Source organism: Komagataeibacter diospyri (genome assembly GCF_006538165.1).
Taxonomy (GTDB): domain Bacteria; phylum Pseudomonadota; class Alphaproteobacteria; order Acetobacterales; family Acetobacteraceae; genus Komagataeibacter; species Komagataeibacter diospyri.
The window spans coordinates 1-43,939 of record NZ_BDLU01000027.1 but is presented as its reverse complement, the minus strand read 5'-3'; the positions used below and the strand labels follow the sequence as shown (position 1 = coordinate 43,939).

43 protein-coding genes, 1 tRNA gene and 1 pseudogene are annotated in these 43,939 nt (G+C 62.9%); 15 read left to right on the top strand and 30 right to left on the bottom strand.

The features are described 5' to 3' along the window. A pseudogene (locus MSKU9_RS19005) lies at window positions 1-138 on the top strand (IS1595 family transposase); the annotation flags it as partial. Between the two features lie 94 nt (window positions 139-232). On the opposite strand, the gene MSKU9_RS04540 reads toward MSKU9_RS19005, so the two are convergent. Further along, window positions 233-787 carry a DUF4167 domain-containing protein gene (locus MSKU9_RS04540; RefSeq protein ID WP_141260148.1) on the bottom strand — a complete coding sequence of 185 codons (555 nt, stop codon included), beginning with the start codon at window positions 785-787 and terminating at the stop codon, window positions 233-235. 264 nt (window positions 788-1,051) lie between these two features. Beyond that, complete coding sequence (gene prmC / locus MSKU9_RS04535) at window positions 1,052-1,915, bottom strand: peptide chain release factor N(5)-glutamine methyltransferase (RefSeq protein WP_141260147.1); 864 nt, start codon at window positions 1,913-1,915, stop codon at window positions 1,052-1,054. A 30-nt stretch (window positions 1,916-1,945) separates the two neighbouring features. Here prmC and MSKU9_RS04530 point away from each other — a divergent pair, with 30 nt between their 5' ends. Beyond that, entirely contained in the window at window positions 1,946-2,410 is a 465-nt protein-coding gene (locus tag MSKU9_RS04530; RefSeq protein ID WP_141260140.1) for a hypothetical protein, read from the top strand. A 4-nt stretch (window positions 2,411-2,414) separates the two neighbouring features. Here the strand turns inward: MSKU9_RS04530 and prfA are convergent, their stop codons facing one another. The 6 genes from prfA to MSKU9_RS04500 form a co-directional block, all read right to left on the bottom strand. Then, window positions 2,415-3,476: a peptide chain release factor 1 gene (gene prfA / locus MSKU9_RS04525; protein ID WP_141260139.1), complete on the bottom strand. Its 1,062-nt coding sequence runs from the start codon at window positions 3,474-3,476 to the stop codon at window positions 2,415-2,417. 2 nt (window positions 3,477-3,478) lie between these two features. Then, window positions 3,479-4,735 carry a histidine--tRNA ligase gene (gene hisS, locus MSKU9_RS04520; protein WP_141260138.1) on the bottom strand — a complete coding sequence of 419 codons (1,257 nt, stop codon included), beginning with the start codon at window positions 4,733-4,735 and terminating at the stop codon, window positions 3,479-3,481. 87 nt (window positions 4,736-4,822) lie between these two features. Further along, window positions 4,823-5,983 carry a flavodoxin-dependent (E)-4-hydroxy-3-methylbut-2-enyl-diphosphate synthase gene (gene ispG / locus MSKU9_RS04515; RefSeq protein ID WP_141260137.1) on the bottom strand — a complete coding sequence of 387 codons (1,161 nt, stop codon included), beginning with the start codon at window positions 5,981-5,983 and terminating at the stop codon, window positions 4,823-4,825. A 131-nt stretch (window positions 5,984-6,114) separates the two neighbouring features. Beyond that, complete coding sequence (locus MSKU9_RS04510) at window positions 6,115-7,263, bottom strand: helix-turn-helix domain-containing protein (protein ID WP_141260136.1); 1,149 nt, start codon at window positions 7,261-7,263, stop codon at window positions 6,115-6,117. Beyond that, window positions 7,260-8,333, bottom strand: coding sequence for an NAD(P)H-dependent flavin oxidoreductase (locus MSKU9_RS04505; RefSeq protein ID WP_141260146.1), 1,074 nt, complete (start codon window positions 8,331-8,333; stop codon window positions 7,260-7,262). The genes MSKU9_RS04510 and MSKU9_RS04505 overlap by 4 nt, the downstream gene beginning before the upstream one ends. An 11-nt stretch (window positions 8,334-8,344) precedes the next feature. Further along, window positions 8,345-9,598: an aspartate kinase gene (locus MSKU9_RS04500; protein WP_141260135.1), complete on the bottom strand. Its 1,254-nt coding sequence runs from the start codon at window positions 9,596-9,598 to the stop codon at window positions 8,345-8,347. Window positions 9,599-9,755: 157 nt separating this feature from the next. Between MSKU9_RS04500 and ubiG the strand changes: the two genes are divergently transcribed. Continuing rightward, on the top strand, window positions 9,756-10,505 hold the full coding sequence (gene ubiG, locus MSKU9_RS04495) for a bifunctional 2-polyprenyl-6-hydroxyphenol methylase/3-demethylubiquinol 3-O-methyltransferase UbiG (RefSeq protein WP_141260134.1): 750 nt from the start codon (window positions 9,756-9,758) through the stop codon (window positions 10,503-10,505). A 32-nt stretch (window positions 10,506-10,537) separates the two neighbouring features. On the opposite strand, the gene MSKU9_RS04490 is transcribed toward ubiG, so the two are convergent. The 5 genes from MSKU9_RS04490 to MSKU9_RS04470 all read right to left on the bottom strand — a co-directional run bounded on the left by MSKU9_RS04490 (window position 10,538) and on the right by MSKU9_RS04470 (window position 13,982). Further along, window positions 10,538-11,767: a lactonase family protein gene (locus MSKU9_RS04490; protein WP_141260133.1), complete on the bottom strand. Its 1,230-nt coding sequence runs from the start codon at window positions 11,765-11,767 to the stop codon at window positions 10,538-10,540. Between the two features lie 46 nt (window positions 11,768-11,813). Continuing rightward, window positions 11,814-12,380, bottom strand: a complete 567-nt coding sequence (locus MSKU9_RS04485) for a DUF2147 domain-containing protein (RefSeq protein WP_227000795.1) — start codon at window positions 12,378-12,380, stop codon at window positions 11,814-11,816. 24 nt (window positions 12,381-12,404) lie between these two features. Continuing rightward, complete coding sequence (locus MSKU9_RS04480) at window positions 12,405-12,863, bottom strand: DUF1178 family protein (protein ID WP_141260132.1); 459 nt, start codon at window positions 12,861-12,863, stop codon at window positions 12,405-12,407. A 23-nt stretch (window positions 12,864-12,886) separates the two neighbouring features. Further along, entirely contained in the window at window positions 12,887-13,147 is a 261-nt protein-coding gene (gene grxC / locus MSKU9_RS04475; protein ID WP_141260131.1) for a glutaredoxin 3, read from the bottom strand. Window positions 13,148-13,217: 70 nt separating this feature from the next. Then, the gene (locus tag MSKU9_RS04470) at window positions 13,218-13,982 is read right to left on the bottom strand and encodes a ComF family protein (RefSeq protein WP_141260130.1); all 765 of its coding nucleotides are present in this window, start codon (window positions 13,980-13,982) and stop codon (window positions 13,218-13,220) included. Between the two features lie 56 nt (window positions 13,983-14,038). Between MSKU9_RS04470 and MSKU9_RS04465 the strand changes: the two genes are divergently transcribed. Beyond that, window positions 14,039-14,902 (top strand): methyltransferase domain-containing protein, encoded by an 864-nt coding sequence (locus MSKU9_RS04465; protein WP_141260129.1) that lies wholly within the window; start codon window positions 14,039-14,041, stop codon window positions 14,900-14,902. Between the two features lie 15 nt (window positions 14,903-14,917). On the opposite strand, the gene moaA is transcribed toward MSKU9_RS04465, so the two are convergent. The 5 genes from moaA to MSKU9_RS04440 form a co-directional block, all read right to left on the bottom strand. Beyond that, entirely contained in the window at window positions 14,918-15,949 is a 1,032-nt protein-coding gene (moaA, locus tag MSKU9_RS04460; RefSeq protein ID WP_141260128.1) for a GTP 3',8-cyclase MoaA, read from the bottom strand. A gap of 12 nt (window positions 15,950-15,961) precedes the next feature. Further along, complete coding sequence (locus MSKU9_RS04455) at window positions 15,962-16,144, bottom strand: DUF3553 domain-containing protein (RefSeq protein ID WP_227000793.1); 183 nt, start codon at window positions 16,142-16,144, stop codon at window positions 15,962-15,964. Window positions 16,145-16,411: 267 nt separating this feature from the next. Further along, window positions 16,412-17,821 (bottom strand): phosphoglucomutase/phosphomannomutase PgmG, encoded by a 1,410-nt coding sequence (gene pgmG / locus MSKU9_RS04450; protein WP_141260126.1) that lies wholly within the window; start codon window positions 17,819-17,821, stop codon window positions 16,412-16,414. Further along, window positions 17,818-18,687 carry a UTP--glucose-1-phosphate uridylyltransferase GalU gene (galU, locus tag MSKU9_RS04445; protein ID WP_029329297.1) on the bottom strand — a complete coding sequence of 290 codons (870 nt, stop codon included), beginning with the start codon at window positions 18,685-18,687 and terminating at the stop codon, window positions 17,818-17,820. Before galU ends, pgmG begins: the two co-directional genes overlap by 4 nt. 452 nt (window positions 18,688-19,139) lie before the next feature. Beyond that, window positions 19,140-19,225: transfer RNA gene (locus tag MSKU9_RS04440), tRNA-Leu, on the bottom strand. A 60-nt stretch (window positions 19,226-19,285) separates the two neighbouring features. Between MSKU9_RS04440 and lipB the strand changes: the two genes are divergently transcribed. Further along, window positions 19,286-19,978 carry a lipoyl(octanoyl) transferase LipB gene (gene lipB / locus MSKU9_RS04435; protein ID WP_141260125.1) on the top strand — a complete coding sequence of 231 codons (693 nt, stop codon included), beginning with the start codon at window positions 19,286-19,288 and terminating at the stop codon, window positions 19,976-19,978. Window positions 19,979-19,999: 21 nt separating this feature from the next. Here the strand turns inward: lipB and MSKU9_RS04430 are convergent, their stop codons facing one another. Together MSKU9_RS04430 and MSKU9_RS04425 are read right to left on the bottom strand one after the other, a co-directional pair. Then, window positions 20,000-20,623: a LolA family protein gene (locus MSKU9_RS04430; protein WP_141260124.1), complete on the bottom strand. Its 624-nt coding sequence runs from the start codon at window positions 20,621-20,623 to the stop codon at window positions 20,000-20,002. Further along, complete coding sequence (locus tag MSKU9_RS04425) at window positions 20,620-20,934, bottom strand: BolA family protein (RefSeq protein WP_141260123.1); 315 nt, start codon at window positions 20,932-20,934, stop codon at window positions 20,620-20,622. Before MSKU9_RS04425 ends, MSKU9_RS04430 begins: the two co-directional genes overlap by 4 nt. Before the next feature lie 79 nt (window positions 20,935-21,013). Here MSKU9_RS04425 and MSKU9_RS04420 point away from each other — a divergent pair, with 79 nt between their 5' ends. The 3 genes from MSKU9_RS04420 (at window position 21,014) to MSKU9_RS04410 (ending at window position 24,741) form a co-directional block, all read left to right on the top strand. Then, window positions 21,014-21,643 (top strand): J domain-containing protein, encoded by a 630-nt coding sequence (locus MSKU9_RS04420; protein WP_141260122.1) that lies wholly within the window; start codon window positions 21,014-21,016, stop codon window positions 21,641-21,643. Between the two features lie 158 nt (window positions 21,644-21,801). Further along, complete coding sequence (gene cobS / locus MSKU9_RS04415) at window positions 21,802-22,827, top strand: cobaltochelatase subunit CobS (protein ID WP_141260121.1); 1,026 nt, start codon at window positions 21,802-21,804, stop codon at window positions 22,825-22,827. Between the two features lie 18 nt (window positions 22,828-22,845). Further along, complete coding sequence (locus MSKU9_RS04410; protein ID WP_141260120.1) at window positions 22,846-24,741, top strand: cobaltochelatase CobT-related protein; 1,896 nt, start codon at window positions 22,846-22,848, stop codon at window positions 24,739-24,741. Between the two features lie 171 nt (window positions 24,742-24,912). On the opposite strand, the gene MSKU9_RS04405 is transcribed toward MSKU9_RS04410, so the two are convergent. Together MSKU9_RS04405 and MSKU9_RS04400 are read right to left on the bottom strand one after the other, a co-directional pair. After that, window positions 24,913-26,346 (bottom strand): pyridoxal phosphate-dependent decarboxylase family protein, encoded by a 1,434-nt coding sequence (locus tag MSKU9_RS04405; protein WP_141260119.1) that lies wholly within the window; start codon window positions 26,344-26,346, stop codon window positions 24,913-24,915. Between the two features lie 97 nt (window positions 26,347-26,443). Continuing rightward, window positions 26,444-27,400 carry a bile acid:sodium symporter family protein gene (locus MSKU9_RS04400; protein WP_141260144.1) on the bottom strand — a complete coding sequence of 319 codons (957 nt, stop codon included), beginning with the start codon at window positions 27,398-27,400 and terminating at the stop codon, window positions 26,444-26,446. An 89-nt stretch (window positions 27,401-27,489) separates the two neighbouring features. On the opposite strand from MSKU9_RS04400, the gene MSKU9_RS04395 reads away from it, so the two are divergent. Next, window positions 27,490-28,422 (top strand): hypothetical protein, encoded by a 933-nt coding sequence (locus MSKU9_RS04395; RefSeq protein WP_141260118.1) that lies wholly within the window; start codon window positions 27,490-27,492, stop codon window positions 28,420-28,422. Window positions 28,423-28,568: 146 nt separating this feature from the next. On the opposite strand, the gene mfd is transcribed toward MSKU9_RS04395, so the two are convergent. Both mfd and MSKU9_RS04385 read right to left on the bottom strand, forming a co-directional pair. Beyond that, a complete protein-coding gene (gene mfd, locus MSKU9_RS04390; RefSeq protein WP_141260117.1) occupies window positions 28,569-32,051 on the bottom strand; it encodes a transcription-repair coupling factor in 3,483 nt (1,160 codons plus the stop codon). Further along, a complete protein-coding gene (locus MSKU9_RS04385) occupies window positions 32,048-32,359 on the bottom strand; it encodes an FAD assembly factor SdhE (protein WP_010507900.1) in 312 nt (103 codons plus the stop codon). The genes mfd and MSKU9_RS04385 overlap by 4 nt, the downstream gene beginning before the upstream one ends. A 104-nt stretch (window positions 32,360-32,463) precedes the next feature. Here MSKU9_RS04385 and recG point away from each other — a divergent pair, with 104 nt between their 5' ends. Further along, the gene (gene recG / locus MSKU9_RS04380; RefSeq protein ID WP_141260142.1) at window positions 32,464-34,611 is read left to right on the top strand and encodes an ATP-dependent DNA helicase RecG; all 2,148 of its coding nucleotides are present in this window, start codon (window positions 32,464-32,466) and stop codon (window positions 34,609-34,611) included. Here the strand turns inward: recG and acuR are convergent. Further along, entirely contained in the window at window positions 34,550-35,275 is a 726-nt protein-coding gene (acuR, locus tag MSKU9_RS04375; RefSeq protein ID WP_227000791.1) for an acrylate utilization transcriptional regulator AcuR, read from the bottom strand. The genes recG and acuR overlap by 62 nt on opposite strands. Window positions 35,276-35,651: 376 nt before the next feature. Between acuR and MSKU9_RS18830 the strand changes: the two genes are divergently transcribed. Beyond that, window positions 35,652-36,332: a cold-shock protein gene (locus tag MSKU9_RS18830; protein ID WP_141260116.1), complete on the top strand. Its 681-nt coding sequence runs from the start codon at window positions 35,652-35,654 to the stop codon at window positions 36,330-36,332. A gap of 335 nt (window positions 36,333-36,667) precedes the next feature. Here MSKU9_RS18830 and smpB read toward each other — a convergent pair whose 3' ends face one another. The 4 genes from smpB to MSKU9_RS04350 form a co-directional block, all read right to left on the bottom strand. After that, complete coding sequence (smpB, locus tag MSKU9_RS04365) at window positions 36,668-37,162, bottom strand: SsrA-binding protein SmpB (protein WP_141260115.1); 495 nt, start codon at window positions 37,160-37,162, stop codon at window positions 36,668-36,670. A 3-nt stretch (window positions 37,163-37,165) separates the two neighbouring features. After that, window positions 37,166-38,044, bottom strand: coding sequence for a 4-hydroxy-tetrahydrodipicolinate synthase (gene dapA / locus MSKU9_RS04360; protein ID WP_141260141.1), 879 nt, complete (start codon window positions 38,042-38,044; stop codon window positions 37,166-37,168). 153 nt (window positions 38,045-38,197) lie between these two features. Further along, the gene (locus tag MSKU9_RS04355) at window positions 38,198-39,043 is read right to left on the bottom strand and encodes a prephenate dehydratase (protein ID WP_141260114.1); all 846 of its coding nucleotides are present in this window, start codon (window positions 39,041-39,043) and stop codon (window positions 38,198-38,200) included. Next, a complete protein-coding gene (locus MSKU9_RS04350; RefSeq protein ID WP_141260113.1) occupies window positions 39,040-39,792 on the bottom strand; it encodes a 3-deoxy-manno-octulosonate cytidylyltransferase in 753 nt (250 codons plus the stop codon). The genes MSKU9_RS04355 and MSKU9_RS04350 overlap by 4 nt, the downstream gene beginning before the upstream one ends. 138 nt (window positions 39,793-39,930) lie before the next feature. On the opposite strand from MSKU9_RS04350, the gene MSKU9_RS04345 reads away from it, so the two are divergent. The 3 genes from MSKU9_RS04345 (at window position 39,931) to serA (ending at window position 42,606) form a co-directional block, all read left to right on the top strand. Beyond that, window positions 39,931-40,434 (top strand): c-type cytochrome, encoded by a 504-nt coding sequence (locus tag MSKU9_RS04345; protein WP_141260112.1) that lies wholly within the window; start codon window positions 39,931-39,933, stop codon window positions 40,432-40,434. Beyond that, window positions 40,434-41,249, top strand: coding sequence for an inositol monophosphatase family protein (locus MSKU9_RS04340; RefSeq protein ID WP_141260111.1), 816 nt, complete (start codon window positions 40,434-40,436; stop codon window positions 41,247-41,249). The genes MSKU9_RS04345 and MSKU9_RS04340 overlap by 1 nt, the downstream gene beginning before the upstream one ends. Before the next feature lie 91 nt (window positions 41,250-41,340). Further along, a complete protein-coding gene (serA, locus tag MSKU9_RS04335) occupies window positions 41,341-42,606 on the top strand; it encodes a phosphoglycerate dehydrogenase (RefSeq protein ID WP_141260110.1) in 1,266 nt (421 codons plus the stop codon). A gap of 197 nt (window positions 42,607-42,803) precedes the next feature. Here serA and MSKU9_RS04330 read toward each other — a convergent pair whose 3' ends face one another. Continuing rightward, window positions 42,804-43,130 (bottom strand): superinfection immunity protein, encoded by a 327-nt coding sequence (locus MSKU9_RS04330; RefSeq protein ID WP_141260109.1) that lies wholly within the window; start codon window positions 43,128-43,130, stop codon window positions 42,804-42,806. 149 nt (window positions 43,131-43,279) lie between these two features. On the opposite strand from MSKU9_RS04330, the gene MSKU9_RS04325 reads away from it, so the two are divergent. After that, complete coding sequence (locus tag MSKU9_RS04325) at window positions 43,280-43,786, top strand: hypothetical protein (protein ID WP_141260108.1); 507 nt, start codon at window positions 43,280-43,282, stop codon at window positions 43,784-43,786. Window positions 43,787-43,939: the final 153 nt, after the last annotated feature.

Below are 43,939 nucleotides of genomic sequence, written 5' to 3'. Positions count from 1 at the left end.
CTCGGCGCTTTCTGCTGGACCACAAATCGAAGGCACAACATGCCCGGCATGATCCACGCCGCATGCCGGGCCGTAGCAACCTCTTCAATCCTTACCCGCCATCGCGCATATGACGAAATTCCCGTGCTGCTTGGTTGATAAGCGGGAATTCCCTTTAATAAGGCAGGTTTCTCTGAAACCGCCTCCCTGCCGACAGGCCCCGCCCGATAGACCCGGACGGGGCTGTGCCCATTCAGGACGGGGTGGATTCCAGCTCTTCCTTCTTGTCGGCCGGCGGTTTGCTACGGCTGTTACGGCGTGGTGCACGGGGTGCGCGCGGTGTCGGGGCAGGTGCGGGTTCGCTGGCTACGGTGGGCTGCGGGGCGGTTTCCGCCGGTTCGCTCACCTGCTGCTGGATGACGGGCTGTTCGGTGCTGTCATCAATGGCGGTATCGGTGGGCTGGCGGTTGTCGACCGGGCGCTGCTGGCGGGCGGCCATGCGTTCCTGGCGTTCCTGCTGGCTCTGCTGTGCTGCCTGCGTCATGGCGTTGAGAATGCGGAAGTAATGTTCGGCATGCTGGAAATAGGCTTCTGCCATGACGCGGTCGCCCGTGCTGCTGGCGTCACGGCCCAGCTGCAGGTATTTTTCAAACAGCTGCTGTGCCGTGCCGCGCACACGCAGGTCAGGTCCATTACTGTCGAAGACATGGTTGCGGTTCAACGGGATCTGGCCATTATTATGGCGTACGCTTCCGCCATTGCTGCCGCCCGAACGATTGTGACGGCCTCGCATGCGTTTCATGTTCATAAGCTGTCGCAGCACTTTCCTGTTGCCGGTCGCCGGCGCTGCCCTGGACCGTGGGGCGGTCTATCCGTCCCGTCTGTTGCCATAGTGGTTGTCCGGTATGACGCCGGACACGGATCCCTGCATGGCGGAACCATTCCGGTTCATGACGCCAGCTTTTCTGTTTTGCAATCGGGATCACCCACGCGGAAACGGAACAGCAGATCAGCTTGCAGTTCGTGTTTCCTGCGCCATCGCAATATAGCCCGCCTGTTTCGGTCTGCCAAATTATTTTTTCACCACCAGCGCCCGCCCTATTCCTCCCAGGTCAGGGCGGATTTCCAGTACCTGCAGCCCACCATTATGCATAAGGGCGGGTACGCTGTGATCCTGACCTATACCCAGTTCCAGCACCCCGATCCCGCCTGGTGCCAGCAGGTCGTGCACTATCGTCGCCAGTGCGCGATAGGCGACCAGTCCATCCGCCCCGCCATCCAGCGCGCGTGCAGGTTCATGGCGCACGACTTCGGGCATAAGTCCGTTCAGGTCGGCATGCGGGATATAGGGCGGATTGCTCAGGATCAGGTCGAATGGTCCCGTGATTCCGTCGGCCCAGTTGCAGCACAGCATGTCACAGCGCGCGGAAAGGCCATTGCGTGCGGCATTGCGTGCGGCAAGGTGCGCGGCATCGGGGTTGAGGTCAGTGCCAATCCCCTTGGCCTGCGGATATTCCGCAAGCACTGCCAGCAGCAGGCAGCCCGTGCCCGTCCCGATATCCAGCACGTGCAGCGGGGCATTACGGTCAGGCAGATGGTCCATTACGGCTTCCACCAGCGTTTCCGTATCCGCGCGCGGGATCAGGGTTGCGGGTGACACCACCATATCCAGTGACCAGAAACCCGTATGCCCGGTGATGTAGGCCATCGGTTCATGATCCAGGCGGCGCTGCAGGATCTGCATGAAAGTATCATGGCTGCCGGGCGGCAGCACGTCGATGCGTAATAGCCCCGCAAGGTCGGTACCTGCCGCATGGGCGGCCAGCAGCCGGGCCTCGCGTTGGGGGGCTTCGATACCAGCGGCACGCAGGCGGGTGGCGGCATCGGACAGAAGATGGCGCAAATTTGCGGGCGTCTGTATCATGGCATCTTTCATCACGGCTGATTTCCGTCATACTGGGGCATCATGCAACTGCCTGCTTTTTCATTACGCCCTGTGCGGATCCTGATTGCCACCATGCTGTGCGCCAGCATGGCGACGCCGGCGCTTGCCGGGTCGTTTTATGTCGAGGATGGGTCCGGCGATGGGGAAATATCCGAAATCTCGCGCCTGTATGTGGATGAACAGCTGGTCGCGACCTTCCGTCTTGACCATGACCATCCTACCCAGACCGCCCATGTGGAAACGGCGGTCAGCCGCGTGAACCACAGCTACGCCCTGTGTGGCGAGATCACGATCCGCCGCCCCGAAGGCAAGGTCGAGATCCATCAGGTCAGTGGCGAAGGCGTGCTGCATGAACCCGATGGCCACCATCTTGTCGCCCTTGGCGCGCGCAATTTCACGGAATTCTACCTGGCCGACCCTGATGACCCGGATGTGGTCGAACGCCATCCCGGTCGCAGCAGTCTGTGTGCCGCGCCGACGTCATAGGGCGTCAGGTATCATCCGCCGCAAGAAGGGCCGCCTGTTCTTCCTGTGTCAGCGCATCGACGAATTCATCAAGTTCCCCCGCCATCACCCGGTCGATCTTGTACAGCGTCAGCCCGATGCGGTGGTCGGTCACGCGCCCCTGCGGAAAGTTGTAGGTACGGATGCGTTCCGACCGGTCGCCCGTGCCGACCTGCGCACGGCGGTCAGCGGCACGGGTTTCATGGGCTGCGGCACGGTTACGTTCATACAGGCGGGCGCGCAGGATCTTCATCGCCTTGGCGCGGTTCTTGTGCTGACTTTTTTCTTCCTGCATCGCCACGACGATATTGGTGGGCAGATGGGTGATGCGCACTGCACTTTCAGTCTTGTTGACGTGCTGTCCCCCTGCCCCTGATGCCCGATAGACATCAATGCGCAGGTCACCCTCGTTCACTTCCACATCGACTTCTTCCGCTTCGGGCAGAACGGCGACTGTTACGGTGGATGTATGGATGCGGCCCTGGCTTTCAGTCGCGGGCACGCGCTGCACACGGTGAACGCCGGATTCGTATTTCAGCCGGGCGAACACGCCGCGCCCGGTAATGCTGGCGATCCCTTCGCGCAGGCCGCCGAGTTCGGACTGGTCATATTCCAGCACCTCGAACCGCCAGCCGCGCTGGTCGGCATAGCGCTGGTACGCGCCAAACAGTTCGGCCGCGAACAGCCCCGCTTCATCCCCACCTGCGGCGGGTCGGATTTCAAGGATGGCGCTGCGCTCATCCGCTTCGTCACGGGGTAGCATGGCCAGACGGATATCATGGCGCAGTTCAGGTATCTGCTGGCGCAGGGTGCCCAGTTCGGCTTCCGCCAGTTCCCGCAGTTCCGGGTCGGACAGCATCTGGCTTGCGTCGTGTTCCGCCTGCTCCGCCGTGCGCAGGGCGTTCACACGGGCCACAATCGGTTCCAGTTCCGCGTATTCGCGTGAGGCCTGGCTGAAATCGGCTCCCGACATTCCTTCCGCAAGGAGGGCCTGCAGTTCCTCACACCGGGCGACAATACGGTCCAGACGGTCGTCAAACTTTGCCACGGTCAGGCCCTTTTGGGTGTTCCGGACAGAAGGAAGGCCGCCACGCCATCCATCGGCACTTCAGTCTGCTGTCCGCTGTCCAGATCCTTGACCTGCACCACGCCGCGCGCGATTTCGTCACTGCCGATCACGATGGCATGGGTGGCGTTCATGCGGTTGGCGCGTTCCATCCGCCGCTTCATGTTGCCGCGATAGGAGGTCTCGGCCCGCACGCCTGCACCACGCACCGCCTGCAATATGGTAATCGCCGCCGCCTGCGCATCCGCCCCCATGGGAATGATGGCAACCGGGCGCGGGTCCGCAGGAATGTCTTCCAGCAGCATGGACAGGCGCTCGATCCCGCCAGCCCAGCCAATGGCAGGCGTCGCGGGACCACCCATTTCGGCCACCAGCCCGTCATAGCGGCCACCCGCCAGCACGGTGCCCTGCGCGCCAAGTCGTTCGGTCACGAATTCAAAGGCGGTATGCCCGTAATAATCCAGCCCGCGTACGATGCGCGGGTTTTCACGGAATTTCACGCCCATCACATCCAGCGTCCGGCGCAGGTCGTCCCAGAATGTCCGGGCATCCGGCGTCAGGAAGTCAGCGATCATCGGGGCGTCAGCCAGCAGCGCGCGATCCTGCGCCGCCTTGCTGTCCAGAATGCGCAGCGGGTTGCGTTCCAGCCGGGTCTGGCTGTCGGCCGACAGATCGGCACGGCGTTCGCTGAAATAGGCGATCAGTGCGGTCCGCCAGGCATCGCGGCTGGCCATGTCACCCAGTGTGTTGAGCTCCAGCACCACGTCATGGGCAATGCCCAGGCCCTGCAGCACGTCACGGCCCATGGCAATGACTTCGGCATCGGCCAGCGGTTCGGCAGCACCCAGCAGTTCGGCACCGATCTGGTGGAACTGGCGGTAGCGTCCTTTCTGCGGGCGTTCATAGCGGAACATTGGCCCGGCATAGAACACCTTCTGCGGCAGGGACTGCGTCAGCCCGTTGGTGACCAGCGCGCGGCAGATGGCGGCTGTCCCTTCGGGGCGCAGGGTCAGGGATTCGCCGCCCCGGTCCTCGAACGTGTACATTTCCTTGGACACGACATCGGACGTATCGCCCAGCGAGCGTGAAAAGACCCGTGTGTCTTCAAAAACCGGGGTCGCCCATTCGTCAAATCCGTACAGGCCGACAATGCGGCGCGCGGTTTCGACAACATGGGTAAAACGCCTGCGGTCCTCACCGATCAGGTCGTGGGTGCCACGAACGGGCTGTAAGCTGCTCACTACGCGATATTCCTGCATTGAACCCGGCCCGTACCCGTAGAACTGGCCGGTTGGGCGGCACGCCGGACCCTGGCGCGCCGCATGTCTTCAGTCCACGGTGGACATGGTGGCTTCGCGGGCCATTTCCTCGGCGGGGGTATTGCTGGCGTCGGCAGCCGCAAGCTGCTCCACCTTCTTTTCCACCAGTTCGACAATATGTTCGATCATGTCGCCTGCGGGCATGGTATGATCCTGCTTGCCCGCAGAATAGACCATGTGACGGCCCGAACCGCCGCCGGTCACACCGATATCGGTCATCAGCGCCTCGCCGGGGCCATTGACCACGCAGCCGATGATCGACAGCGTCATGGGTGTCTTGATATGCGCCAGCCGGTCTTCCAGCGTCTGCACGGTCTCGATCACGTTGAAGCCCTGACGTGCGCAGGACGGGCAGGAAATGATCTTCACGCCACGGTGGCGCAGGCCCAGTGACTTCAGGATATCCCAGCCGACCAGCACCTCTTCTTCCGGTTCCGCCGAAAGCGAGACGCGCATGGTGTCACCCACGCCCGCCCACAGCAGGTTGCCCAGCCCGATGGAGGACTTGACCGTGCCCGCGCGCTTGCTGCCCGCTTCGGTAATGCCGATATGCAGCGGGTGGTCGCATACATCAGCCAGTTGCTGGTAGGCCGCGACCGCCATGAACACGTCGGATGCCTTCACGCTGATCTTGAACTCATGGAAGTCATGATCTTCAAGGATCTTGGCGTGTTCCAGGGCGCTTTCCACCAGCGCGTCGGGGTTCGGCTCGCCGTATTTTTCCAGAAGGTGCTTTTCCAGCGAACCGGCGTTTACGCCGATACGGATGGAACAGTTGTGGTCCTTCGCCGCGTTCACGACTTCACGCACGCGCTCGGCGCTGCCGATGTTGCCGGGGTTGATGCGCAGGCACGCAGCACCGGCCTTTGCGGCTTCGATGGCGCGTTTGTAGTGGAAATGGATGTCAGCCACGATGGGCACGTTCACTTCCCGCACGATTTCGGCCAGCGCCTTCGTGCTGTCCTCATCGGGGCAGGAGACGCGTACGATGTCCACGCCCGCCAGTTCAGCGCGGCGGATCTGCGCGATCGTGGCCTCGGCGTCCGTGGTCAGGGTATTGGTCATGGTCTGGACCGAAACCGGGGCATCCCCACCGACCGGCACGCTGCCGACATGGATCTGCCGCGACTTGCGGCGTTCGATGTGCTGATAAGGACGATAGCTGCTCATTATGTGCCCTCCAGATAAGGCGGCGGTTATGCTCCGGCCCGCCGTAGCGGCGGCGTGGCACGGCCCTTGGATCTGTTACATGCCGGTTTCCGGCATGGTGATCATCAGGGGACCATGCCGTGGAGACCATTCTACTCCGGATTGATGCGCTGTGGGAGGGGCGGAGAAAGATTATTGCCACTTCCCGTTGCCGGCGTCGCGCCAATGGCCGATGTATCGGTCACGGGCGAAGGTGCCGGTGGGCGGATGACGGGTGCCGGGCTGGCATGCATGACCGACCCGTCCACCACGGCTGTGGGAGTGAGGGGAATGTTATGGCGTACTTCCCCGTTACGGCCCAGCGGCTGTGTCGTGACGCCGCCTGCCGCCAGTGTCAGGCCACCCGCATTGCCAACTGTCAGCACAAGGCCGGACTGGTCCTGCGGGGTCTGCCACGTCTCACCGGGCTGCATCGTGTGGTCATATAATACGGGCCCACCGGGCTTGCGTACCTGCACCCATGTCGGGGCGCTGGCGTTCAGGGTCACGCTGTCCGCCGGGGTGGCAGGCTGTGCGGCTGCTGCGGCCTGCTGGGCCAGCACGTTACGGTCCTCGCCCATTTTTTCCAGCGGCTGCGTGGGGGCGACCGGAGCGGGCTCGGGTGGTGCGGCCTGCTGCACGGATGATGGCGCGCCGGTCAGGGCTTCACGTTCCTGAAGGGGAAGTGGCTGCGGCGGCGGTTCGGGCCGTTCATCAGCGGGGGGCAGGACGGATGCCACCTGTGGCGACGCGGTGGTGGTGGATGAGGAAAGTCCCGGCAGCGTCAGCTTGCCGGGAATGTCATGGCCCAGCCCATCCGTGCCGGTCATCTTGTACCAGCCGACATAGGCACCCACCAGGATGACGATACCGCATAGCAGCAGCACCCCGGTCGGCAGACTCCGGTCGGGCAGCGGCACGGGAAAGGACAGTTCGGACCGGCGGGGGAATGCGCCACGGCTTTCGACCTTGAATCGTTCGACCAGCTGTTCGGATTCCAGGCCCAGCGCCTTGGCATAGGTGCGCAGGAAGCCCACGGCATAGGCGGCGCCGGGCAGTTCGCCCGGCTGGCCTGCTTCCAGCGCCTCCAGATACGGCAGGCGGATGCGCAGCCAGGCTGCGACATCGGGCAGTTTCCACCCCAGTTCCTCGCGCCGTGTGCGCAGGATGTCCCCTACCGACGCGATGGGTGCCGTGCCGGGTGCAGGGACTGTCGTGCCCTGTGCGGGTTTGGGGCGGAAAATGCGTTTGCCGTCGCTCATCCGTAGCGGGCCCTCTCCTCCTGGCGGATCAGGGCATCAATGGCCTGATCGACCAGCTCCTTGATAATCTCACCGACCGGCTGTTCACCCGTAATCATGCCGACCGACTGTCCCGCCATGACGGAACCGTTTTCGACATCACCATCCACCACAGCCCGGCGCAACGCGCCAGCCCAGAAATGTTCAATGTCCAGCTGGGCGGCTTCCTTGGTCAGTTCGCCCGCCTGGAAACGGCGCAGCGTCTGTGCCTGGTGCTGCAGGAAACTGCGTGTGCCCGCGTTGTTCAGCCCGCGTACCGGAATGACCGGAAAGCGTTCATCAAGCTGGACGGAAGTCACCGCATCGCGTGCATTGGCGCGGATGAAGGCCTTCTTGAAGTTTTCATGCGCGATGCTTTCCCGCGACGCGGCGAAGCGCGTGCCGAGCTGCGCGCCCGATGCCCCCTGTTCAAGGTAGGACAGGATGGCATCGCCGCGGCCCAGGCCACCTGCGACGAATATCGGCACGTCATGGATATGCGGCAGGATTTCCTGCGCCAGAACGGTCAGCGAGACCGGGCCGACATGGCCGCCCGCTTCCGATCCTTCGATCACCAGTGCATCGACGCCAAGGCGCACCAGCCGCTTGGCCAGCACCAGTGCGGGCGCAAAGGCTATGACTTTCGCCCCGCCTTCCTTGATGGCGCGGATTGCCGGGCCGGATGGGATGCCACCGGCCAGCACGACATGGGTGATACCTGCGTCAAGGCATACGCGCACGAGTTCATCAAGCTGCGGATGCATGGTGATCAGGTTGACGCCGAACGGGCGGGTGGTCAGCGCCTGTGTCGCCGCGATTTCCTCGGCCAGGCGCGCGGGTTCCATCGCCCCGCAGGCCAGCACGCCAAAGCCGCCGGCGTTGGAAATGGCGGAAACAAGGTTGCGTTCGCTGACCCATGACATCGCCCCGGCCAGCAGCGCGTATTCGCTGCCAAGGAAGCGCGTGCCACGCCCCCACAGGTGGTCAAGCCGGGCACGGGCCTCGGCCCGGCGCGTGGGGTCCGTCAGGGGAGACGGCGCGGTGTCTGACATCTCCGCCACGCTCACGCCGCATCCAGGCCATAGGCGGTATGCAGGGCGCGCACGGCCAGTTCGGTATATTCGGATGCGATCAGCACCGAAACCTTGATTTCGCTGGTGGAAATGACCTGTACGTTGATGTTGCGTTCAGCCAGCGTGCGGAACATCGTGCTGGCGACACCGGCGTGCGAACGCATGCCAACACCTACGACGCTGATCTTCACCACGCCGTCATCGGTCTGCAGTTCCGTGAACTGGATTGCGTCGCGGTGGCTTTCCAGCACGGAAATCGCGCGCGCCAGATCGGCCTTGCCGATCGTGAACGTCATGTTGGTCGTCCCGTCGTCGCCCGTGCTCTGGACAATCATGTCCACGTTCACGTTGGCGTCGGCCAGCGGGCCGAACACCGCCGCCGCGATACCCGGGCGGTCAGGGAGCTGGCGGACGGAAATCTTTGCCTCGTCCCGGGAGTAGGCAATTCCGGCGACCTGTTCCTGTTCCACGATTTCGTCCTCATCCACGACTAATGAACCGGGCAGATGCCCTTCCGATGGTGCCGGACCATCGGTGAAACTGGACAGCACCTGCACCCGCACGCGCTCCTTCATTGCCAGTTCCACGCTGCGGGTCTGCAGCACCTTGGCCCCTACGGACGCCAGTTCAAGCATTTCCTCATAGGTAATCTTGTCCAGCTTCCGTGCCTTGGTAACAATACGGGGGTCGGTTGTATAGATTCCGTCCACATCCGTGTAGATATCGCACCGGTCCGCCTTCAGCGCCGCCGCCAGCGCCACGGCCGAGGTATCGGACCCCCCGCGTCCCAGCGTGGTGATGCGTCCGTCCGGGCCGATCCCCTGGAAACCGGCCACGACCGGCACCTGTCCCGCCTGCATACTGCTGATCAGGTTCGCGCCGTCTATGGATACGATACGCGCCTTGCCATGCGCGTCATCCGTGCGCAGCGGGATCTGCCAGCCCAGCCATGATCGGGCATTGACCCCCAGTTTCTGGAGCGCGATGGCCAGCAGGCCACTGGTGACCTGCTCCCCCGTTGCAACGACGGTGTCGTATTCACGTTCATCATGCTGGGGCGAGAGATCGCGGCAGTAGCCGACAAGGCGGTTGGTCACGCCAGACATGGCGGATACGACAACGGCAACCTCGCATCCGGCCTCGACCTGTTTCCGGACTTTTTCCGCGACGGCACGAATCCGGTCAAGATCGGCGACGGATGTGCCACCGAATTTCATCACGATCCGCGGTACGGTAGGGGACATCGGAATAGTGGCTCCATTATGGCTCGGGCTTCAGCATATCCGGAGTGCGGCCCTGTTGGCCAATCCGGGGCATTGCGGTTATGCGCAAGCCGCGTCACATACATCTCCCCAGCTTCCGCGTCCAGCGGGAGAAAGCCAAATGAAAGGCGGTGCACCCATGCAGCATCACGATTCGCCCGTTCTGTCGGCAGATTCCGTCGCCCCCGAGGAGATCGCCCATTTCAGCGATCTGGCCGCCCGGTGGTGGGATCCGGCCGGCCCGATGCGCCCCCTGCACGCCATGAACGACCTGCGCACCGGCTGGGCCATGCGCCATCTGCCCGCATCGAAGGCTGATGATGGGGCGCGTCGCACATTGCTGGACATCGGCTGTGGCGCGGGACTGGCCAGCGAGGCCTTCGCCCGTGCAGGATTCGACGTGACCGGGCTGGACGCATCACAGGCGGCGATCACGGCAGGCAGACTGCACATGCGTCACCACCCCCTGCCCGCATCAGCAGGCCCGCTGTCCTATCGTTGCGGCAGTGCTGAGGAACTGGTGGCCGAAGGCGCGCGCTTTGACGCGATTTCAGCACTGGAGGTGATCGAACATGTGACCGATCCGGCTGCCTTCCTGCGCATGCTGGGTGGCCTGCTGCAGCCCGGCGGGGTGATGGTGGTTTCGACCATGAACCGCACGTGGCGGTCCATGGCCATGGCCAAGATCGGGGCGGAATATGTCCTGCGCCTGCTGCCGGTGGGCACGCATGACTGGCGCAAGTTCATCACCCCGGCCGAAATGGGGCAGTACACGGCCCATGCGGGCCTGCGCATAACCGATATTGCGGGCATGGTGCCCGGCCTTGGCGGGTGGCGCGAAAGCCGCGACATGGCGGTGAACTACATCGCGGCAATGGTGCGCGACTGAGTACAGCCCGCCCGTGACGGCGGGGTCCGGCGTCAGATCGTGTTCATGAACGCGAATGTCGTCGGGCTGCCCACGGGGGTGAAGTTCCATGTAAAGTCCAGCACCCCGGTCTGGGCGTTGACCTTGAACGACGTAACGGAATCACTGCGCTGGTTGGCGCAGAACAGGTAGGTTCCGCTGGGGTCGAACATCATCGCGCGGCCATAGTCGGCATGCATCCAGATTTCTTCGACCAGATTCAGCGTGCCGTCGTCATTGACATGGAAGCTGGCCAGCGAATCACCCAGCCGGTTCGATACGTACAGGTATTTGCCGTTGGGCGAGAGCAGGATGCCCGCCGCCAGCGTGCTGCCCCGGAAATGCGGGGTGACGGTGCTGACGGTCTGCTGGGGCACGATTTCGCCGGTCTGGGGATTGAAGGTGGCGGCGACCACTTTCGAATCCTGTTCGCCCAGAATGTAGATCATCGTCCCCTTCTCGTTGAAGGAGAAGTGGCGCGGGGCCGATCCCGGCGTCATGGAAATGAACGGTGTCTTGGCGGGAACCAGCCTGCCGGTATGCAGGTCCAGCGTCCAGACATACACCCGGTCCAGCCCGGCGTCGCATGCCAGCACGTACCGTCCTGACGGGGCGGACGCCACCATGTGTACATGCGCGCTGGAATGATCGCTTATGGCGAAGTTGCCCGGCGGGTTATCCGCCGCGCGGTCGGGCATGCGCGGGCCGGTATTGTGCACCACGTCCGTCGGGTCGCCCAGGCTGCCGTCGGGGTGGATGGGCAGGACGCCAACCGTGCCGCCCATGTAATTGGCCACCAGCACGTATTTGCCCGATGCATGCACGCTGAGATGCGCGGGCACCGCGCCGCCTGAACGCACGACGTTTAGCTTGGTCAGTTCCCCGCTGGAACGGTTGACGGAAAACGCCGTGACGCAGCCTTCGCCGTTGGCATTGAAATCATTGATTTCGCTCAGGGCATACAGGTGCTTGAAATCAGCGGACATGGCCATGAAAGACGGGCTTGCAATGTCCACATAGGTCATGAGCGGCGAAAGACTGCTGGTATCGGGGTTCATTTCGAACACTGAGATACCCTGCCCGTTGCCAGCACCGCCGGGCGGTCCGTGCTGGGTATAGCCACCGATATAGCAGATGGTGCGCGGCCTGGCCGCGGTCTGCGCCACGGCGCGGCGGGATATGGCGGGCACGCTGGCAGCGGCCAGTGCGGTGGCGAACACACGGCGGGAGATATTGCAGCTCATGGAATAAGGATCATCCTCATTGGTTGAGAATTGTTTTCTGGGGCCTTCAGGGCAATTTGCACGCCGGGCCAATCGTGCCGGTATAGCGGGTCCACGTCTCGGTTTCACCAAATAAAGGCACGGCAACGAAACCGCGCAGCTTCAGGTCCCCGGATTGTGAAACCCACAGCTTGGCATGATAGACGTGGCCCGTATCGGGATCTGTCACATGGCCGTTCCAGTGTCCCGCGTCCTTCGGGTCGGGCGTGAAGCCGTTCAGCATGGGCAGGTTGCATTCCGGCTCGCCCCGCTTGTCGCGCGGCATGTCGGTCGTGTAGCGCACGCCAGCCAGCTTCCCGCAGATTTCATTCCCGCAATGGGAAATTTCAAACACGCCGTCATGGTCCTTTGTCATCCACCGGCCGATAATGTCCGGCTCCGCTTCCGCGGCGCGCGCGGTGGGCAGGCCGGCAGTCCCGACCGCCATTGCGCATAAGGCTGCAATCGTACCCCTGGCCAGCCAGCGCCTGATGCGCCCGCCCGCCCGGTGCCCGGTCTGGCGCGTACCATTGTGGCTTTTGCTGTCGTGCATTTCCAATCGTTCCCCCACATGGCGCGTGACGCGGCGGTCCATGCGTGCCGCGCTTGCGTGTTCCCTTTAGCTGTCGGCCCGGCGGACCCACGGGATGGCGTGCACCTCCACCCCTTCCTCATCCAGTTCGGCCTGTTCCTGCGGCGTCATGCTGCCATAGATTCCGCGTGCCTCGGTCCTGCCCCGGTGCATGTCCAGGGCTTCCTCGGCAAAGCGGTCTCCCACGTCGTCGCAGTGTTCCTCTACCGTGTGGCGTATTTTCTGTAACAGAGCGGTCATGGCGTCGGGCACTCCCCCAGACGCATGGCCGGGTGGCGTGACCGCGGGTTGTGGTGGCGCATCCCTTGCCAGATGGGAACCTGCGGTATGGACCGCTGGCGCCATCAGCGCGCGCGTGACCTCGGCCGACCCGCATTGCGGACATGACAGCAGGCCGCGCCTGGCCTGCTGTTCGAATGCGGCGCTGCCGGGAAACCACCCTTCAAATTCATGGCCTGCGTTACAGCGCAGCTCGTACCGGATCATGCCTTCTCCGTCCGTATGCCGTATCAGCCCTTGCCCAGAAGGGCGTCAAGTCTGCCCGTCCGTTCCAGCGCCATCAGGTCATCACAGCCACCAAGGGGAGTATTGTCGATGAATATCTGCGGCACGGTGGTGCGACCGCCCGAACGGCGGATCGATTCCTCGCGTTCGGGCGTGCCATGCGGGGCATTGATTTCGGTGAAGGGCACACCCTTGTGCGTCAGCAGGCGGACCGCGTGGATGCAGTAGGGACAGCCCGGCTGGGTATAGATCTCAATAGACGGCATTGAACCTTCGCTTGGTTTGTTGTGTGTCCGCCGTCATGACGGCGGAACGGGTCTGGGTTTCCAGCTTATCCTATTGTTGTTCGTGCTGACCACAGGCACGCGCGGCGGCCAGCACGTCAACCCGTGCGGCTCCCGCCTGCAGCAGGCTGCTGGCGCATGCAGCAAGTGTCGCGCCCGTGGTCATGACATCATCCACCACGATGACATGCCGGCCCGCGATATCACCCAGCCGGTGGCTGCGCACGCCGATCACACCGTGCATGATGGCCTGCCGGCGTGCCCTGCCCTGTCCTTTCAGCGCGGGTGTGGCCCGTAGGCGTTCCAGCCCGTCAGGCAGGACAGTTGCCCCTGTCTGTCGCGCCAGCGCACATGCCAGCAGTGCCGCCTGGTTGTAACGCCGGGTAAACAGGCGCACCCGGTGCAGCGGAACCGGTATGAAAATGCTGTCCTTTCCCACCAGTCCCCGGGCTGCTGCCGCCATGTAACGCGCCAGCAGCGCCGCGTTTTCCGTGCGGTCCGCATATTTCAGCGGCAGGATCAGCCGGCGCGGCAGGTCGTCGTATACCATCGCCGCCCGGCCCTCGCGCCATGGTGGCGGGTTTTCGGCGCATGTGGTGCAGGTCAGTGTGGAACCGCCAGCCGCGCGGGATGGAAATGGCAGCGCGCAGCGATGACAGTACGGTGATGTGATCAGATGCAACTGGCTGACGCATGTCGCGCATAACAGTCCTGCCTGCATGACATCGGCCCCGCAGGCAAGGCAGTGTGGCGGGAACAGCGTATCCAGCACGCGGGCGCGCGCCCGTCGCCACCATGGGAATGCGTGATGGTTCATGCGTTCACGTGATCGTGGGCTTGGCAGCCGGGGGACAAGGCGGCACATCGGAGGGCATGAGCATGGATGTGCCGCAGATATTTGACCGTCACGCCGTGCGCCTGCACCGCGACCGCGCGGCTGCCACTGTCGACCATGTCCGGCCCGTGCTGGCGGAAGCGGCAGACCGCCTGCTGGACCGGCTGGATGATGTCACCCGTCCCTTTCACGCAGGTCTGGATATAGGCGGGCGTGGCGTTGTGGTGCAGGCGTTGCGCGCCCGTGGCATCCCAGCCGTCACGACCGACCTGTCGCACCGCATGTGCGCGGCGGAGGCAGGGCCTGCCGTGTGCATGGACACGGAGTGGCTGCCCTTCGCGCCCCACAGCTTCGACCTTGTGGTGGCCTGCCTGTCGCTGCACTGGATCAATGACCTGCCGGGCGTTCTGGCGCAGGTACGTCGCATACTGGCCCCCGACGGGCTGTTCCTGGCCTGCATGCCGGTGCTGCCCACACTGGGTGGCCTGCGCCATGCCTTGATGGAAGCCGAGATGGCGCAGCGTGGCGGGGTTTCGCCGCGTGTCTCCCCCTTTCCTGGACTGCGGGATTGCGCGGGCCTGCTGCAGCGCGCGGGGTTTGCTCTGCCGGTGGCGGATGCAGATGTGATCCACCTGTCCTATCGCACGCCCATGGGCCTGCTGACCGATCTGCGTAATGCGGGAGAGACGAATGCCCTTCGCGCGCGTACGCGCGGGCTGACGCACCCGGCCCTGCTGGCGGATGCGCTGGGCCGCCTGCCCGTGGCCGCGGACGGTAGCGTGGAGCAGGACCTGCATGTGGCGATGATGACAGGCTGGTCCCCTGCCCCGACCCAGCCGCAGCCCCTGAGGCCGGGGCAGTTCAGCGTAAGTCTGGAGGATGCGCTGCGCGGGACGGCCTAGCACGGTGGAACCCTTTTATCCGCCAGTGACGCTCATGTGGCGCGTGACCCTGGCGGGATCATCGGCATTGCGGCCGATCAGGAAGTCATGCCCGCGTGGCTTGCGCAGTATGGCGGCGCGGACATGGTCCATCATTTCCGTGTCATCCGCTCCTGCGCGCAGCGGTGCGCGCAGGTCGGTCGAACCTTCATGCCCAAGGCAGGTATAAAGCCGCCCGGTGCATGACAGGCGGACCCGGTTGCAGCTTTCGCAGAAATTATGGGTCATGGGCGTGATGAAACCGATCCTGCGCCCGGTTTCGGCGATGCGGGCGTAACGCGCGGGACCGCCGGTGCGGTAGGTCAGCGGTTCCAGCGTCCACCGGTGCCGCAGGTCGCGACGCACTTCCGAGAGCGGCAGGTAATGGTCGGTCCGGTCCTCGCCGGTTTCGCCCATGGGCATGGTCTCGATCAGGCACAGATCCGCGCCGATTTCACCGCACCATGCGATCAGGGTATCGAATTCATCCGCGTTGATGTCCGCCATGGCCACGGTGTTGATGCGTATCTCCAGCCCTGCTTCCCGTGCGGCGCGGATCCCGTCCAGCGTGCGGGCAAGGTTGCCGCGTCGGGTAATGCGCCTGAAGCGGTCAGGATCGAGCGAATCAAGACTGACATTGACCCGCCGTACCCCACAGGTGCGCAGGTTATCCGCGAATTCGGCCAGTCGGCTGGCGTTGGTGGTCAGGGTCAGCTCATCCAGTCCGGCCTGCCCGGCCGGACGGCCCAGCCACCCGCCCATTTCACGGAAGAAATCCATGACATCGCGTCGTACCAGTGGTTCTCCCCCTGTTACGCGCAGCCTGCGCACGCCGTGCCGGATAAAGGACGCGCATAGCCGCCCCAGTTCATCCAGAGACAGGATTTCAGCCTTGGGCAGGAAGGTCATATCTTCGGACATGCAGTAGATGCAACGCATGTCGCACCGGTCCGTGACCGATACGCGCAGATAGGTCAGCAGGCGGCCATAGGAATCCGGCAGTGGAGCAATCAGCGGAGCGATGTTCATGCGGGCGATCCCTTACGACAGCACGGTCAGCTGCACGACCGTGGCATCGACCAGCACCTTGCCCGCATGGGGAAACATGACCGTAACCCGGTGCCCGATGGCGGACTGCACCTGTCCTTCGCCCCATTCCGGGTGATCGGGGTGGCTTACGAGTTGCCCCGGCACGAGAAATGAACGGAAGGGTGGAGTAACCATTATATCGCGCGGTTCCTGCATGGGGGCCATGACCGGGCATATCGGACCGGTTCGGGTCTTATTAAACCCCATGGCCCGGCATTCAACAAAAAAACCGTCTGCGTCGGGGGCATATCCACCGTGTCCATGCACCGGTTTTGGGCAACATGGAAAAGTTTTTGGCGAAGCTTTATTCGAAAAGCTTCAGGAAACATTGCTTTTTTGGAAAAAGGTGACACCCGGAAACTTTTATTCGTGCTTATCAAGGCGCTGGGTTGAGGTCACTTTTTAATGGGGCGCAGCCTGATCCGAAAGGTCGGGCAGCGCCACGCCGGACAACGCCAGTTGCGCCGACAGGGCCGCCTTCAGCCGGTCCAGCGCCGTCTGTGTCGCCCCTTCCGCACGGGCGACAAGGGCGGCCTGTGTATTGGAAGCCCGCAGCAGCCACCAGCCATCCGGTGTGCTGACGCGCACGCCATCGATATCGCACACATCGGCTCCCGTCTGCGCCAGTCGGTTGGCGACTTCCGTAATCACGTCGAATTTGCGTGTATCAGGGCAGGCAAAGCGCAGTTCGGGGGTGGAAACGGTGGTCGGCAGCGCGCGCCGCGCATCTGACAGGGAACCGTCCAGCCGGGACACCACATCCAGCAACCGGATCGCGGCATAAAGCGCATCGTCAAACCCGTACCACCTGTCGGCAAAAAAGATGTGCCCCGACATCTCACCCGCCAGTAGCGCACCGGTGTCAGCCATCCTGTCCTTCATCTGCGAATGACCGGATTTCCACATCTCGGACCGTCCACCCGCCCTGTCGATTTCATCAAACACCATCTGGCTGGTCTTGATGTCGGCAATGATGGTGGCGGCAGGATCGGTGCGCAGCATATCACGGGCAAGGAGAAGCAGAAGCTGGTCTGCCCACAGGATCGCACCTGTATCATCCACCACCCCAAGGCGGTCCGCATCCCCATCGAAGGCAATGCCAAGGTCGGCCCCGTCATGGCGGACCGCCGCAATCAGCTGTTGCAGGTTTGCCGGAATGGTGGGATCGGGATGATGGGCGGGAAACCGGCCGTCAATCGCGGCATTCAGCACGCGGTGGCGTCCTGGCAGGCGTTTGACCAGAAGCGACAGGACATCGCCTGCGGCCCCGTTGCCGCAATCCCATATGACATTCAGCGCGCGGGTATCATTTTCGCGGTCGCGGAGCAGCCGGTCGATATAGGCGGCCGTTACATCCATTGTCCGGGTGGTGCCCGATGCCTGCGTCACGACATTGCCCGTGGCGGCCATGTGTCCCAGCATCTGGATCTGCGGGCCAGAGAACGGCCTGTTGGCCAGTACGATCTTGAAACCGTTATGGTCAGGCGGGTTATGACTGCCTGTGACCATGATCGCCCCGTCCGCGTTCAATTCGGCAGAGGCGAAATACAGCATGGGCGTCGGTCCGCAACCGATGCGCACCACGTCCATGCCGGACGCCATTGCCCCCTCCACCAGAGCACGCTCAAGGGCGGGGGATGAAAGGCGTCCGTCATATCCGATGACGACAGTACTGCCGCCATCACCGGCCACGACGCTTGCGAACGTGCGGCCGATGGCATAGGCATCTTCAGGCCCCAGTGTCTTGCCGACCGTCCCGCGGATATCGTATTCCCGCAGGCTGGTCGGATCAAAACGGTGCCTGAAAATCACTTGTACTTCGTCAGGAATTCACGCACGCCGGGGGCCAGTTCCTCACGCTCCAGCGCGAATGCGATCTGGGCTTCCAGGAAGCCGATCTTGCTGCCGCAGTCAAAGCGCTTGCCTTCGTAGCGATAGCCATGGAACGGCACGTGACCGATGGTCTTGGCCATGGCGTCGGTCAGCTGCACTTCGCCGCCCGCACCCTTTTCCAGCTTGGCCAGGTGCTTCAGCACGTCAGCGGTCAGCACGTAACGGCCAATCACGGACAGGGTGGACGGCGCGTCCTTCGGGTCGGGCTTTTCAACCAGCCCCTTGACCTCGACGGTCTTGCCATCGTCCTTGCCGACATCAAGGATGCCGTAGCTGCCGGTCTGCTCGCGCGGGACTTCGGTCACGGCCAGCACGTTGCCCCCGGTCTTGTTATAGACTTCAACCAGCTGGCCGATGCACGATTTCTTGCTCTGAACCACGTCATCAGGCAGCAGGATGGCGAACGGGTCGTTGCCAATGAACTCACGCGCACACCAGATGGCGTGGCCAAGGCCCAGCGGCTCCTGCTGGCGCACGGACAGCATGGAACCCGGGGTAACGCGGGTGGCTTCCAGCGCCTTCAGGGCGGAGGCCTTCTTGCGGGCCTTCAGCGTATCTTCGAGTTCGTAGGAAATATCGAAATAATCGATGAGGGAGTCCTTGCCCCGGCTGGACACGAGGCAGAATTCCTCGATCCCGGCCTCGCGTGCTTCATCAATTGCGTACTGGATCAGCGGACGGTCAACGACGGTCAGCATTTCCTTGGGCACGCACTTGGTGGCGGGCAGAAAGCGCGTTCCAAGGCCGGCAACCGGCAATACGGCTTTTTTAAGGGGCTTAATCACTAATATTTACCTCAAGATGCATGACAGGAACAGGCAATACCGTCTGGCACCCCATTTTCATAATGAAAACAGGTTACCGGGTGTTGCCAGATGGCAATGATGTAGCGTGCTTTATCAGGACCAGACATGATTTAAATCACGATTCTTCCCTCACGCCAGTCCATGCCGCTGATACGAAACGTTTTGTAACCACCCGCGCATGGCATCGGGTTGCCAGGATGTCCATATCTCCTGAGGTAGATAGCGGCTTTTTGTGCGGAAATATTATGACTTTTTTATGACATGTCTGTACCGGTCCCTGCCGCGTATGCATGACATGTACGCATGCAGAACCATTTCGGGCATCGGGATGATCGGAATGACAGAATCCCGATATGCCGGAATTGCATGTATGCAATGGACATACTGCCCCGATGGGGCATGATCCGTTTTCATCAATTTTCAGGAAAAACTGGTGCGGCCAAGAAGACTCGAACTTCCACGGGGTTGCCCCCACAAGCACCTCAAGCTTGCGCGTCTACCATTCCGCCATGGCCGCAACGTGACAACGATGATCGACTGGGCGATACCGTCATGACGATGAAGGGGCGTATAACCGATGGAAGGCGCGCGGGCAATGACTGAAAACGAGTTTTTATGGCACAGGGCGCCAAATCTGGTTCCCTACCCCACCGCGCTGGCGGAAATGGAGGCCCAGGCACAGGGTATCCGCGCGGGCGCGCTGCCTGAACGGGTGTGGCTGCTGGAGCATCCCCCCACCTATACCGCCGGGACGTCGGCGAAGGATTCGGACCTGTTCAACCCGCGTGGCTATCCCACCTACCCTGCCGGGCGTGGCGGACAGTGGACGTATCACGGGCCGGGGCAGCGCGTGGCCTACGCCATGCTGGACCTGACCCGGCCCCACGGCATGGCGCCCGCGCGCGACCTGCGTGCCTATGTCCATACGCTGGAAGAATGGATCATCCGCACGCTGCGCCATTTTGGTGTCGAGGGGGAACGCCGTGCGGACCGCATTGGCGTATGGGTGGTCGATCCCGCCACAGGGCGCGAGGAAAAGATCGCGGCCATCGGGGTGCGTGTCTCGCGCTGGGTCAGCTGGCACGGGATTGCGATCAACGTCGCCCCGGACCTCAGTGATTTTGGCGGGATCGTGCCGTGCGGCATCAGTGAATATGGCGTCACCAGCCTGAAGAAGCTGGGAAGGGATGTCAGCATGGATGAAGTGGACGCAGCGCTTGCGGCCACATGGCCGGACTGCTTTGGCCCGATTCCCGGCGTGCGGGGGTAAGCCTGCGCGCCGGGTACGCGCCTAATTGCTGGCCGACAGGGTAAATATCGCGTCAGGCCATTTCTGGCCACTGACGGTGGTGTCGGTCAGGTCAAGGCGGATATGCTGGCGTTCCACGTCTGTCATCTCGATCACCAGCAGCGACAGTTTTCCGGCGATATCGGAAAAGCCGAGTGTCAGGATTCCCTGTGATTCGCTGTCGCGCCGCGCCAGTGAGACCTGCAGGCTGTTCTGCCCGTGCTGCACCGCCGTGACCGAGATCAGTCCCGACAGGTGCACGGGCTGGTCCAGCAGCAGGCCAAGCGGCTGGTGCCCCAGTGACATGCGGGTGACCGATTCGCGGCGGTGGTCCACAAACAGCAGGTGCCCGTTCTGTGCGACCAGCTTCATCGACCCTGGCGTTTCGTAATCCAGCCGCAGGCGACCCGGGTCGTAATGCATCACGCCCTGCCCCTTCCCGCCATCGGGCCAGGTCTGCACAAAATTGGCCTGCAACCCGTCAGAGGTATTGAGATAGGCCTCGACGCGGGCGATGTCCGCCTGCTGGTCGGGCTGCTGCACGGGCGCACCCGCGCAGGCGGCCAGCAGCGTCAGCAGGCCCCCCATCATCAGTCGTCGCGTGGCGAAGGGAAAGGCGGGTTTCATGCTGCGTTCATCCGTGCCTGCTCCTCAGGCGTGCGCAGCATGAGCGACAGGGCATGCATGCCCCCCGCGAATTCCTCCGCCAGCAGGTCATGCACCATGCGCGAACGCTGCACCCGGCCCATCCCTTCGAACGCGGGGCTGACGATCAGCACGTTATAGTGGCTTTCACCTGCCTGTACGCCATTATCACGCACATGGACGTGGTGGGCGTGGCGGGCGCTGTCATCTTGTATGCGCAGTTCCACGGGGGCGAGATGTTCGCGTATGATGCGTTCGATCCGTCCGGCCCGGCCGGTTGCTTGCTGTTCCATTGGCGGCTCCATGATAGCGGGATCATTCATTGCACAGCTTCGCTCTTGCACGAAGCATGAACAGGCGCACATAACGACAATGATGAAGAGAAGGAACACCCGGCACCGCGCCTTTGACCCCGAACCCGATGCGCCGGACCGCTGCTGTGACATGCATGGCTGCGACCAGCCCGCGGGTTACCGTGCCCCGCGTTCGCGTGATGCGCTGAACAGTTATTTCTGGTTCTGCCTGCAGCACGTACGCGAGTACAACGCGAACTGGGATTTCTACCGCGGCATGTCCCCCGGACAGATCGAGGCGCATATCCGCGCCGATACGTCATGGAACCGGCCGTCATGGAAGCTGGGACAGGGCAGCGCTGCCCATGCCTTCAGTGAGGAAGAAGTGCTTGACCCGCTTGACCTGCTGAAGGGGGCGGCGAAGGCCCGCGCACGCAGCCGTGCACGCGCGCGGCAGGAAGAAGACCGTCGGGCGGAAGCGCCACAGGCGCTGAAATATCCGCTGGGTGTGCTCGACCTTGGCTGGCCCGTGTCGATGGCGGAACTCAAGGCCCGGTACAAGGACCTTGCCCGCCAGCATCACCCTGATGCCAACGGAGGGGACCGCAAGGCGGAAGAACGGTTCAAGGGCATCAACATCGCCTATGCCACCGTGCGCGCCCACCTGGTCACCACCGCCGGGCGGGATGACATGGCCCGCAGCGCATGATGGCCCCTGTCCTCCTGCTTTCGGGCATGGGATCGCAAGCGCACTGAAACCCGGCACTGGTCGATCGTTACAGCTAGACCTATACTTACGGCCTGATATGCCGCCCTGCGCTGTCATGGCGGGCCAAACCATATGAAGCGACGGACGAGAAAAAGCAGATGAACGAACCCGCAGACCTGATAACCGCCGCAGCGGACGCCAACGGTACGCCGCTTCCCGACATCTCGGCCGTGTCCGCTCCCGACCTGCAGGTTTCGGCGCGCGACGTGTTCGGTATCGATAGTGATATCAAGGTGCCCGCCTTCTCGGTCCGCACCGATCATGTGCCGGACATCGATCCGTCCTACAAATTTGACCATGATACCACGCTGGCCATCCTGGCGGGGTTTGCGTTCAACCGCCGCGTCATGGTCCAGGGCTATCACGGCACGGGCAAGTCATCTCATATCGAACAGGTGGCGGCCCGTCTGAACTGGCCCAGCGTGCGCATCAATCTCGACAGTCACATCTCGCGCATCGACCTGATCGGCAAGGACGCGATCGTGCTGAAGGATGGTCAGCAGATCACCGAATTCCGCGAAGGCCTGCTGCCATGGGGCCTGCAGCATCCCTGCGCGCTGGTATTCGACGAATATGACGCAGGCCGTCCCGACGTGATGTTTGTGATCCAGCGCGTGCTGGAAATCGAGGGGCACCTGACGCTTCTGGATCAGAACCGGGTCATCCGCCCGCATCCCTTCTTCCGCCTGTTCGCCACCGCCAACACGGTCGGCCTGGGCGATACGACGGGGCTGTACCACGGCACGCAGCAGATCAATCAGGGCCAGATGGACCGCTGGAATATCGTGACTACCCTGAACTACCTGCCTCATGCGCAGGAAACGGCGATCGTGATGGCCAAGATGGGCATCGACCCCGACAAGGATGAAGCCGGACGCAAGCGGGTGGAAAGCATGGTCGCACTGGCGGACCTGACGCGGTCGGGTTTCATTGCGGGCGATATCTCTACCGTCATGTCGCCACGCACGGTCATAAGCTGGGCTGAAAACTTCCGTATCTTCAATGATCTTGCCTTTGCGTTCCGCGTTACCTTCCTCAACAAGTGTGACGAGGCGGAACGCCCGACGGTGGCGGAATATTACCAGCGCTGCTTCAACGCCAGTCCGCTGGCGCCCAGGGGCTGATGACAGGGCAGGCAAGGCATGCGTGATAACCGGAAAAAAACCCCTACCCCACAGGCCGAGGAGGAAGCCCGTCAGGCCGAGGGCTTCAAGCGCGCGACGGTAGGCGCCGTGCGTGCGCTGGGCGGTCTGGCGCAGGCCGAGGTCTCGTTCCTCAGTGGTCCGGTGCCGTCGGGGGCTTCGGTGACCGGCACGCATGTCCGCCTGTCCCATCCGTCACGGCGGATGACGGATGCCGAAATGACCCGCACGCGCGGTGCGGCCGATGCCGCCGCCCTGCGCCTGCGCCATCATGACGTGGCGCTGCATGACAGCGCCAGCCCGCCCGCGGGTGAAGCGCGCGAAGTCTATGACGTGCTGGAACAGGCGCGGGTCGAAAGCCTTGGCGCGCGGCATATGGCAGGGGTCGCTGCCAATCTTGACGCCCGTCTGGCGCAGGAATGCACCGATATGGGGCTGGACCGCCTGCCCAGCCATACGAAGCTGCCCACGCCGGTTGCCCTTGGGCTGCTGGCGCGCGCGCGCATGTCGGGCCGACCCGTGCCCGCGTCCATGCGCGACATTATGAAGGCATGGTCCGACAGCCTGCCGCCTGCCGCCATGCGCGCGCTGGATGAAATGGTGACGCGTCAGGACAGTCAGCGTGATTTCGCGCAGGCCGCGCGCAGGCTGCTTATGGCTTGTGACCTGATGCAGCAGGAAACCACGCCGGACGAAGTGGCCGATGACGGTACGTCCGAAGCGGAAGCCGCCAGCAGCGAAAACGAGGAACAGACCGACGACACCACGCCCGAGCCACAGGACGAAGGACCGGAGGAAGACGACAATTCCCTGCCCATGCAGATGTCACAGGGCACGGGTGCGGGTGATGAAGACCCGGATGATGGCGAACAGGGCGGATCGGCCAGTGGGTCGGAAGAAGCCGGCGGCCCCGGTGAGAACGAGGCGGAAGCGGAGGAGACAACCCCCACCTACCACCCCTTCACCACCGTGTATGATGAGGAAACAGCCGCCGAGGACCTGTGCGATGCGGAGGAACTGTTCCGCCTGCGCCAGACGCTGGACCAGCAGCTTGTCAGCATGCAGGGCGTGGTGTCCAAGCTGGCCAACCGCCTGCAGCGCAAGCTTATGGCGCAGCAGACGCGTGCGTGGGAATTCGATCTTGAAGAAGGGATGCTGGATGCGGGGCGCCTGTCGCGCATCGTGGTCAATCCCATGCTGTCCCTGTCGTACAAGCGTGAGCGCGATACCGATTTCCGCGATACGGTCGTCACCCTGCTGATCGACAATTCGGGGTCCATGCGCGGGCGGCCGATTTCGGTGGCCGCCATGTGTGGCGACATCCTTGCCCGCACACTGGAACGCTGCGCAGTGAAAGTGGAGGTCCTGGGTTTCACCACCCGTGCGTGGAAAGGGGGCCGCAGCCGGGAGCTGTGGGTACAGGAAGGCAAGCCCGAGAACCCCGGGCGGCTGAACGACCTGCGGCATATCATCTACAAGGCGGCCGACATGCCGTGGCGGCGCGCGCGGCGCAACCTTGGGCTGATGCTGCGCGAGGGGCTGTTGAAGGAAAACATCGACGGGGAGGCCCTGCTGTGGGCGCAGCGGCGTCTGGCCGCGCGACCCGAAGGCAGGCGGATACTGATGGTGATTTCCGATGGTGCGCCGGTGGATGACAGCACGCTGTCGGCCAATCCGGGATCGTATCTGGAAAATCACCTGCGCGAAGTCATTGCGCATATCGAGACGCGTACCAGCACTGAACTGCTGGCCATCGGCATTGGCCATGACGTGACGCGCTATTACCGCCGAGCCGTGACCATTACCGATCCCGAGGAACTGGGCGGCACGATGATGAAGAAACTGTCCGAACTGTTTGAGGAAGAAGCCACCCGCGGCCGCAGGCGTGGCGGCTAGGCCCCATCAGCCCTGCCCCTGTCATGGAGCAGGGCTTTTTCAAAACTCTACCCGCGAAATATCCTGCAAATTGAAAGAAGTTTTTGGTGAAGCTTTTTTAAATGCTTCGGAAAACGCCGCCTTTTTTTAAAGACGGCGTCCAAAAAACTTTTATTTTTTATCAACAGCGTTTTAGCGCGCTGTCAGTCGATGGTCCGCAAGGTCCAGCAGCGCATCCAGCATGCGATCCACATCCGCATTGGTGGTGCGGTGGTTGACGATGGCAGCGCGTATGGCCTTGTGCCCGTTGATGACAGTGGTCGAAGGGGCCGCAATCCCGCTTTCATGCAGATCCTTCACCACTTCCCCGTTGAAATGGTCCAGGTCGGCCACCGGGGCGATGATACGGAAGCACACGATGTTCAGCGTAACCGGGGCCAGCAGTTCCAGGCGGGGATTGGCCTTGATCCGGTCTGCAAGGTGCCGGGCAATGGCGCAGCAGTTGGCGATCATGTCGCCCATGCCATCCGCGCCATAGGTGCCCAGCGTCATCCAGACTTTTAGCGCGCGGAAACCGCGTGACAGGTCGGGGCCAAGGTCGCAGTACCATGGCGCGTTGGTGGCAAGGCCCCGGTCCTCCCGCGCAAGATAGGCGCGCGACTGGGCGAAAGCTGCGGCCTGCGCGCCAGGACGGCGGACAAGGATGCAGCCCGCGTCGTACTGAACCTGCGCCCATTTATGGAAATCGAAGGCCACGCTGTCCGCGCGTTCCAGCCCCCGCAGGCCGGGCCGCAACGCGTCCGACAGCATGGCGAGCGCACCAAACGCGCCATCGACGTGGAACCAGATGTTTTCACGCGCCGCGATGTCGGCCAGCGTGTTCAGGTCATCAATCGCCCCGGTATCCACCGTACCCGCCGTGCCGATCACCATGAACGGTTCCAGCCCCGCCGCGCGATCGCGGGCGATGGCGCGTTCCAGTTCGGGCAGGATCATGCGATTATCCGCGCCAACCGGGATCACGCGCAGGGCGTCGGTGCCAAGACCAGTCAGGTCGAATGCGCGTGCAATGCAGCCATGGGCAGTGGTTGCGGCATAGCCCACCAGTTTGCGCGTGCCCACGCCCTTTGCCCGCATTTCCAGACCATCAGGCACGGCGCGGCTGGCGGTGATGACGGCAATCATGTTCGCCATGGACGACCCGGTGACCAGCAGCCCGGTGGTCGTGTCAGGAAAACCGCACATTTCGGCAGCCCAGCGGATGATCTCGCGTTCGACCTCGATCGGGGCATGATCCCTGCCGCCGCAATTTGCGTTCAGCCCGCCCACCAGCAGTTCCGACAGCATGCCGATCGCCGTGCCCCCGCCATGCACCCAGCCCATGAAGCCGGGATGCACGTTGCCGGTGGAATAGGGTTCGACCAGTTCGCGGAAGCGGGCGTACAGTTCTTCCGGTGGGGTAGGATCATGCGGCAGGCCGGTCCGCAACCGCGCGCGCAATTCTTCGGGCATGGGCTGCCATACCGGGCGGTCGCGCAGGGTGGACAGACGGTCGATCATGTCATCCACCATCTGATGGCCAAGGGCGCGCAGCCCATCCCAGTTGTCCGGATCCAGTCCTGTCATCTCTCTCCACCATATCATGCGGTTGCAGGCCGGTCTGGCCTGTCTGGCGCGCCTACATACCGGGCCATGCGGACATGCGCGAGGGGGAATGACCCGCTCAGTCCCCATCCCCGCGCGCACCCATGCGCCGGGCCAGTGTCGCGCATACGAAAAGCTGGACCTGATGGTAGATCATCAGTGGCAGGACAATCAGCCCGACATCGTCAGGCGGAAACAGCACGCTGGCGATTGGCACCCCTGATGCCAGTGATTTCTTGGATCCGCAGAACACGATGGCGATCCGGTCCCCGCGGGGAAAGCGGCCAAGCCGTCCCGCCAGCAGGGTCAGCCCCAGTACGATCACCAGCAGGCCCGCATCCACCACGGCCACGCGCCCCAGTTGCAGCGGCGGCAGGCGATGCCACAACCCCTGGGTCACGGCCTCGCTGAAAGCGGTATAAACCACGACGAGGATCGAACCCCGGTCGGAAAAGGACAGCAGTTTCTTGTGCCGGTGCGCCCATTCCCCAATCCATGGCTGGGCCACCTGCCCCGCAATGAAGGGTACCAGCAACTGCAGCACGATGGGCATGATCCCTCCGCTTCCGTTGCCAGTATGCCGGCCGAACATGATGCCCACCAGAAGCGGGGTCAGAAAAATGCCCAGTATGTTGGACAGCGTGGCCGAACAGATGGCGGCGGCCACGTTTCCCCGCGCGATGGAGGTGAAGGCGATGGACGACTGCACCGTTGATGGCAGGCAGCACAGGAACAGCACACCTGTCCACATGGACGCATCCAGCATGCCCGGCAACGCCGCATGCAAGGCCATGCCCATCAGGGGAAACATGACGAACGTGCATGACAGGATGGCAAGATGGATTCGCCACCCCAGCATCCCTTCCATCACCGCCCGGCGCGACAGGCGCGCACCCTGCAGGAAGAACATGTTCGCGATCATGATTATCGCAAGGGTATTGAAGACTTTGACCCCTACCCCATAACAGGGCAGCACGCTTGCCAGCACCACGGTGGCCAGCAGGCAGGCAAGGAAGGAATCAATCCGGCGCAGCATGGGCAAATGAGTACAAATGTTTCATCATGGCGGTGCGCATATCATACCCGATTGCATCAGGCGCGTAATCACGCCAACTTGTGCCGCAAATGAAGAAATTATTCATCACTACCGCCCTGGCGGCCCTGTCCTGCATCGGGTCGGCCGGGGCTTCGGCCCTTCCCGGCACATGCGGCCATGTGCAGGTGGCCAGCAGCCAGCCCCATGGTGACAGTGCCCTTGCCGGGCATGGTTATGATCTGGTGCTGGCGGGGGATGTGGACCAGACATTTCATGCCACTGACATTGCGGCCAGCGGCACCGGGCTTGGTCCGCAGGCGCTGCGGGACATGGAGGACGTGGCCTCCCTCGTCATGCTGGCGACGCTGACGGGGCACCATTCGCAGGGCTGCGCGCAGGATTATTTCGTCTCCGCTGCCACGCCCATCATGGACGGGCTGCGCGCGGGCCGCAGCTATGACCTGACATGGCAGGGCGGCCTGCTGACCAACGGGCAGACAAAACTGTCCTTCCGCCGTGCGCACCTGCATCTGGCGGGCACGAAAAGTGACAGCGCCCCGGCTACGCTGACGCTGGAAACACAGGGCATTGGCATAACCGGCACGCATAACACGCTGCTGGCCAGTGCACTGCCGCAGCAGGCCACGGCCAATGCATCGGTGCCCAGTGATTCGCTTGTGCCACTGGCCGCCGCTATTGCCGGCCATCCGCCAGAAAACGTGCGTGTGCCCCTGCATGTCGCATCACTGAGCGCGCAGCGCGGCACCATGCAGATCACGGGTAATGGTGATGCCAACCTGACCGGCAATACCGATGCGTCATCCGCCACCGGCCACATACAGGTGCAGAACCTTGACGCCGTGATCGACACCCTGCGTAACGCGGGCCAGACGCGGGCCAGTGCGGCGCTGATCCTTGCCAAGCTGTTTGGTCACAAGGCGGCATCAGGCGGGACATCGTGGGATATCAGCTGGGAAGGCGGCGTGATGACCGTCAACCATATTCCCCTGCCAATCCGTTGATACACGGGCGGAATAACAGAAATTTCCGGGGACTGCCTTTTTTTTAAGAGGCGGCGTTTCCTGAAGCTTTTGCTGTCATGCTTCCCTGCCCCGCCATGGTGCGGCAGGATACGGACCTGTGCGTATCCCGCATTGGCCGCGCAGGTTCAGGCCGGGATGCCTGCATCCTCACGCGCCAGTCTGACCAGGGCCGTCAGCACTTTGCGCGCCTGCGTGATCCGCTGGGCGTTGGTCATTTCGCGTATGATCGCCAGTTTGTGGTCGGGGCGCAGGCGGACATTGGCTTCCTTCTGCTTTGCAATCCACGTCACCAGTCCCGCCGGGTTGGCAAACGTGTTACCACGGAACTGGATGACCATGCCCTTGGGGCCAGCTTCCAGTCGTTCTACCCCGGCCTCGCGACACATGCGTTTCAGGGTTACAACATCCAGCAGGTTGCGTACCTCGTCAGGCAGCGTGCCGAAGCGGTCCACCAGTTCGGCTTCCATCGCCTCGACTTCCGCATCATTGGCCAATGCCGCGATCCGGCGGTACAGGCCAAGACGTACGGGCAGGTCGGTGACATAGGTATCAGGGATCAGCACCGGCAGGCCAAGGATGATATTGGGCGTCCAGTCACGATCCTGCAGCTTGCGCCGCCCCTTTTCGGTGCGCAGGTCGGCCACGGCGTCTTCCAGCATCTGCTGGTACAGCTCGATACCCACTTCCCGGATATGGCCCGACTGCTCATCCCCCAGCAGGTTGCCCGCACCGCGCAGGTCAAGATCGTGGGAGGCCAGCGTGAAGCCCGCCCCCAGTGTGTCCAGCGTCTGCATGACTTCCAGCCGCTTCTGTGCCGCAGCCGACAGCACATGCGTCTGTGGCCACGTAAGGTAGGCATAGCCACGCTGCTTGCCACGCCCCACGCGCCCGCGAAGCTGGTACAACTGCCCCAGTCCGAACATGTCGGCGCGGTGGATGATGAGTGTGTTGACCGCAGGCATATCCAGCCCGCTTTCCACAATGTTGGTGGACAGCAGGATATCATATTTGCCGTCACTGAACTCGGTCATCACCCGTTCCAGTTCGGTTGGCGTCAGGCGGCCATGGGCCTGTACCAGCCGGGCATCGGGCACGATTTCATGCAGACGGGCCGCCATGCGGTCCAGATCCTCGATACGTGGCACGACACAGAATACCTGCCCGCCACGGAAGCGTTCGCGCTGGGTCGCCTCACGGATCACCACGCTGTCGAACGGCATGATGAAGGTGCGCACGGCCAGGCGATCGGTAGGCGGGGTGGCGATCAGGCTCATTTCCCGCACACCGGTCAGGGCAAGCTGAAGCGTGCGCGGCAGAGGGGTGGCCGACAGGGTGAGCACATGTACGTCCTCACGCAGGGCTTTCAGCTTTTCCTTGTGGGCCACGCCAAAATGCTGCTCCTCGTCGACGATCAGCAGGCCGAGATCAGCGAATTTGACCGTCTTGGCCAGCAGCGCATGCGTGCCGATCACGATATTGACCGTGCCATCGGCCAGCCCCTTGCGCACCGCCGTCGCTTCCTTGCCCGTCACCATGCGCGAAAGCTGCGCCACATTGACCGGCAGTCCGGCAAAGCGGGCGGAGAACGTGCGGTAATGCTGGCGTGCCAGCAGCGTGGTCGGCACCACCACGGCGACCTGCGCGCCGGACATGGCGGCAACAAAAGCGGCACGCAGCGCCACCTCGGTCTTGCCAAAACCCACATCGCCACAGACCAGCCGGTCCATCGGCCTGCCCGACGCCATGTCATCCAGCACGTCGGCAATGGCGCGGGACTGGTCCTCGGTCTCGACAAAGGGGAAGCGTGCGCAGAATTCGTCCCACATCCCGTCTTCCGGGGTAATGGCTGGCGCTTCACGTAGCGCGCGCGCAGCAGCCGTGCGGATCAGTTCACCCGCCATGTCGCGGATGCGCTGTTTCATTTTCGCCTTGCGCGACTGCCACGACACACCACCCAGCTTGTCCAGCGCCACGTGGGCCTGATCCGAGCCGAAGCGGCTGAGCAGTTCGATATTTTCGACTGGCAGGAACAGTTTTTCATTGCCGTCATAGATCAGGCGCAGGCAGTCATGGGGCGCCGTGCCCACGCCAATCGTCTCCAGCCCGTCATAGCGGCCAATGCCGTAGTCCTGATGGACGATCAGGTCGCCTTCCGCAATTTCCGATGCTTCGGATATGAACTGGTCCGCCTTCTTGCGGCGGCGCGGCGGGCGGGAAATCCGCTCACCCAGCAGATCCTGTTCGGACACGAAAGCCACGTTATCGGCGACAAAGCCACGTTCCAGCCCCAGCGTCAGCAGGCCGACAGTGCCGGGCCTGAGCTTCTGTGCCTCCTTCCACGTATCATAGGTCTGCACCGGCAGGCGATATTCACACAGCAGCACGCCAATGCGTTCGCACGATCCCCTGCTCCATGCCGTGACATAGGCGCGACGGCCCGTCTGGGACCATTCCTCGACCTTTGCATGCAGCATGGGGAAGACGTTTTCACGTCCCTCGGTCACGGTCTTGGCGAACATCTGGCCCGGCCTGCCGCCCGCATCCATGCCCGGTGCGCCGTCGGGCTGGGCAAAGGGCATGAATACCACGGCCTTGCGGCCCGCAATCATCGCATCCCACCCCTTGCGGTCGAGATACATGAGGTGCGGCGGCAGCGCGCGGTAGGGTACTTCCCCCTCACGCGTCGGCTGCCTGCGGGCGTCGTAATGGTCTGCAATCATTTCCAGGCGGGTGACCAGCACTTCTTCCGCCTGGTTGGCCAGCGATATGGACACATCAGGCAGGTAGTCCACCAGCGTTTCCATCTGTTCATGGAACAGGGGCAGCCAGTGTTCCATGCCCGCGTGGCGCCTGCCTTCGGATATATGCTGATACAGCGGGTCGTTGGCGGCGGCAGGGCCAAACAGGTCGCGCCAGCCAGTGCGAAAACGGGATATGGAAGCGGGATCAAGGCTGAAATCCGCCACCGGACGCATGGTCAGGCTGTCGATCCTTGCGGTTGAACGCTGGGTGCCGGGATCGAAGCGGCGGATGTTCTCCACCTCGTCGCCAAAAAGGTCGAGGCGTACCGGTTCGCTGTCGCCTGCGGGGAAAATGTCAAAAATGCCGCCACGGGTCGCGAACTCGCCCTGGTCCATCACCGTATCGGTGCGGTTGTAGCCATGTGCGATCAGCAGTTCCATCAGGAACGGCGCATCAAGGCTTTCACCCGCCTTTATGGTAATCGACTGCCCGGCAAAGGCCGCGCGTGGCGGGACGCGCTGCACCACCCCCATCACCGTGGTCAGCACGATGCGAGGGGCAGTGGCCTTTTCCAGCAGGCGGGTCAGTGTCGCCACCCGTTCCGCGACGATGGCGGGATTGGGGGAAACACGGTCATACGGCAGGCAGTCCCAGCTCGGGAAACGCAGGATTTCCGCCTTGGGCGTGACAAAGGCGAGCAGGTCCGCGATGCGCGCCATGGAAGCATCATCGCGGCAGACATGCAGGACAGGCCCGTCATGTTCGCCTGCCCTGCGCGCCAGCAGGAAAGCGTCATACCCATCCGGCACGCCCCATACGGGAAGCGGTGCGCCGGGTGCGAGTGAGAAACCTGCCGTATCGTTCATTTTCCGCCCCGGATCGCCGCAAGCCGCGCGGGGTCGGTGGCGTCGGCCATGATTTCCTTCATCATGGGGGTATTGAGCTCGTCCGGTACCGGGCGGCGGCCGCTCAGCCAGTCCGCAAGGTCGGCATCCGGCAGGTCCATCACCGCTTCCAGCGCATCAAGCTGGGCTTCGGTCATGCCTTCCAGCCGGGGGGCGACGAAGCCGCCGATCAGGACGTCGGTTTCATGTGTGCCGCGATGTGTGGCGCGGTAATATATCTTGCGCCGCCGTGTATCGAGGCGCGAGAGGTCAGGCGTTCTGGCTTCCATTGCGTTCCACCCATGATGGTTGTGTTTTGTTTCGTAACGCAGGTGTCCTATAGCCGTCATGCGGGCATCTGTCAGCCCGCATGACAAGCATGCCACCCCGCAGGATGAACCGCCGCGTGTCCGATACCGCCTCATCGCCCGTCAATTGCCTCCTTGCCCCGCTGCTTGCGGGGGTGGAGACCCTGCAGGGGGTAAAGCCTGCCACGGCGAAGCTGCTGACACGGGTAGCCGGTGGCGGGCGGGTGATCGACCTGCTGTTCCACCTGCCGGAATCGGTGGTGGACCGGCGGTACCGGCCCAATCTGCGCCAGGCTGAAATCGGGCGTGTATGCACCCTGCATGTCACGGTCATGCGCGTCGTGCCGCCCGCGCCCGGTGGCAGCCGGGGCAAGCGGCCATGGCGGGTTGTCGTGACCGACGGCACGGCGGATGCGGATCTGGTGTTCTTTTCTCCCCATCTGGTCCGCAGGCTGGAAGCGGGGCAGGACATATGCGTGTCGGGTACGCTGGAACGTTTTGGTGACCGGCTGAACATGACCCATCCCGATTACCTCGTGCCTGCGGCCCGCATGGCGGAAATTCCGCTGCTGGATCCGGTATGGCCGCTGACGGCGGGACTGTTCCCCAGTCAGGTGCGCGCCGCCATCCGTGCGGCGTTCGATGCTTTCCCCCCCCTGCCCGAATGGCAGGACGCCAGCGTGCTGAAACAGCGTAAGTGGCCGGGGTTCGAGGATGCGCTGCGCATGCTGCACCGTCCGTGTGACATGCCCGACCTGCTGGAAGGTGATGCGCTGGTGGCAGCGTCCGGGCGGGCCCGTGCGCGGCTGGCCTGCGATGATCTGCTGGCACAGCAGGTGTCCATGGCGCAGGCGCGCAGGCAGAACCGGTTGCGGCCGGGGCGTGCGGTTGTGGGGGATGGCAGCCTGCGCCGCATCGCCCTGTCGCGCTTTGGCCATGAACCCACCACGGCCCAGATCCGCACGCTGGCGGAAATCGACGCTGACCTTGCCGCCCCCCGCCAGATGACGCGTCTGCTGCAGGGAGATGTGGGCGCAGGCAAGACGCTGGTCGCCCTTCTGGCCATGCTGGCGGCGGTGGAAGCAGGCCATCAGGCGGCACTGATGGCGCCGACCGAGATCCTGGCCCGCCAGCACCTTGCCACCTTCCGTAAGCTGTCGCCCGTGCCGGTCGCGTTCCTTAGCGGCAGCGTGAAGGGCAAGGCCCGGCGCGAGGCACTGGCCATGATCGCCGATGGCACGGCACGGCTGGTGATTGGCACCCATGCCCTGTTTCAGGACAGCGTGGTGTTCCATGACCTTGCATTGGCGGTCATTGATGAACAGCACCGCTTTGGTGTGGAACAGCGCGCGATGCTGGGAGAAAAAGGCCCGCGTACGGACGTGCTGGTCATGACCGCCACCCCCATTCCGCGCAGCCTGCTGCTGACGCAGTGGGGGGACATGCTGGTCAGCCGGCTGGATGTGAAACCTGCGGGGCGCAAGCCGGTACGCACATCGCTGCATGCATTGTCGGCCATGGGGGAGCTGCTGGCGGGGATGGAGCGCGCGCTGGCGCGGGGGGCACGGATATTCTGGGTCTGCCCGCTGGTGAGTGAAAGCGAGACAAGCGACATTGCCGCAGCCGAGGCCCGCTACGCCGCCCTGTGCGCCCATTTTGGCGAAAGTGCCGTGGGGCTGGCGCATGGCCAGCAGGATATTGCGGTGCGTGAGCAGGCCATCGCCGATTTCGCAGCGGGAAAGACCCGTATCCTCGTCGCGACCACGGTGATCGAGGTGGGCGTGGACATACCCGACGCCACGGTCATGGTCATTGAACATGCCGAACGCTTCGGTCTGGCGCAGCTGCATCAGTTACGCGGGCGGGTGGGGCGTGGACGGGCGGAATCCTACTGCCTGCTGCTGCACGATACCGGGCTGGGCCAGACTGCGCGGCGCAGGCTTGCCCTGCTGCGTGAAACGGAGGACGGGTTCCTGATCGCCGATGAGGATTTCCGCCTGCGTGGCGGCGGTGACCTGACGGGGCGGCGCCAGTCCGGCCTGCCGGACCTGCGGCTGGCCAGCCCGCTGCATGTGGACATGCTGCTGCGGCTGGCGGCCCAGGACGCACGGCGCATAGTAGATACCCCGCTCGCTGATGCCCCTCCCGCGCTGCGTGCGCGGGTTCAGGCCATCACTTTGCTGCTTGAACTGTTTGCGCGGGCGCAGGCGGTACGGGCGATCCGTGCAGGTTAGCCATGGCGGGCGGCCTGATACCCAGTTCGACCGCCGCCTGTGCAAGGTAGAAGGTTGCATAAAGATCCAGCGGTTCGGGGTCATGTTCCATGCGTGCGCGCAGGACCGCCCCTTCCCATCCGATCCAGAAATAGCGTGACAGCCGTGTGCACAGCCGCCGCTGCGCCGCGGTCGGGTGGGGGCCGCATGCCGCCAGCAGGCAGTCGGTCACGCGGTGTTCCCACCCCTTGAGAATCGTCAGCAGCAATCCGCTGAACGAATCGGGCAGCGTATCGATTTCCTGGCCCAGGTTGCCGATCAGGCAGCCACGGCGAAAATCGTACTTCATCATGCCTGCCCGTGCGTCCTGCATGAAATTGAGCATGCGCTGTAGCGGCGGCGTTGCCTTGTCGGTCAGCCACAGGTCCAGCTTGGCATTGAAATAGCTGGCGTAGCTGTCGATCAGTACCTGCCCGAAATCTTCCTTGCTGCTGAAGCAGTAGTAGAATGATCCCTTTGAAATGCCGGTGGCGTTCAGCACGTCATCCACGCAGGTGGAGGAAAAACCCTTTTCTGTCAGTAGTCCAACACCAGCACGCACCAGCATGGCGCGTGTACCTTCGGGTGCACGGGCAATTTTTGGGGGCCGGCCGCGCCCTCGGCGTGGGGGAAGTGTATTGGGCATGGATCGTTTTCTTACCAGTCAGGGGGCGTATCAATTGGAACCTTGTCCATTGATAATGTGCGAATGCGAGTAGAAATCAAGCAATATTCCTGAATTTAATCTACACCTTTTTTGCAGCTTTTTGCGTCCCTGCCCCTCACAAACTGTTCACAGATGAAAATTCGTGTGGAAACCAAAGGCGGGAATATGCTTTGGTGTTGTTGATGCCGATGCGATTTATGCTAGGATCACCGTAGGACAGAGGATGTTTTCCTGCAGCCGCAGCCGCCCGAAACGACGGTCAACGACATACAGGCAGTCTCTATCCTGCAAACGTGCTTTCATTCGGTGATGTCCCCTTGGGGCAGCCACCACCTAGACCTCGGGATTACGACCGTTGAGAAGTAACAGGACCGACCGCAGCTCCCGCTCCCCGCGCCGCGGCGGGTTTGACGATGATTTCATGTCGTCGCCTTCATTTGGTGATCGCGGCGCCCCGCCGCCGCGCCGCTCCTTTGGTGGCGGAGGTGGTGGTCCCCAGATCGTCGCATCCGGCCCGGAAATCAGCGCCACTGTAAAGTGGTTCAACAGCGAAAAGGGCTTCGGCTTCGTCGAGCTGTCGGATGGTTCGGGTGACGTGTTCCTGCACGCCAATGCCCTGAACCCCACCGGCCACGCGACGGTCGCACCGGGCACCACGCTGGTGGTGCAGATCGGGCAGGGTCCCAAGGGGCGTCAGGTCGCAAGCGTCGTGTCCGTTGACGAGAGCACGGCCCAGCCCGAGCGCCCCCGTGCGGCTTTCGGCGCGGCACCCGGCGCACGTGGCGGTTTCTCCCGCTCCGGTCGTCCTGCCCCTGACCTGTCGCATGCGCAGGACATGCGCGGCACGGTCAAGTGGTACAACGCCACGAAGGGCTTTGGCTTCATCACGCCGGAAAACGGCGGCAAGGACATTTTCGTCCATGCTTCCGCGCTGGAACGCTCGGGCCTGTCCGGCCTGACGGAAGGCCAGACGGCGAACGTGCAGGTTGTCGAAGGCCAGAAAGGTCCCGAGGCAGCAGCACTGTCGGTGGACTGATCTCCCTGTCCCGCCCCGTCAGCATGGCGGGCGCGGGAATGGTGAACAGATAAAATGAAACAGGGCCGTCCCGGTTGGGGCGGCCCTGTTTCATATTGTGCTTCCTGCATCATGTATGCAGATCAGCCTGATGCTTGTGTGGCCTGTAAGGGCGCACCTTCAAAATAACTGTTTGATAGACAATTTCCGAGTGCCGCCTTTTTCAAAAAAGGCGGATTGCCCGAAGCTTTTTGGAAGCAGCTTCGCCAGAAACTTTCCTGAATTCATAAACTGTTTCATGGGCTGGCTTCTAAAGCAGCCTCTGAAAACATGCCTTGTCCTAATGGCGGGGCAGGTCAGTAATCGCCACCCTTGTTACGCATCAGGCGGGCTTTGTCGCGCTGCCAGTCGCGATCGGCTATGGCCTGTCGCTTGTCTGCTTTCTTGCGTCCCTCACCCACACCCAGCGTCAGCTTGGCAAGGCCGCGGCTGTTGAAGTGGATGTCTAGCGGCACAAGGGTCACGCCATCACGCGCGACTTCTCCCAGCAGCCTGTCCACCTGTTTCTTGTGCAGCAGCAGCTTACGCGGTGCGCGCGGCTCGAAACGTGACAGCACGCCGCCCTGATATTCGGGGATATAGCTGTTGATGAGCCATATCTCCCCATTGCGTTCACCGGCATAGGCTTCGTTTATGGTGGCGCGGCCCATCCGCAGGCTCTTGACCTCGGGGCCTTTCAGTACAAGACCCGCCTCTACCGTATCCACGATGGTGTAGTTGAAACGGCCCTTGCGGTTCTGGGCTGCGATCCCGGTCGAGATCATGCCGCTGCCCTTGCTCTTGGCTGCCATGGGTCAGTCCAGCAGTCCGACGGCGGACAGGGCGGCCTTGACTTTCTCCCGGCTGGCATCACTCAGCGGGGCCAGTGGCAGGCGGCAGGTTTCCCCCATCAGGCCCAGCACGCTTGCTGCAAACTTGACCGGCACGGGATTGCTTTCGCAAAACAGTGCGTCATGCAGTGGCAGCAGCCGGTCCTGCAGTTCCATAGCTTCCATCACATGACCGTCGTTCCAGTTCTGTTGCACCTGCGCGCACAGCGCGGGGGCGACATTGGCGGTCACACTGATGCAGCCGTCGCCACCGGCGGCCAGGAAGGATACGGCAGTGCCGTCCTCGCCCGAAATCTGGTTGAACGGCTTTTTCACCGCGCGGCGCACCAGCAGCGGGCGCAGCAGGTTGGCAGTGGAATCCTTCACCCCGATGATGTTGGGATGCTGCGCCAGCCGCGCCATGGTCTCGACCGAGATATCGATGACCGACCGGCCGGGAATGTTATACAGGATAAGCGGGATGCTGATCGCGTCTGCCACGGCCATGAAGTGGCGGTACACCCCTTCCTGTGTCGGCTTGTTATAGTACGGCGTCACTACCAGCACGCCCGACGCCCCAGCCTGCTGGGCCTGCTGTGCCATGGCCACGGCTTCCGCCGTGCTGTTGGACCCTGCACCTGCAATGACGGGCACGCGCCCCGCTACGGATTTTATGGTGAATTCCACCACCTTGGCATGTTCATCATGCGTCAGTGTCGGGCTTTCGCCCGTCGTGCCGACCGGCACCAGGGCGGACGCGCCCTGCTGGACCTGCCAGTCGATGAATCGGCCCATGGAGGGCAGATCCAGCGACCCGTCCTCGTTCATGGGGGTAATAAGGGCGGTAATGGAACCCTTGAACATGGTTGTTTCCACCTGGATCCTGTGTCGTGGCTGTGCATGCGCCGGTGGTTCCGGCACGTTGTTTCCTGTGGCCAGCCCCGGGGCGTGGGGCGGACAATACCGTTATATAGACAATGGCACGGGGGGCAAAACATGCCCGCCATGCCCGCCCCATCAGGGTTTTCGCCGGAAGGGCGACGCGGGATAGACGCCCAGGATCTCCTGCTGTTCCGAAAAGAACGAAAGTTCGTCCAGCGCGCGCGCCAGTGGCGGGGCGTCGGGGTGACCTTCCACGTCCATCAGGAACTGCGTGGCTGAAAACGACCCTTCCAGCATATAGCTTTCCAGCCGCGTCATGTTTACGCCCGCCGTGGCGAGACCACCCAGCGCCTTGTACAGCGCGCCGGGCTGGTTGTTGACGCGGAACAGCAGCGTGGTCATGAAATCCGGTCCGGGCGGCGGCAGGATCTGGGGCCTGCGTGACGCGATATAGAAGCGCGTGGTGTTGTGGGTGGCGTCTTCCACATTGCGGCGCAGGATCTCAAGCCCGTTGAGTTCGGCCGCAAGGGCGGAGGCCACGGCCACATCTTCCCTGCGTCCCCAGTCACGCACCATTTCGGCCGCTCCGGCGGTGTCGAATTCCACCACCGGATCCAGCCCCAGTTCGGTAATGATGCCGCGCACCTGCGCCATGGCGACGGGGTGGGTATGTACACGGCGGGCATCGGCCAGCGTGCTGCCGGGTATGCCCAGCAGGCAGTGTTCCACACGCTGGAAGTGTTCCCCCACAATGAACAGCCCCGCTTGTGGCAACAGCGCATGGATGTCGGGCACGCGGCCCGCCAGGCTGTTTTCACACGCCAGCATGGCCAGTTCGGCCTGACCGTCATGTACGGCGGCGATGGTCTGGGCGAATGTCTGGCATGGCAGCGTGGTCCAGCCGGGCTTCGCCTGTCGGCATGCAAGGTCCGAATATGCGCCGGGTCGGCCCTGAAAGGCGATGATGCGCTCCCCGTTCATGCTCCGGTCCCCGGTGCCGCGGCTTTCATTACCGTCCGCGCACGTTCAAGGTCGGCGGGCGTATCAACGCCAAAGGGTGCGGTGGCGATCCGCGCGCACCCCATGGTCATGCCGGCTTCCAGCGCGCGGAGCTGCTCAAGCTTCTCACGTTTTTCCAGCCCGCTTTCGGGCAGGCAGACAAAACGGGCCAGCGCCGTGCGGCGATAGGCGTAAATGCCGATATGGTGCCACAGCGGCCCCTCCCCCCACGGTATGGGCAGGCGGGAGAAATACAGCGCGCGCGCCACCTGCGCATCCTGCCCGAAGGCACAGGCGACCTTGACCACGGATTGCGCCGCGGCTTCCGCCTGATCGTGCACGGGGGCGACAAGGGTTGCGATGTCAGTGGCCGCATCGGCCAGCGGGCGCAGCACGTCACGCAGGTTTTCGGGATCAACGCCAGGCAGGTCGCCCTGCAGGTTGATGACGGTATCATGCAGCCCCTGGGGGTCCAGTTGCTGCAGGGCCTGCCATATGCGGTCGGACCCGGATGGAAGCGCGGGATCGGTCAGGACCGCCGTGCCGCCCGCGCGTTCCACCACATCGGCAATTTCATGCTCCGCCGTGGCGACGGCCACGGGGCCGACACCTGCGGCACGCGCGCGGTCCAGCACATGGACGATCATGGGACGACCGGCAATGTCGGCAAGCGGTTTGCCCGGCAGCCGGGTCGAGGCCATCCGGGCCGGAATCAGGACAATGGGATTCATGGGATCTGGGTCTGGGCCATCCGTAATCTGTCGCGGCGGCGGGGGCCGTCCGCTGCCGTGCATGCTTCACACAGGGCGCGCGGCAGTCTAGGTAAGGAGCGGTTTTCATGCAACCGTATGGGAAGGACGCCCGATTTCATGGACAGTGTACGCCTTAACCAGATCGGGGCCGCCTGCCTCTGTGCCGCACTTGCTGTCGGGGCCAGCTGGGGTGTCGCCCGCACCGCCGTGCCTGAACAGGCCCCGGCAAAGCCCGGCGTGGCCATTCCCCACCCGGTGGCCCCCGCGGGTGCATCCATTGATGATCTGGTGGCAAAGGCCAGCGTGGAAAAGGGCCATGCCATAGCCGACCGGCAGTGCGCGATGTGCCACAGCATGGCGCCGCAGGGACCTGCCATTATCGGGCCGGGCCTGTTTGGCGTGGCTGGCACGCATGTGGGTGACATTCCGGGTTACGAATTCTCGGACGCGCTGAAGGCGCACAAGGACGAGACGTGGACCAACACTACCCTGTCCGCATGGCTGAAATCTCCCGCGGAATACGCATCGGGCACCAAGATGTCGTTTCCGGGTATCGCATCTGAAACCGAGCGCGCGGACGTGATCGCCTACCTCAACTCCCTCAAGCCGGAGACACCCTGATGACCACCCTGCCCGCCGGGTTCCCGCGCGATAAGGTGCTGGAGGCGGCACAGGCCGCAGCCGACGTGGCGCGCAGCGTGGTGCTGCCTTTCTTCCGCCGGGGCGTGCTTGCGGATGACAAGAATGACGCCAGCCCCGTCACCATAGCCGACCGTACGGCCGAACGCGCGATTCGGGCCGTGCTGTCCGAACGCCTGCCCGGTTTTGGCGTGATGGGAGAGGAATTCGGGCTGGAAGGGGCGGACAGCCCGTATCGCTGGGTCATCGACCCGGTGGATGGCACGCGCGCCTTCCTGACCGGACGGCCGACCTTTGGCACGCTGATTGCCCTGCTGCACGACAATGTCCCGGTTCTGGGCATAATCGACCAGCCCGTGACGGGAGAGCGGTGGATCGGCCTGCGTGGCGAGGCCACGCGGTATGTCTCCACCCTGCCCGGCACGCCGGCTACACGGGCCTGCGCTGATGTGGGGCGGGCGGAACTGTCGTGTACTGCGCCCGAAATCCTTGATGCCCCCCACCGGCCCGGTTTTGACGCGCTGGCTACTGCGGCCAAGCGCACAAGCTGGGGTGGGGACTGTTACGCCTATGGCCTGCTGGCGCTGGGGCAGATCGACATTATTGCCGAATGTACCATGAAGATATGGGACTGGGCCGCCCTTGTGCCAGTGGTGGAAGGGGCCGGCGGGCGCATGACCGACTGGGCGGGGCAGCCGTTGCGCGCCGATGGGGACGGCACGGTCCTGGCGGTGGGGGATGGCAGCCTGCTGTCCCATGTGACGCGGCTGCTGTCGCCTTCCATTGCCATAAAGTAACGGCGCCAAATCATCTTTCCCCCTAGCGGGGGCACGGTCAATCGGATAGGGACGGACCCATCTTGACCGTACAGAAGCGGGAGCACGCGACATGACCAGCCAATCCAACGGACATCTTTCCCTTCCCAAGGACAAGATCCGTATCCTCCTTCTTGAAGGCATTCATGACAGTGCCGTAAAGCTGCTGAAGGACAACGGATACGAAAACGTAACCCGCCTGAAAACGGCGCTGGAGGGGGAGGCCCTGCAGAAGGCACTGGAAGGCGTGCATATCGTTGGCATTCGTTCGCGCACGCAGCTGACGCGCGAAGTGATCGAGAAGGCAGATCGTCTGATCGCCATCGGCTGCTTCTGTATCGGCACCAACCAGGTGGACCTGAGTGCCGCGCGTGAAGGCGGTATCCCGGTCTTTAACGCACCATATAGCAACACGCGTTCCGTCGCAGAGCTGGTCATGGGTGAGATCGTGATGCTGATGCGCCGCATTTTTCCTAAGTCGGAGGAATGTAATGCCGGTATCTGGAAGAAATCCGCCACCAACAGCTGGGAAGTGCGCGGCAAGACGCTGGGTATCGTTGGGTATGGCTCCATCGGGTCGCAGCTGTCCGTCCTGGCGGAAGCCTTCGGCATGCGCGTGTTCTATTACGACGTGATCGACAAGCTGGTGCACGGCAACGCAACGCCGGTCGATACGCTGGAAAACCTGCTGGCGCAGAGCGACGTGGTCAGCCTGCACGTGCCCCAGACCCCGGAAACGGCGGGCATGATTGGCGAAGCCCAGATCCGTGCAATGAAGAAGGGTTCGTTCCTGATCAACAACGCCCGTGGCAACGTGGTGGACCTTGATGCGCTGGCCGCAGCCCTGAAGGACGGTCACCTGCTGGGTGCTGCGATTGACGTGTTCCCCAAGGAGCCGAAGGCGGCTGGCGAGGAATTCCAGACCCCGCTGCGCGGTCTGGACAATGTGATCCTGACGCCGCATATCGGCGGATCCACGGCGGAAGCGCAGGAGCGCATCGGCGTGGAAGTGGCGCGCAAGCTGGTGGAATACTCAGATGTCGGCTCCACCCTGGGGGCTGTCAACTTCCCCACCGTGCAACTGCCGGAAAACCCGCATGGCACGCGCTTCATGCATGTGCACCGCAACGTGCCGGGCATCATGCTACAGATCAACGAGATATTTTCTTCCGAATCCTGCAACGTCACCGCGCAGTACCTGCAGACGGCGGGTGAACTGGGTTACGTCGTGGTGGAAGCGGATACCGGCCGCGATGTGGAAAAAGACAACCGCATCCTTGACCGCCTTCGTGCGCTCAAGGGAACCCTGCGCGCGCGCCTGCTGTACAAGCAGCAGTAATGCGCACGGCCTGATTTTATATACGGAACGGGGGCATGCCGATTGGGCGTGCCCCTTTTTTATGTCTGGCTGTCCGGGCTTTTACTGAGCGAGCATTGGGAAAGCCTGTCTTTGAGGCATTCTGCAAATTGAAAAGACGTTTTTGGTGAAGCCTTTTTCAAAAAAGGCGGTGCCCAAAACCTTTTTATTTTTAAGTGTCAGGGCACGTTCAGGAAGGTTGCCGGTTCGCTACGGCGCAGCCGGGCATGGCGTTGGGTGTCCGTTTCCATCACGCAGGCCATGAGCAGCGCGATCACCCAGCCCACCCCGGTCATGCCGGTGGCACAGTTAACCACGGCCACCACCGCCGCGTTATGGACCTTGCGCCGACAGGCGATAAAGGTCGGTAGCAGGAACACCACCATGCCGGAAGCCGCCCCCAGTACAACGGCAAGGAGGACAGCCGAGCCGATTTCCAGCCCGGTCCCCTGAATGGATTGCCAGCCACGGTAGATCTCATAAGTGGAGGGGACATGGATATTCATCGCGCTTCATGCTAATCCTGAATGCAGGCGTGCCGCCATACCATATCGCGCGCCGGGCATTGGCAGCAGCATGAACGTGTCGGCCCGTATCCAACTTGTCAGGGTTTTTTTACAGTGCGCAGTCATGTGTGCCCCAAGGGGGACAACCTGTGATCTGGGGTGATTTCCAGGCGGTGATCCAGCTTTCAGCGGGGCTCAATGTCGCCATCCTCAGCTTTGTCGATATCAGCCTGCCCGCCATCAAGGAACGCAGGCGCGTCTTTGCCAAGGCCCGGCAGGAACTGGAACTGCACCGCAGTGGCACTGACCACCAGCACCCTGATGACGCGGAGGACTATGCCGCCGCAGTGCAGGAAATGGACCGCAAACTGTTCCTGTTATGGCAGGAATCCTCCACCTTCATTCGTGAAGAGGAATCCCTTATCCGTTCCACCGGCGTGCTGGGGGTATTCGGCGCAGTGCTCAGCCTCGGGCTGCTGTGGTACTCGGCCGAACATTATGGCGGGATCATATCGCTGATGGGACGGGTGCTGATCATCCTGTCTTTCTGTTCGCTGCTGGGGGCGTTTCTCATCAACTTCATGACCGCGTCTCAGGCAGGCGTATTTACCAAGAAGTGTAATTCCATCCGTGATGAAATGCACAAGCGGCTGTAGCGGTGGAATCCTGTAAATCATAAAGAAGTTTTTGATGAAGCTTTTTCAAAGAGCTTCAGGAAACGCTGTCTTTTTGGGGGCTGTTGGGAATTGAGTTTTCTAAAGGGCCATGATGTGTTTCAAAGACCATATGGATCGCTTCATACTGACGGA

Excerpts from the sequence above, each read along its gene's own strand:
- MSKU9_RS04540 (WP_141260148.1), bottom strand. The coding sequence starts at position 787 with ATGAACATGAAACGCATGCGAGGCCGTCACAATCGTTCGGGCGGCAGC.
- prmC (WP_141260147.1), bottom strand. The coding sequence starts at position 1,915 with ATGAAAGATGCCATGATACAGACGCCCGCAAATTTGCGCCATCTTCTG.
- MSKU9_RS04530 (WP_141260140.1), top strand. The coding sequence starts at position 1,946 with ATGCAACTGCCTGCTTTTTCATTACGCCCTGTGCGGATCCTGATTGCC.
- ispG (WP_141260137.1), bottom strand. The coding sequence starts at position 5,983 with ATGAGCAGCTATCGTCCTTATCAGCACATCGAACGCCGCAAGTCGCGG.
- MSKU9_RS04510 (WP_141260136.1), bottom strand. The coding sequence starts at position 7,263 with ATGAGCGACGGCAAACGCATTTTCCGCCCCAAACCCGCACAGGGCACG.
- MSKU9_RS04505 (WP_141260146.1), bottom strand. The coding sequence starts at position 8,333 with ATGTCAGACACCGCGCCGTCTCCCCTGACGGACCCCACGCGCCGGGCC.
- MSKU9_RS04500 (WP_141260135.1), bottom strand. The coding sequence starts at position 9,598 with ATGTCCCCTACCGTACCGCGGATCGTGATGAAATTCGGTGGCACATCC.
- ubiG (WP_141260134.1), top strand. The coding sequence starts at position 9,756 with ATGCAGCATCACGATTCGCCCGTTCTGTCGGCAGATTCCGTCGCCCCC.
- MSKU9_RS04490 (WP_141260133.1), bottom strand. The coding sequence starts at position 11,767 with ATGAGCTGCAATATCTCCCGCCGTGTGTTCGCCACCGCACTGGCCGCT.
- MSKU9_RS04485 (WP_227000795.1), bottom strand. The coding sequence starts at position 12,380 with ATGGACCGCCGCGTCACGCGCCATGTGGGGGAACGATTGGAAATGCAC.
- MSKU9_RS04480 (WP_141260132.1), bottom strand. The coding sequence starts at position 12,863 with ATGATCCGGTACGAGCTGCGCTGTAACGCAGGCCATGAATTTGAAGGG.
- grxC (WP_141260131.1), bottom strand. The coding sequence starts at position 13,147 with ATGCCGTCTATTGAGATCTATACCCAGCCGGGCTGTCCCTACTGCATC.
- MSKU9_RS04470 (WP_141260130.1), bottom strand. The coding sequence starts at position 13,982 with ATGAACCATCACGCATTCCCATGGTGGCGACGGGCGCGCGCCCGCGTG.
- MSKU9_RS04465 (WP_141260129.1), top strand. The coding sequence starts at position 14,039 with ATGAGCATGGATGTGCCGCAGATATTTGACCGTCACGCCGTGCGCCTG.
- moaA (WP_141260128.1), bottom strand. The coding sequence starts at position 15,949 with ATGAACATCGCTCCGCTGATTGCTCCACTGCCGGATTCCTATGGCCGC.
- MSKU9_RS04455 (WP_227000793.1), bottom strand. The coding sequence starts at position 16,144 with ATGGTTACTCCACCCTTCCGTTCATTTCTCGTGCCGGGGCAACTCGTA.
- lipB (WP_141260125.1), top strand. The coding sequence starts at position 19,286 with ATGGAAGGCGCGCGGGCAATGACTGAAAACGAGTTTTTATGGCACAGG.
- MSKU9_RS04430 (WP_141260124.1), bottom strand. The coding sequence starts at position 20,623 with ATGAAACCCGCCTTTCCCTTCGCCACGCGACGACTGATGATGGGGGGC.
- MSKU9_RS04425 (WP_141260123.1), bottom strand. The coding sequence starts at position 20,934 with ATGGAACAGCAAGCAACCGGCCGGGCCGGACGGATCGAACGCATCATA.
- MSKU9_RS04420 (WP_141260122.1), top strand. The coding sequence starts at position 21,014 with ATGATGAAGAGAAGGAACACCCGGCACCGCGCCTTTGACCCCGAACCC.
- cobS (WP_141260121.1), top strand. The coding sequence starts at position 21,802 with ATGAACGAACCCGCAGACCTGATAACCGCCGCAGCGGACGCCAACGGT.
- MSKU9_RS04410 (WP_141260120.1), top strand. The coding sequence starts at position 22,846 with ATGCGTGATAACCGGAAAAAAACCCCTACCCCACAGGCCGAGGAGGAA.
- MSKU9_RS04405 (WP_141260119.1), bottom strand. The coding sequence starts at position 26,346 with ATGACAGGACTGGATCCGGACAACTGGGATGGGCTGCGCGCCCTTGGC.
- MSKU9_RS04400 (WP_141260144.1), bottom strand. The coding sequence starts at position 27,400 with ATGCTGCGCCGGATTGATTCCTTCCTTGCCTGCCTGCTGGCCACCGTG.
- MSKU9_RS04395 (WP_141260118.1), top strand. The coding sequence starts at position 27,490 with ATGAAGAAATTATTCATCACTACCGCCCTGGCGGCCCTGTCCTGCATC.
- mfd (WP_141260117.1), bottom strand. The coding sequence starts at position 32,051 with ATGAACGATACGGCAGGTTTCTCACTCGCACCCGGCGCACCGCTTCCC.
- MSKU9_RS04385 (WP_010507900.1), bottom strand. The coding sequence starts at position 32,359 with ATGGAAGCCAGAACGCCTGACCTCTCGCGCCTCGATACACGGCGGCGC.
- recG (WP_141260142.1), top strand. The coding sequence starts at position 32,464 with ATGAACCGCCGCGTGTCCGATACCGCCTCATCGCCCGTCAATTGCCTC.
- acuR (WP_227000791.1), bottom strand. The coding sequence starts at position 35,275 with ATGCCCAATACACTTCCCCCACGCCGAGGGCGCGGCCGGCCCCCAAAA.
- smpB (WP_141260115.1), bottom strand. The coding sequence starts at position 37,162 with ATGGCAGCCAAGAGCAAGGGCAGCGGCATGATCTCGACCGGGATCGCA.
- dapA (WP_141260141.1), bottom strand. The coding sequence starts at position 38,044 with ATGTTCAAGGGTTCCATTACCGCCCTTATTACCCCCATGAACGAGGAC.
- MSKU9_RS04355 (WP_141260114.1), bottom strand. The coding sequence starts at position 39,043 with ATGAACGGGGAGCGCATCATCGCCTTTCAGGGCCGACCCGGCGCATAT.
- MSKU9_RS04350 (WP_141260113.1), bottom strand. The coding sequence starts at position 39,792 with ATGAATCCCATTGTCCTGATTCCGGCCCGGATGGCCTCGACCCGGCTG.
- MSKU9_RS04345 (WP_141260112.1), top strand. The coding sequence starts at position 39,931 with ATGGACAGTGTACGCCTTAACCAGATCGGGGCCGCCTGCCTCTGTGCC.
- MSKU9_RS04340 (WP_141260111.1), top strand. The coding sequence starts at position 40,434 with ATGACCACCCTGCCCGCCGGGTTCCCGCGCGATAAGGTGCTGGAGGCG.
- serA (WP_141260110.1), top strand. The coding sequence starts at position 41,341 with ATGACCAGCCAATCCAACGGACATCTTTCCCTTCCCAAGGACAAGATC.
- MSKU9_RS04330 (WP_141260109.1), bottom strand. The coding sequence starts at position 43,130 with ATGAATATCCATGTCCCCTCCACTTATGAGATCTACCGTGGCTGGCAA.